At 69.4% G+C, this 55,133-nt stretch carries 54 protein-coding genes (2 of these 54 only partly in view); 21 read left to right on the top strand and 33 right to left on the bottom strand.

Features of this window, described 5'->3' with window-relative positions; translation table 11 throughout:
• Together ribB and KTN05_RS01125 are read right to left on the bottom strand one after the other, a co-directional pair.
• Positions 1-941, bottom strand: the 5' portion of a protein-coding gene (gene ribB, locus KTN05_RS01130) for a 3,4-dihydroxy-2-butanone-4-phosphate synthase (protein WP_217327521.1). The gene continues 178 nt to the left of window position 1, outside the view; the window shows 941 of its 1,119 coding nt (coding positions 1-941); it begins with the start codon at positions 939-941; its stop codon lies off the left edge, out of view.
• Positions 942-1,053: 112 nt separating this feature from the next.
• Positions 1,054-1,668 (bottom strand): riboflavin synthase, encoded by a 615-nt coding sequence (locus KTN05_RS01125; RefSeq protein ID WP_217327520.1) that lies wholly within the window; start codon positions 1,666-1,668, stop codon positions 1,054-1,056.
• A gap of 201 nt (positions 1,669-1,869) precedes the next feature.
• Here KTN05_RS01125 and KTN05_RS01120 point away from each other — a divergent pair, with 201 nt between their 5' ends.
• From KTN05_RS01120 to KTN05_RS01110, 3 genes are all read left to right on the top strand, one after another.
• Positions 1,870-3,192 (top strand): capsule biosynthesis protein, encoded by a 1,323-nt coding sequence (locus tag KTN05_RS01120; protein ID WP_254367880.1) that lies wholly within the window; start codon positions 1,870-1,872, stop codon positions 3,190-3,192.
• Positions 3,193-3,326: 134 nt separating this feature from the next.
• A complete protein-coding gene (locus KTN05_RS01115; RefSeq protein WP_217327519.1) occupies positions 3,327-4,445 on the top strand; it encodes a polysaccharide biosynthesis/export family protein in 1,119 nt (372 codons plus the stop codon).
• A 4-nt stretch (positions 4,446-4,449) separates the two neighbouring features.
• Entirely contained in the window at positions 4,450-6,459 is a 2,010-nt protein-coding gene (locus KTN05_RS01110; RefSeq protein ID WP_217327518.1) for a capsular polysaccharide biosynthesis protein, read from the top strand.
• Here KTN05_RS01110 and ribD read toward each other — a convergent pair.
• The 4 genes from ribD to KTN05_RS01090 all read right to left on the bottom strand — a co-directional run bounded on the left by ribD (position 6,456) and on the right by KTN05_RS01090 (position 9,902).
• Positions 6,456-7,433: a bifunctional diaminohydroxyphosphoribosylaminopyrimidine deaminase/5-amino-6-(5-phosphoribosylamino)uracil reductase RibD gene (gene ribD / locus KTN05_RS01105; protein WP_254367903.1), complete on the bottom strand. Its 978-nt coding sequence runs from the start codon at positions 7,431-7,433 to the stop codon at positions 6,456-6,458. The two genes, KTN05_RS01110 and ribD, sit on opposite strands and share 4 nt — an antisense overlap.
• 35 nt (positions 7,434-7,468) lie before the next feature.
• Complete coding sequence (gene nrdR, locus KTN05_RS01100) at positions 7,469-7,930, bottom strand: transcriptional regulator NrdR (RefSeq protein WP_217327516.1); 462 nt, start codon at positions 7,928-7,930, stop codon at positions 7,469-7,471.
• 127 nt (positions 7,931-8,057) lie between these two features.
• Positions 8,058-8,396 carry a hypothetical protein gene (locus KTN05_RS01095; RefSeq protein ID WP_217327515.1) on the bottom strand — a complete coding sequence of 113 codons (339 nt, stop codon included), beginning with the start codon at positions 8,394-8,396 and terminating at the stop codon, positions 8,058-8,060.
• Positions 8,397-8,498: 102 nt separating this feature from the next.
• On the bottom strand, positions 8,499-9,902 hold the full coding sequence (locus tag KTN05_RS01090; protein ID WP_254367879.1) for a DNA recombination protein RmuC: 1,404 nt from the start codon (positions 9,900-9,902) through the stop codon (positions 8,499-8,501).
• 154 nt (positions 9,903-10,056) lie between these two features.
• On the opposite strand from KTN05_RS01090, the gene KTN05_RS01085 reads away from it, so the two are divergent.
• Positions 10,057-10,608 (top strand): NAD(P)H-dependent oxidoreductase, encoded by a 552-nt coding sequence (locus tag KTN05_RS01085; RefSeq protein WP_217327513.1) that lies wholly within the window; start codon positions 10,057-10,059, stop codon positions 10,606-10,608.
• Positions 10,609-10,652: 44 nt separating this feature from the next.
• Here KTN05_RS01085 and rpoD read toward each other — a convergent pair whose 3' ends face one another.
• The 3 genes from rpoD to KTN05_RS01070 all read right to left on the bottom strand — a co-directional run bounded on the left by rpoD (position 10,653) and on the right by KTN05_RS01070 (position 15,331).
• The gene (gene rpoD, locus KTN05_RS01080; protein WP_217327512.1) at positions 10,653-12,614 is read right to left on the bottom strand and encodes an RNA polymerase sigma factor RpoD; all 1,962 of its coding nucleotides are present in this window, start codon (positions 12,612-12,614) and stop codon (positions 10,653-10,655) included.
• Positions 12,615-12,781: 167 nt separating this feature from the next.
• A complete protein-coding gene (gene dnaG / locus KTN05_RS01075) occupies positions 12,782-14,701 on the bottom strand; it encodes a DNA primase (RefSeq protein ID WP_217327511.1) in 1,920 nt (639 codons plus the stop codon).
• A gap of 45 nt (positions 14,702-14,746) precedes the next feature.
• A complete protein-coding gene (locus KTN05_RS01070) occupies positions 14,747-15,331 on the bottom strand; it encodes a TetR/AcrR family transcriptional regulator (RefSeq protein WP_217327510.1) in 585 nt (194 codons plus the stop codon).
• A 42-nt stretch (positions 15,332-15,373) separates the two neighbouring features.
• On the opposite strand from KTN05_RS01070, the gene KTN05_RS01065 reads away from it, so the two are divergent.
• The 4 genes from KTN05_RS01065 to KTN05_RS01050 all read left to right on the top strand — a co-directional run bounded on the left by KTN05_RS01065 (position 15,374) and on the right by KTN05_RS01050 (position 18,267).
• Entirely contained in the window at positions 15,374-15,811 is a 438-nt protein-coding gene (locus KTN05_RS01065) for a hypothetical protein (RefSeq protein WP_217327509.1), read from the top strand.
• A gap of 19 nt (positions 15,812-15,830) precedes the next feature.
• Positions 15,831-16,994: an alpha-hydroxy acid oxidase gene (locus KTN05_RS01060; protein ID WP_217327508.1), complete on the top strand. Its 1,164-nt coding sequence runs from the start codon at positions 15,831-15,833 to the stop codon at positions 16,992-16,994.
• A gap of 142 nt (positions 16,995-17,136) precedes the next feature.
• Complete coding sequence (locus KTN05_RS01055) at positions 17,137-17,484, top strand: hypothetical protein (RefSeq protein ID WP_217327507.1); 348 nt, start codon at positions 17,137-17,139, stop codon at positions 17,482-17,484.
• A 147-nt stretch (positions 17,485-17,631) separates the two neighbouring features.
• Positions 17,632-18,267 carry a 50S ribosomal protein L25/general stress protein Ctc gene (locus tag KTN05_RS01050; RefSeq protein WP_217327506.1) on the top strand — a complete coding sequence of 212 codons (636 nt, stop codon included), beginning with the start codon at positions 17,632-17,634 and terminating at the stop codon, positions 18,265-18,267.
• Positions 18,268-18,332: 65 nt separating this feature from the next.
• Here KTN05_RS01050 and KTN05_RS01045 read toward each other — a convergent pair whose 3' ends face one another.
• A complete protein-coding gene (locus KTN05_RS01045) occupies positions 18,333-19,112 on the bottom strand; it encodes an FkbM family methyltransferase (protein ID WP_217327505.1) in 780 nt (259 codons plus the stop codon).
• On the opposite strand from KTN05_RS01045, the gene trmFO reads away from it, so the two are divergent.
• Both trmFO and gluQRS read left to right on the top strand, forming a co-directional pair.
• Entirely contained in the window at positions 19,112-20,449 is a 1,338-nt protein-coding gene (trmFO, locus tag KTN05_RS01040; protein ID WP_217327504.1) for a methylenetetrahydrofolate--tRNA-(uracil(54)-C(5))-methyltransferase (FADH(2)-oxidizing) TrmFO, read from the top strand. The two genes, KTN05_RS01045 and trmFO, sit on opposite strands and share 1 nt — an antisense overlap.
• A gap of 62 nt (positions 20,450-20,511) precedes the next feature.
• Positions 20,512-21,282 (top strand): tRNA glutamyl-Q(34) synthetase GluQRS, encoded by a 771-nt coding sequence (gene gluQRS / locus KTN05_RS01035; RefSeq protein ID WP_254367877.1) that lies wholly within the window; start codon positions 20,512-20,514, stop codon positions 21,280-21,282.
• On the opposite strand, the gene hisI is transcribed toward gluQRS, so the two are convergent.
• Positions 21,264-21,629 carry a phosphoribosyl-AMP cyclohydrolase gene (gene hisI / locus KTN05_RS01030; protein ID WP_217327502.1) on the bottom strand — a complete coding sequence of 122 codons (366 nt, stop codon included), beginning with the start codon at positions 21,627-21,629 and terminating at the stop codon, positions 21,264-21,266. The genes gluQRS and hisI overlap by 19 nt on opposite strands.
• A gap of 60 nt (positions 21,630-21,689) precedes the next feature.
• On the opposite strand from hisI, the gene KTN05_RS01025 reads away from it, so the two are divergent.
• Positions 21,690-22,130, top strand: a complete 441-nt coding sequence (locus KTN05_RS01025) for an iron-sulfur cluster assembly scaffold protein (RefSeq protein ID WP_217327501.1) — start codon at positions 21,690-21,692, stop codon at positions 22,128-22,130.
• Between the two features lie 313 nt (positions 22,131-22,443).
• Here KTN05_RS01025 and recG read toward each other — a convergent pair whose 3' ends face one another.
• From recG to KTN05_RS01005, 4 genes are all read right to left on the bottom strand, one after another.
• A complete protein-coding gene (gene recG, locus KTN05_RS01020) occupies positions 22,444-24,573 on the bottom strand; it encodes an ATP-dependent DNA helicase RecG (RefSeq protein WP_217327500.1) in 2,130 nt (709 codons plus the stop codon).
• The gene (gene ligA / locus KTN05_RS01015) at positions 24,549-26,600 is read right to left on the bottom strand and encodes an NAD-dependent DNA ligase LigA (RefSeq protein WP_217327499.1); all 2,052 of its coding nucleotides are present in this window, start codon (positions 26,598-26,600) and stop codon (positions 24,549-24,551) included. Before ligA ends, recG begins: the two co-directional genes overlap by 25 nt.
• A 243-nt stretch (positions 26,601-26,843) precedes the next feature.
• Positions 26,844-27,551, bottom strand: coding sequence for a response regulator transcription factor CtrA (gene ctrA / locus KTN05_RS01010; RefSeq protein WP_217327498.1), 708 nt, complete (start codon positions 27,549-27,551; stop codon positions 26,844-26,846).
• Between the two features lie 58 nt (positions 27,552-27,609).
• Complete coding sequence (locus KTN05_RS01005) at positions 27,610-27,918, bottom strand: DUF1153 domain-containing protein (protein WP_217327497.1); 309 nt, start codon at positions 27,916-27,918, stop codon at positions 27,610-27,612.
• 153 nt (positions 27,919-28,071) lie between these two features.
• On the opposite strand from KTN05_RS01005, the gene mnmA reads away from it, so the two are divergent.
• Together mnmA and KTN05_RS00995 are read left to right on the top strand one after the other, a co-directional pair.
• Entirely contained in the window at positions 28,072-29,241 is a 1,170-nt protein-coding gene (mnmA, locus tag KTN05_RS01000; RefSeq protein WP_217327496.1) for a tRNA 2-thiouridine(34) synthase MnmA, read from the top strand.
• Entirely contained in the window at positions 29,238-29,783 is a 546-nt protein-coding gene (locus KTN05_RS00995; RefSeq protein WP_217327495.1) for a glutathione peroxidase, read from the top strand. Before mnmA ends, KTN05_RS00995 begins: the two co-directional genes overlap by 4 nt.
• A 3-nt stretch (positions 29,784-29,786) precedes the next feature.
• On the opposite strand, the gene KTN05_RS00990 is transcribed toward KTN05_RS00995, so the two are convergent.
• Positions 29,787-30,206, bottom strand: coding sequence for a SufE family protein (locus tag KTN05_RS00990; protein WP_217327494.1), 420 nt, complete (start codon positions 30,204-30,206; stop codon positions 29,787-29,789).
• 125 nt (positions 30,207-30,331) lie between these two features.
• On the opposite strand from KTN05_RS00990, the gene KTN05_RS00985 reads away from it, so the two are divergent.
• Positions 30,332-30,862, top strand: a complete 531-nt coding sequence (locus KTN05_RS00985) for a hypothetical protein (RefSeq protein WP_217327493.1) — start codon at positions 30,332-30,334, stop codon at positions 30,860-30,862.
• Positions 30,863-30,883: 21 nt separating this feature from the next.
• Here KTN05_RS00985 and KTN05_RS00980 read toward each other — a convergent pair whose 3' ends face one another.
• The 7 genes from KTN05_RS00980 to KTN05_RS00950 all read right to left on the bottom strand — a co-directional run bounded on the left by KTN05_RS00980 (position 30,884) and on the right by KTN05_RS00950 (position 36,245).
• Positions 30,884-31,465 (bottom strand): GNAT family N-acetyltransferase, encoded by a 582-nt coding sequence (locus tag KTN05_RS00980; RefSeq protein WP_217327492.1) that lies wholly within the window; start codon positions 31,463-31,465, stop codon positions 30,884-30,886.
• 108 nt (positions 31,466-31,573) lie between these two features.
• The gene (gene rpmA, locus KTN05_RS00975) at positions 31,574-31,843 is read right to left on the bottom strand and encodes a 50S ribosomal protein L27 (RefSeq protein WP_217327491.1); all 270 of its coding nucleotides are present in this window, start codon (positions 31,841-31,843) and stop codon (positions 31,574-31,576) included.
• 3 nt (positions 31,844-31,846) lie between these two features.
• On the bottom strand, positions 31,847-32,245 hold the full coding sequence (rplU, locus tag KTN05_RS00970; protein WP_217327490.1) for a 50S ribosomal protein L21: 399 nt from the start codon (positions 32,243-32,245) through the stop codon (positions 31,847-31,849).
• A gap of 192 nt (positions 32,246-32,437) precedes the next feature.
• On the bottom strand, positions 32,438-34,252 hold the full coding sequence (locus KTN05_RS00965; RefSeq protein ID WP_217327489.1) for an ABC-F family ATP-binding cassette domain-containing protein: 1,815 nt from the start codon (positions 34,250-34,252) through the stop codon (positions 32,438-32,440).
• Between the two features lie 8 nt (positions 34,253-34,260).
• Positions 34,261-35,334 carry a diguanylate cyclase gene (locus KTN05_RS00960; RefSeq protein ID WP_217327488.1) on the bottom strand — a complete coding sequence of 358 codons (1,074 nt, stop codon included), beginning with the start codon at positions 35,332-35,334 and terminating at the stop codon, positions 34,261-34,263.
• Entirely contained in the window at positions 35,331-35,912 is a 582-nt protein-coding gene (locus KTN05_RS00955; RefSeq protein WP_217327487.1) for a heme NO-binding domain-containing protein, read from the bottom strand. The genes KTN05_RS00960 and KTN05_RS00955 overlap by 4 nt, the downstream gene beginning before the upstream one ends.
• Positions 35,913-35,960: 48 nt before the next feature.
• Positions 35,961-36,245, bottom strand: a complete 285-nt coding sequence (locus KTN05_RS00950) for a DUF3572 family protein (protein ID WP_217327486.1) — start codon at positions 36,243-36,245, stop codon at positions 35,961-35,963.
• A 75-nt stretch (positions 36,246-36,320) separates the two neighbouring features.
• On the opposite strand from KTN05_RS00950, the gene KTN05_RS00945 reads away from it, so the two are divergent.
• The 3 genes from KTN05_RS00945 (at position 36,321) to KTN05_RS00935 (ending at position 39,059) form a co-directional block, all read left to right on the top strand.
• On the top strand, positions 36,321-37,757 hold the full coding sequence (locus tag KTN05_RS00945; protein WP_217327485.1) for a diguanylate cyclase domain-containing protein: 1,437 nt from the start codon (positions 36,321-36,323) through the stop codon (positions 37,755-37,757).
• 160 nt (positions 37,758-37,917) lie between these two features.
• Complete coding sequence (locus KTN05_RS00940; RefSeq protein WP_254367876.1) at positions 37,918-38,376, top strand: DUF983 domain-containing protein; 459 nt, start codon at positions 37,918-37,920, stop codon at positions 38,374-38,376.
• Positions 38,373-39,059 carry an NUDIX domain-containing protein gene (locus tag KTN05_RS00935; RefSeq protein ID WP_217327484.1) on the top strand — a complete coding sequence of 229 codons (687 nt, stop codon included), beginning with the start codon at positions 38,373-38,375 and terminating at the stop codon, positions 39,057-39,059. Before KTN05_RS00940 ends, KTN05_RS00935 begins: the two co-directional genes overlap by 4 nt.
• Before the next feature lie 6 nt (positions 39,060-39,065).
• On the opposite strand, the gene KTN05_RS00930 is transcribed toward KTN05_RS00935, so the two are convergent.
• The 7 genes from KTN05_RS00930 to KTN05_RS00900 form a co-directional block, all read right to left on the bottom strand.
• The gene (locus KTN05_RS00930) at positions 39,066-39,527 is read right to left on the bottom strand and encodes a cytochrome c-type biogenesis protein (protein WP_217327483.1); all 462 of its coding nucleotides are present in this window, start codon (positions 39,525-39,527) and stop codon (positions 39,066-39,068) included.
• On the bottom strand, positions 39,524-41,482 hold the full coding sequence (locus tag KTN05_RS00925) for a heme lyase CcmF/NrfE family subunit (protein WP_217327482.1): 1,959 nt from the start codon (positions 41,480-41,482) through the stop codon (positions 39,524-39,526). The genes KTN05_RS00930 and KTN05_RS00925 overlap by 4 nt, the downstream gene beginning before the upstream one ends.
• Positions 41,483-41,591: 109 nt before the next feature.
• Positions 41,592-42,086, bottom strand: coding sequence for a holin family protein (locus tag KTN05_RS00920; RefSeq protein WP_217327481.1), 495 nt, complete (start codon positions 42,084-42,086; stop codon positions 41,592-41,594).
• On the bottom strand, positions 42,077-42,688 hold the full coding sequence (locus KTN05_RS00915) for a holin-associated N-acetylmuramidase (RefSeq protein WP_217327480.1): 612 nt from the start codon (positions 42,686-42,688) through the stop codon (positions 42,077-42,079). Before KTN05_RS00915 ends, KTN05_RS00920 begins: the two co-directional genes overlap by 10 nt.
• An 81-nt stretch (positions 42,689-42,769) precedes the next feature.
• Positions 42,770-43,219 carry a cytochrome c maturation protein CcmE gene (gene ccmE / locus KTN05_RS00910; RefSeq protein WP_217327479.1) on the bottom strand — a complete coding sequence of 150 codons (450 nt, stop codon included), beginning with the start codon at positions 43,217-43,219 and terminating at the stop codon, positions 42,770-42,772.
• Between the two features lie 18 nt (positions 43,220-43,237).
• A complete protein-coding gene (locus tag KTN05_RS00905; protein WP_217327597.1) occupies positions 43,238-44,050 on the bottom strand; it encodes a glutamate racemase in 813 nt (270 codons plus the stop codon).
• 75 nt (positions 44,051-44,125) lie between these two features.
• On the bottom strand, positions 44,126-47,530 hold the full coding sequence (locus tag KTN05_RS00900; RefSeq protein WP_217327478.1) for an indolepyruvate ferredoxin oxidoreductase family protein: 3,405 nt from the start codon (positions 47,528-47,530) through the stop codon (positions 44,126-44,128).
• 141 nt (positions 47,531-47,671) lie between these two features.
• Here KTN05_RS00900 and KTN05_RS00895 point away from each other — a divergent pair, with 141 nt between their 5' ends.
• The 3 genes from KTN05_RS00895 (at position 47,672) to purL (ending at position 51,904) form a co-directional block, all read left to right on the top strand.
• Entirely contained in the window at positions 47,672-48,571 is a 900-nt protein-coding gene (locus tag KTN05_RS00895; RefSeq protein WP_217327477.1) for a LysR family transcriptional regulator, read from the top strand.
• Positions 48,572-48,871: 300 nt separating this feature from the next.
• Positions 48,872-49,621, top strand: a complete 750-nt coding sequence (locus tag KTN05_RS00890) for a hypothetical protein (RefSeq protein ID WP_217327476.1) — start codon at positions 48,872-48,874, stop codon at positions 49,619-49,621.
• A gap of 102 nt (positions 49,622-49,723) precedes the next feature.
• On the top strand, positions 49,724-51,904 hold the full coding sequence (gene purL, locus KTN05_RS00885; RefSeq protein ID WP_217327475.1) for a phosphoribosylformylglycinamidine synthase subunit PurL: 2,181 nt from the start codon (positions 49,724-49,726) through the stop codon (positions 51,902-51,904).
• Between the two features lie 115 nt (positions 51,905-52,019).
• Here the strand turns inward: purL and KTN05_RS00880 are convergent, their stop codons facing one another.
• Genes KTN05_RS00880 through gmk form a run of 3 tightly spaced genes read right to left on the bottom strand, consistent with a single transcriptional unit; the run spans position 52,020 to position 54,292 of the window.
• Positions 52,020-53,123 (bottom strand): cell wall metabolism sensor histidine kinase WalK, encoded by a 1,104-nt coding sequence (locus tag KTN05_RS00880; protein ID WP_217327474.1) that lies wholly within the window; start codon positions 53,121-53,123, stop codon positions 52,020-52,022.
• 18 nt (positions 53,124-53,141) lie between these two features.
• A complete protein-coding gene (locus KTN05_RS00875; RefSeq protein ID WP_217327473.1) occupies positions 53,142-53,663 on the bottom strand; it encodes a gamma carbonic anhydrase family protein in 522 nt (173 codons plus the stop codon).
• Positions 53,660-54,292: a guanylate kinase gene (gmk, locus tag KTN05_RS00870; RefSeq protein WP_217327472.1), complete on the bottom strand. Its 633-nt coding sequence runs from the start codon at positions 54,290-54,292 to the stop codon at positions 53,660-53,662. The genes KTN05_RS00875 and gmk overlap by 4 nt, the downstream gene beginning before the upstream one ends.
• A 194-nt stretch (positions 54,293-54,486) precedes the next feature.
• On the opposite strand from gmk, the gene KTN05_RS00865 reads away from it, so the two are divergent.
• Positions 54,487-55,133, top strand: the 5' portion of a protein-coding gene (locus KTN05_RS00865) for a PAS domain-containing protein (protein ID WP_217327471.1). 109 nt of this gene lie beyond the right edge of the window; only the first 647 of its 756 coding nucleotides appear in the window; the start codon lies at positions 54,487-54,489; the stop codon falls past the right edge of the window.

The raw sequence follows: 55,133 nt of genomic DNA, 5'->3' as shown, positions 1-55,133 counted from the left end.
GGCAGCATCGGCGAGAGATCGCGCAGCAGGACCACGGCGCCGCGCCCTTCCTCGGCAATCATCCGCATGGCAACGGGCAGATCGCCGGCCCGTTCCCGCTCGATCCCCAGCACGTCGTGCAGCGGGTCCAGCGCGTGCATCCGCACCAGAACCGGCTCGGGCGTGGTCAGGTCGCCCTTGGTCAGCACGATATGCTCGGCGCCCTGCGTCTCGTCGGCGAAGACACGCATCATCCACTCGCCGCCATGGGCCGAGGTGACGTGGCGCTGGTGGCGTTCGGCGATCAGGTTGTCGTGGCGGCGGCGATAGGCGATCAGGTCGCTGATGGTGCCGATCTTCAGCCCGTGCTTCTGCGCGAAGGCCACGAGATCCGGCAGACGGGCCATGGTCCCGTCCTCGTTCATGATCTCGCAGATCACGCCCGAGGCGTTCAGCCCCGCCAGCCGGGCGATGTCCACCGCCGCCTCGGTATGGCCGGCGCGGACCAGAACGCCGCCTTCGCGGGCGCGCAGCGGGAAGACATGGCCGGGGGTCGCGATGTCGGCCGCGCCCTTGGTCGGGTCGATGGCGACGGCGACCGTGCGGGCCCGATCATGCGCCGAGATGCCGGTGGTCACGCCCTCGCGGGCCTCGATGGACAGGGTGAAGGCGGTCTCGTGCCGGCTGGAGTTCTTGGGGCTCATCAGCGGCAGGCCGAGCGCGTCGATGCGCCGGCCCGGCAGCGCGAGGCAGATCAGCCCGCGGCCATGCGTCGCCATGAAGTTGATGGCGTTGGGCGTCGCCATCTGCGCGGGGATGACCAGATCGCCTTCGTTCTCGCGGTCCTCGTGATCGACGAGGATGAACATGCGCCCGTTACGCGCGTCCTCGATGATCTCCTGGATGTTCGAGACGGCGTCCGACCAGTCGCGTTCCACTTGTCCGGGTTCTTCAAACTGCATCGTCATGTCCTGCGCGATGGGTCCGGCCGCCGCGTGCTGCGCGAAATCGGGGCCGTCTGCTCGGATGCGCCTTAACCCAAGCGGGCCGCGGGCGAAAGTGCCTGCCGCGCCGTCAGCCCGCCGCCCCGGCCTGCACCAGCCGGGCGACATAGCGGGCGAGCGTGTCGATTTCCAGATTGACCCTGTCGCCCACCCGCGCGTCGCCCCATGTCGTGACCTCGCGGGTATGGGGGATCAGGTTGATGCCGAAGCGGTCGCCCCGAACCTCGTTCACGGTCAGCGAGGCGCCGTTCAGCGCGACCGATCCCTTGGGCGCGATGAACTTCGCCAGATGCTCCGGCACCCGCAGGGTCAGGCGCAGGCTGCCGCCCTCGTCATGCGCCTCCTCGATCACCGCCACGCCATCGACATGGCCGGAAACGATATGCCCGCCCAGCTCGTCCCCGACCCGCAGCGCCCGTTCCAGGTTGATCCGGCGGCCCACGGACCAGCCCTCGACGCCGATATTCGTCTTGCTCAGCGTCTCGGCCGAGATGTCCACGTCGAACCAGCCGCCCTTCGGGGTGTCGCCCTTGGCCACCACCGTCAGGCAGACCCCGTCGCAAGCGATCGAGGCGCCCAGTTCCACCCCCGCCATGTCATAGGCACTGTCGATCCGCGCGCGCATGTCGCCGCGCATCTCGACCACCGCCACCCGGCCGATATCGGTGATGATCCCGGTGAACATGGCAATCCTTTCCGTTCGCTGCCGCCGGCGCACTATGCCCGCGCGGGGCGTGCCACCGCAAGCCGGGCCGAGGGGCGATCCCCACCCTGGGAGAGGCAGGCGGCGCCGCGATTCACATTGATTCGCAGCGCGGGTTGGCATCGGCCCGCGCCCGTGGCATATCGCGCGCCAGTCCTGTCACACCCCGGTCTCATCCTCGCATTGTTCACAGGCCCGATCCCCGAACCCGATCCCGCAGGACTTCCGCCCGAGCGGCGGGTGTTCCTGCTGCTGCAGGGCCCGCACGGGCCGTTCTTCAACCGGCTCGGCAGGCTGCTGCGCCAAGCGGGCGCCCAGGTCTGGCGCGTCGGCTTCAACGCCGGCGACGAGTTCTTCTGGTCCGACAAGGCGCATTTCATCCGTCACGAGGATGATGTCGAAGCCTGGCCGCAGCATCTCGACCGGCTGATAACCCGGCTGGGCGTCACCGACCTCGTCCTTTACGGCGATGTCCGCCCGGTCCATGCCGCTGCCCGGCAGGCCGCGAAGGCGCGCGGTCTGGTGCTGCACGTCTTCGAGGAGGGCTATCTGCGCCCCTTCTGGATCAGCTACGAGCGCAGCGGCTCCAACGGCCACTCGGCGCTGATGGACATCCCGCTGGGGCAGATGCGCAAGGCGCTGAACGGCCATGAATCCGAAATCTACCGCCCGCCCGCCCATTGGGGCGACATGCGCCAGCACAAGTTCTACGGCGCGCTCTATCATTTCATGGTGCTGACGGCGAACCGCCGCTATCCCCGGTTCCGAAGCCACCGCGACGTGGGCGTGGCGCGCGAGTTCCGGCTGCATCTGCGCCGCTTCCTGCTCGCCCCGGCCTTTGCCCTCTCCCGCGCGCGCGAGGTCCGGGCGATCCGCCGCGGCGGGTTCCCCTATGTCCTGGTGCTGCTGCAACTGGAGCATGACGCGAGTTTCGTCGCCCATTCCCCGTATGAGCGGATGGCTGATTTCACCGACGAGGTGCTGGAGGCCTTCGCCCGCTCCGCGCCGCGCCATCACCATCTGGTCTTCAAGGCCCATCCGCTGGAAGACGGCCGGGGCAAGGTGCGCGAGGCGATCGAGGCGACCGCGCGCCGGCTGGGGATCGCGGACCGGGTGCATGTGGTCCATGGCGGCAAGCTCGCCGCGCTGCTGTCGCAGGCCCGCAGCGCGGTGACGGTGAACTCCACCGCGGCGCAGCAGGCGCTGTGGCGCGGGCTGCCGGTCAGGGCGATGGGACGCGCGGTCTTTGACAAGCCAGAGCTGGTCTCGCGCCAGCCCCTTGATGAGTTCCTGCGCCGCCCCGACCGGCCTGACAGCCGGGCCTATCGCGATTATCGGGCCTATCTGCTGGAAACCAGTCAGGTTCCCGGCGGCTTCTACGCCGCCCGCTCGCGCGCCCATGCGCTGCGGCTGGTGGCCGACCTGATGCTGGCGCCGGACGACCCCTACCGGGCGCTGGCCCGCGGGCAAGGTGCCCATCGGCATCAGATCGAAAGCGATTCGTGAGAGTTTTCAGGAAACGATGGAACGAGGTGCCGCCAGGCGCTAACGTCGGCACCGCAGAAGGGCACCAAGAATCGCCCTCACGGGACAGGAGACAGGATTTGACCACGGCGACTTCCCTGCGCGCAGGACGCATCATGACCGGGCGCACCGTCCGCATCACCGCCATTCTGGCCATGACCTTCCTCGCTGCCTGCGCGCTTCCGCGATCCGGCCCCAACAAGAACGAAATCTTCAAGGGCGCCATCGAACGCGGCGGCGATGCGCATGTCGTCACCGTGAACAACCACGTCACCCGCGCCGCCTCCTGGACGCCCAGCTACGGTTTCAGCAGCGCCTTCATGTCCGCGGGTCAGATCGGCGCCGACGAGATCCGGCCGGGCGACGTGCTGGGGCTGACGATCTGGGAAAACGTCGATGACGGCTTGCTCGCCTCGCTGGGGCAGTCGAACACGCCGCTGACCGAGCTTCAGGTGGACAGCGCCGGCTATATCTTCGTGCCCTATGCGGGCCGGATCAGGGCCGCGGGCAACAGCCCCGATGCGCTGCGCCAGATCATCACCGACCGGCTCGGCAGCCAGACCCCTGATCCGCAGGTCACCGTGACCCGCGTCGCGGGCGACGGCGCCACCGTGTCCGTCATGGGCCGCGTGACCGGTCAGGGCGTATTCCCGATCGAACGCCCGACCCGCACATTGTCGTCGATGCTGGCCCGCGCGGGCGGGGTCGCCATCGACCCCGAAATCGCCGTCGTCACCGTCAAGCGGGGCGGCAACACCGGTCGCGTCTGGCTGCGCGACCTTTACGCCAACTCGCGCAACGACATCGCGCTGCGCCCCGGCGACGTGATCCTGGTCGAAGAGGATCAGCGCAGCTTCACCGCCCTCGGTGCGCTCGGCGGCCAGACCAAGGTCCCGCTCGGCAGCGAAGAGATCGACGCGATCGAGGCGATCGCGATGGTCGGCGGACTCTCGACCGCCCTCGCCGATCCGACCGGCGTCTTCATCCTGCGCGAAGAGCCGGAATCGGTCGCCCGCGCGGTGCTTGGCCGCAACGATATCTACGGCGACCAGCGGATGGCCTATGTGCTGGATCTCACCCAGCCCAACGGCCTGTTCCTTGCCCGCGACTTCCTGATCCGCGACGAGGACACGGTCTATGTGACCGAAGCGCCCTATGTCCAATGGCAGAAGACGCTGGGCGCGATCACCGGCGGTGCCTCCACCGCAAGCACGCTGAGCTCGATCGGCAACTAGCGCCTTGGCTGAAGGCTGCAATCCGGCTGCCGGGGGCGAACTCCGGCAGCTGTTCGTTTTCAACGGCGGCTTCTTTCGCAGCCCCCGGATCCGTCGCATCCTGACGCTCGCGGGCTGGACCCCGCGCATCGGCCTGCCCTCGCCGGGCGAGGCGGTCGGCGTCTGGGGCGCAAGCCCGACCGCCTGGCGCGGCCGCGCCATCGCCGCCCGGCGCGGGGCGAAGATCGTCACCGTGGAGGATGCGTTCCTCCGGTCGATCCTGCCCGGCCGGGCAAAGGGGCATGTCGCCCGGCGCGGCCCGGTCGGGCTGATCGTCGATCCGCTGGGCCTGCATTTTGACCCGGCCCGCCCGTCGCTGATCGAAACCCTCGCCACATCGGTGCAAGCCGCCGCGCGGGAGGCAGAGACCGCCGACGCGCTGGCCTGCCTGCGCGCCGCCGACCTCTCGAAATACAACGCGCATCTGCCCGATGCGGAACCGCCGCCGCCCGGCTATGTGCTGGTGATCGACCAGACGGCGGGCGACGCCTCGCTGCAAACTGCGGGAAGGGACCGTTTCCTGCAGATGCTTCAGGCGGCCCGCGACGAACATCCCGGCGCGCGGATCGTGGTGCGCGGCCATCCCGAGACCGCCGCCGGTCTGCGGCCCGGCCACCTGACCCGCGCCGACCTGCGCGGGTCCGAGCAGTTTTGCGACGGCCCCGTCTCCCCCTGGCGGCTGGTGGAGAACGCGGACGCCGTCTATGCCGTCAGCTCGCAGCTGGGATACGAGGCGCTGCTGGCCGGGCACCGCCCGCGCCTTTTCGGCCAGCCGTTCTACGCCGGCTGGGGCCTCTCGGACGACGAGCAGCCGCTGCCCCGCCGCGCCGGGTTCGCGATGACGGCGTCGCGGCTTTTCGCCGCGAGCCATCTTCTCGCCCCGATCTGGTATGATCCGTGCCGCGACGCGCTGACCGACTTCACCGGCGCCCTGCGCCAGATCGAGGCCGAGGCGGCGGCATGGCGGGCCGACCATGCCGGCCATCTCGCCTACGGCATGAGGCTGTGGAAGCGGCGCTTCATCGCGCAGGCCTTCGGCAGCGGGGCGGGGGTGCGGTTCACGGGCCACCCCTCGGAACGGGTCACGCTGGCCTGGGCGAGCGCCGCCGACAAGGTGCCGCAGGCGACGCGGGTCGAGGACGGCTTCCTGCGTTCGCGCGGCCTCGGCGCGGCGCTGGTGCCGCCCCTGTCGCTGGTGGCGGACGATCTCGGCATCTACTACGACCCCGGCCGGGAAAACCGGCTGGAACGGCACATGGCCCGGCCCCTGCCGCCGGGCGGCGCGGCGCGGGCGCAGGCCGTCGCGGCGCGGCTGCGGGCCGAGGCGCTGACGAAATACAACCTGACCGGCAGCCTTCCCCCACTGCCGGATGACGGGCGGCGGGTGATCCTGGTGCCGGGACAGGTCGAGGATGACGCCTCGATCCGCCTCGGCGCCGGTGCCGAGCGGACGAACCTCGCGCTGCTGCGCCGGGTCCGGGCCGAAAACGCGGACGCGCTGATCGTCTGGAAACCGCACCCTGACGTCGAGGCCGGGCTTCGGCCCGGCGCTGTGGCCGAGGCGGATCTGTCCGGGCTGGCCGACGTCACCGCGCGCGGGGCGCCCGCCGCGCCGCTGATCGACAGGGTGGACGAGGTCTGGACCATGACCTCGACCCTCGGCTTCGAGGCGCTGCTGCGCGGCAAGCCCGTCACGACGCTGGGCGCGCCGTTCTATGCCGGGTGGGGCCTGACGCGCGATCTCGGCCCGGTGCCCGCGCGGCGGACCGCCCGCCCGGGTCTCGACGGGCTGATCCACGCGGCGCTCATCGCCTATCCCCGCTACATGGACCCGGTCAGCGGCCTGCCCTGCCCCATCGAGGTGGCGCTGGATCGGCTCTCGGACCCTCGGGGCTCGCATGGCGGCCCCGCCCTGCGCTCGCTCGCCAAGCTGCAAGGGGCGCTGGCGGGTCATGCGTGGATCTGGCGGCGCTAATCCGCGACCCAGCGGTGCATGACGTCGCCGCCCAATGCGCGCGCTTCCGCCAGCCTGAACCGCGGCGCAGCGGCCAGCGAAGTCAGTCCCAGAGGCGCGACGGCAGCGCGGCCGTCGCCCCCCAGCACAACGCCGGCCGTATATCCCACGATCTCGTCAACCAGCCCGGCGGCCAGCAGCCCGGCGGCGAGTTGGCCGCCGCCCTCGCAGAACACGCGCGTGAGCCCGCGCCGGCCCAGCTCGGCCAGTGCCTCGGGCAGCGGCCCAGGAACCACCCAGAGCGGCCCGTGATCGGCATCCTCGGGCGGCAGAGCGGGAATCGGCGAGCTTGCGACGACGACCCGCACCGGCTGGCTGACGGGGCCGAAGCCCCGCACGTTCAGCCCCGGCAGGTCCGCCCGCGCCGTCGCCGCCCCCACCATCACGGCATCGTGGCGCAGCCGCAGCGCATGGACATGCCGCCGCGCGGCCTCGCCCGTGATCCAGCGGCTTTCCCCGCTCGCCGTCGCGATCCGCCCGTCGAAACTGGTCGCCAGCTTGAGCGTGACCATCGGCCGACCCCGCGCGATGCGCGAGAGAAACCCGCGTTGCAGGACGGCGGCCTGCCCGCGCCGGACGTCTTCCACGACCTCGACCCCGCCCGCGCGCAGCATGGCAAGGCCCTGCCCTGCGACGCGCGGATCGGGATCGGTCAGCGCCGAGACGACTCGCGCGACGCCCGCCTGCAGCAACGCCGCAGCGCAAGGCGGGGTGCGCCCGTGATGCGCGCATGGCTCCAGCGTGACATAGGCCGCCGCGCCGTGTGCCGCGTCGCCGGCCTGCGCAAGCGCCATCGTCTCGGCATGGGGGCGGCCGCCCGGTTGGGTCCAGCCGCGCCCGACGACGCGGCCATCCCTTACGATGACGCAACCGACCGCCGGATTGGGCCACACATTGCCGAGGCCCCGCCGCGCCAGCACCAGCGCGTGATCCATCCACCGCTCGTCGCGGCGCATGCCTGGGCCTGCGCTCACACTTCGGTCGCGGGGCGGAGTTCGCTGACGAACTTGTCGAAATCGTCGGCGGCCTGGAAGTTCTTGTAGACGCTGGCAAAGCGGACATAGGCGACGGTGTCGATCCGGGCCAGCGTCTCCATCACGATCTCGCCGATCACCTTCGACGGGACGTCGGTATCGCCCATGCTTTCCAACCGCCGCACGATTCCCGAGATCATCTGGTCCATCCGCTCCGCCTCGACTGGGCGCTTCTGCAGCGCGATGCGGATTGAGCGGCTGAGCTTGTCGCGGTCGAAATCCTCGCGCCGGCCGGACGACTTGATGACCACCAGATCGCGCAGCTGAACGCGTTCATAGGTAGTGAAACGCCCGGCGCAGGCGGGGCAGAAGCGGCGGCGGCGGATGGCGACGTTGTCCTCCGCGGGTCGGGAATCCTTGACCTGCGTGTCAATATTTCCACAGAACGGACAACGCATGGTCTGGCCCCCGGCTGCACTTCAACCACCGTCACTATACGGTCGCCGCCAGCGCTTGGGTAGCGGGATTGTTCCGCCACCAGATGCGGGCTGTGCGGGCCGCCACAGTCGCCAGCGCCCCGGCAGCTCAGCTGTCGCGCCAACCGGCCCAGTCGAAGTCGCGGACCCGCGCCGCCTCGGCCTGCGCCACGGCCCGGCCGCCGAGCCGCTCGATTGTGGCTTCGTCGGGCAGCATCAGATTTTCGTCGGCATTCTCCTGCGGGATCACGACGGCGGTGAGGTCGGGCAGACCGTGCTCGCGGCACCAGGTCGCCAGATCCTCCATCGCGCCTCCGAGTTTCTTCTCCTTGCCTGGATGCCCCGCGAGGGCGGCGAGGTCGTTCTGCGTGACGAACTGGCCGTCATGATCCATCCGGGTCCGCAGCAGGGCACGGAGGATGTCGATCTGGAAGGGTGTGAGTTCCATGTCCGTCTCCATCGTTCGGCAGTCAATGCCCGACAGCGGCGGCGGTTCCCGATTGCGCGGGTTACCGGCCGGGCCCCGCACCTTGCGGACGGACCGCCGAAATCAATCGGCGGGCAGTTCCGCCACGGCCCCCGCGATCCGCGGCGTGGCGGCGGCATCGTCCGTCAGCGATTCCGTCCGGTCGTGATCGAGTTCGATCCGCTTCTGGGTCCGCGCGCCGAGTTCGCGCAGCATCTCGACCTGCCGGATCACGTTGCCCGGCCCCCGCGTCAGCCGGCCCATCGCCTTCTCGTGGGCCCGCGCAGCGCCATCCAGCGCCTTGCCGGATTCCTCCATCGCCTCGACGAAGCCTGCGACCTTGTCGTAGAGCATCCCGGCGCGGTTCGCGATGTCGCGGGCGTTGGTCTCGCGCCGTTCGACCGTCCAGACGTGATCGACCGTGCGCAGCGTCAGCATCAGCGTGGTCGGGGTGGACAGGCCCACCCGCTTGTCCAGCGCGAAGGCGGCGAGATCGGGGTCGGAGCGCATCGCCTCCGAAAAGGCGCCTTCGACCGGGATGAACATCAGCACGTAATCGACCGAGCCCTCGTCCAGCGCCTCGTAGCCGCGCGCCGAAAGCTCGGTGACATGACGGCGCATGGCGCTCGCGTGACGTTGCAGAAGCTGGGTGCGCCGCTCGGGTTCGTCGCAGGCGCAGGCTTCGGCGTAATCGACGAGGCTCACCTTGCTGTCCACGACCAGAACCCGAGCGCGCGGCATCTTGACGATCACGTCGGGCCGCCAGCGGCGACCGTCGCCATCGGTGCGGCTGGTCTGGGCGAGGTAGTGGACCCCGTCCTGCAACCCCGACTGTTCGAGGATGCGGGCCAGCACCATCTCGCCCCACGCGCCCTGCCGCTGTTTTTCGCCCTTGAGCGCGCGCGTCAGCGCCACCGCGTCACGGCCGATTTCTTCTGAGCGGCGGTGCAGCCCTTCGATCTGCTCGCGCAGCGCGGCATGGGCCTGAACCGTGGCGAGGTTGCGGTCCGAAAGCTCCTTCTGGAAGTTCTGGACCTGCTCGCGCATGGGGTTCAGCAGCGCCGACAGCTTCTCGCTGTGCGTCTTTTCCAGATCCGCGCCCTGCCGGCGCAGGCTGTCGTCGGCCAGCAGACGGAACTGGCCGGTCATCTCCTCGCGCAGATCACGCATCAGGGCGAGTTCGCGCTGCGCCGCCTCGGCGTCCTTGCTGGCGGTCAGGCGCAGCGTGGCGAGGTCACGCTCCAGCGCGGATGACGCTTCCCGCGCCTGGTGCAGGGCGTCAATCAGGTTGTCGCGCTCTGCCGCAAGCTCTGCCTGGCGATCCTGCGCGGCGGCGGCGCGGGCCGCGGCTTCGGCCTCGCGCAGCGCGGTGGCGTGTTCGGCGGCGCGGGCGGCCGCCGCCTCGTCCTGCAGGATGCGGTTGCGGCCGCCGGCACGGGTCAGCAGGACCAGCAGCACCGCCGCGAGCACCCCGAGCGCCAGGGCCATCATCTGAAAACTCGCCGCTTGCTGCATCCGCCTGCCTGTCCTAACAGTTTCGTCCCAAGGAACCATCCGTCCATAGCGGACCATGTTCCCTATTTGGTCCGAAACCTCAACCCGCTTCGGACGTTTCATTGCCTAAAATACCAAGGAGATAGATGTGGCCTATAAAGTCGCCGTCATCGTGGGATCGCTGCGTCAGGATTCGATCAACCGCAAGTTCGCCCAGGCGCTCGAGAAGCTGGCCGAGGGCAAGCTGACCTTCGATTATGTCGAGATCGGCGATCTGCCGCATTACAACGACGATCTGTGGAAAGATGGCGTCGGGCCCGAGCCGGTGGAACGGATGAAGCGCCAGATCGACGGCGCCGATGCCGTTCTGGTCCTCGTGCCCGAGTTCAACCGCAGCATTCCGGGGGTCGTCGCCAACGCCTTCGACTGGGGCAGCCGTCCGTGGGGCAAGAGCAGCTGGGCCGGCAAGCCCGCCGCGCTGACCGGGATGACGCCGGGCGCGACCGGCACGGCGGCGGCCCAGCAGCATCTGCGGCTGCAGCTCATCAATCTCGGCTGCATCGTCATGCATCAGCCCGAGATGTACATGACCTGGACGCCCGAGCGTTTCGGTGACGGTGAGGTGAAGACCGAGGAGACGCGGAAGATCCTGACCGACTATATCGACGCCTTCGCGCGCTGGATCGAGCGGGTCAAGTAAGCCGTAGACGAAATCGGCCGGGCACTGCGCCCGGCCGATGGTTCTTACTGGTCGAGGAAGCTGCGCAGCTTCCTTGACCGGCTCGGGTGTTTCAGCTTCCGCAGCGCCTTCGCCTCGATCTGGCGGATACGCTCGCGCGTGACGCTGAACTGCTGGCCCACTTCCTCCAGCGTGTGGTCGGTGTTCATGCCGATGCCGAAGCGCATCCGCAGGACCCGTTCCTCGCGCGGGGTGAGCGACGACAGCACCCGCGTCGTCGTTTCCTTCAGGTTCTCCTGAATGGCCGAATCGAGCGGCAGGACGGCGTTCTTGTCCTCGATGAAATCGCCAAGCTGCGAATCCTCCTCATCCCCGATCGGGGTTTCGAGGGAGATCGGCTCCTTGGCGATCTTCATCACCTTGCGGACCTTCTCCAGCGGCATCTGGAGCTTCTCGGCCAGTTCCTCGGGCGTTGGCTCGCGGCCGATCTCGTGCAGCATCTGGCGGCCGGTGCGGACCAGCTTGTTGATCGTCTCGATCATGTGGACCGGGATGCGGATGGTCCGCGCCTGATCCGCGATGGACCGCGTGATCGCCTGACGAATCCACCAGGTCGCGTAGGTCGAGAACTTGTAGCCGCGCCGATACTCGAACTTGTCCACGGCCTTCATCAGGCCGATGTTGCCTTCCTGAATGAGATCAAGGAATTGCAGGCCGCGGTTCGTGTATTTCTTGGCGATGGAGATGACCAGCCGCAGGTTCGCCTCGACCATTTCCTTCTTGGCCTGACGCGCTTCCTTCTCGCCGCGCTGGACCTGGTTCACGATCCGGCGGAACTCCTCGATATCGACGCCGACATGCTGGCCGACCATCGCCATCTCGCCCCGCAGCGTCTCGACCTGCTCGCGCGAGCGGTCGAACAGCGCCTGCCAGCCGCGGCCCTTGTTGCCGGACATGCGCTCGACCCAGGTCGGGTCCAACTCGGCGCCGCGATAGGCGTCGATGAACTCGCGGCGGTTGATGCGGGCGGCGTCCGCCAGCTTCACCATCCCCGAGTCGATCGTCACGATCCGCCGGTTGATGCCGTAGATCTGATCGACCAGCGCCTCGATGCGGTTGTTGTGCAGGTGCAGTTCGTTGACCAGCGCGACGATCGAGGCGCGCAGGGTCTGGTAGGCCACCTCTTCCTTGGCGGTGAAGCTGCCATCCTCGTTCAGCGTGGCCGACATGCGGTTGTCCTGCATGTGGGCCAGCCGCTCGTAGTCCAGCGCGATCGCCTCCAGCGTCTCCAGCACGCGGGGCTTGAGGCTGGCTTCCATCGCGGCGAGCGAGAGGTTCTGGCCCTCGTCCTCGTCCTCGTCATCATCCGCCGGGCGCGGGGCCGCGGCGTCGACGGGGGCCGCGGTTTCGGGCGCGGCCTCGTCCTCGGCCAGGTCTTCCTCGCCCTCGGCATCCTCTTCCATCGAGCGGCCGAAGGTCGTTTCCAGGTCGATCACGTCGCGCAGCAGGATGTCCTCGTTCAGAAGCTCCTGCCGCCACATGGTGATGGCCTTGAAGGTCAGCGGGCTTTCGCAGAGCCCGAGGATCATGGTGTTGCGCCCGGCCTCGATCCGCTTGGCGATGGCGATCTCGCCTTCGCGGCTGAGCAGTTCGACCGAGCCCATCTCGCGCAGATACATCCGCACCGGATCGTCGGTGCGGTCCAGCTTCTCGGTCTCGGCCGTGGCGACCGCCACTTCGCGCGACGAGGAGGTGGGCACGACGGCGCCGCCCGTGGCGGCCTCGCCCTCCTCGGCCTCTTCGTCCTCGATTACGTTGATGCCCATCTCGGACAGCATCGACATGACGTCCTCGATCTGCTCGGAGCTGACCTGCTCGGGCGGCAGGACGGTGTTGAGCTGGTCGTAGGTGATGTAGCCGCGCTCACGGGCGTCGGCGATCATCTTCTTGACCGCCGCCTGGCTCATGTCCAGCGAGTGCTCGTCGTCCTTGGTGTCGGGCTTCTCGTCGTCGTCCTTGACCATCACTGCTCCTTCAAGAGGTGATTCGAGCCGACCGAATCGGGTGCGAATCGGATCAGGAATCGAGGTGTTCTATAGTTTGCGCGTCGCCGGGTCAAAGCCGGCGCATGCGGGTGATTCGGCACTGATTCGCGAAAGGCTTTCCGCGCGTCCTGCGTCGGGGCGGATTCCCGTCAGCTGCGGCGCGGCTTGCGCCAGATTTCGTTCTTCATCGCTTCGGCCAGTTGCCCGGCCAGAGCCTCTCGGTCTTCGCCCAGATCGCTGTCGTCGGACAGCGACGGGTGGTCGGCGTGTTGGCGCGCGCGGGCGGACTGCGTGACCCGCCATGTCAGCCCCTCGTCGGCCAGCCCCTCGATCTCGGTCTCGGCCCGCGCGATCTCCTCGCGGGCGGCGCGGCGGGCCTCCAGCCGGTCGAGGGCGTTCAGCAATACCGCCTGCGCCTCGTCCGCGTGGGCCGCCGGATGAGAGATCGCAGGCAAGGCGCGGACATGGGGATCGGCCAGCAGCTCGTCAAGGGCGCGGCCCCCGGCGTGGGAGCGGGTGCCCGAGAGCAGGTCGTGGACCAGCGCGGCCCGGCCCGGGTCCTCGGGCTCGATCCGCTCCAGCCTGCCTTCGACATCCGCCACCAGCGCGGGATGAGCCCCGCAGAGGGCAAGGATCATCGCCTCGATCAGCGCCTCGCCGGGGTCCGTCGCGACAAGGCGCGAGGCGCGGGTCTGCGGCAGCGGCGGCAGCGGGACGAAGGGGCCCTTGCCGGGTCTGCCGGAGCGTTTGCCCGGCGCCGCGCCCTGGGACCGAGGCGGGCGGGCGGACCGGAACAGCTCGTAACGCTTGTTCTTCAGCGCGGCGTGGTAATGCTCGCGCGTCGCCGGGTCGGGAATGCGGGCCACGGCATCGGCCAGCGACTTGTCGAGCGCCGCGCGGCGCTCGGGGCTGTCGAAGATGCGGCCCTCGGTCTCGCGCTGCCACAGCAGCTCCACCAGCGGCTGCGCCTGATCCAGCAGCGCCCGCATCGCGCCGGCGCCGCCGGTGCGGATCAGGTCGTCGGGGTCCTGCCCGGCCGGCAGCAGCGCAAAGCGCAGCGCCTGCCCCGGCCCGGCCAGCGGCAGCGCCATGTCGATCAGCCGCATCGCGGCCCGCAGCCCGGCGGCATCGCCGTCGAGCGCGATCACCGGTTCGGGCGAGACGCGCCACATCAGGCGAAGCTGATCCTCGGTGATGGCCGTTCCCAGCGGCGCGACCGCGCCCTCGATCCCCGCGCGGACCAGCGCGATCACGTCCATGTAGCCTTCGGCCACGACCAGCGGCTGGCCCTTGGCGACCGCTGCGCGGGCCGGGGCGAGGTTGTAGAGGTTGCGGCCCTTGTCGAACAGCGCCGTCTCCGGCCCGTTCAGGTATTTCGCGCGGGCGTTCGGGTCCAGCGCCCGGCCGCCGAAGGAAATGCAGCGCCCGCGCGCATCGCGGATCGGAAACATGATCCGGCCGCGGAAGCGGTCATAGACCGCGCCGCCGCCATCTGGTCTTGCTGCCAACCCTGCATCGACGACCAGCGCCTCCTTCACCCCGGCGTCCAGCAGATGCCGGGTCAGCGCCTGCCGCTGATCGGGGGCGAAGCCGATCTCGAAGCGGTCCTGCGCCGCCCCGTCCAGCCCGCGCCCCGCCAGATAGTCGCGCGCGCCAGACCCCGCGCCGGTCTGCAATTGCAGCCGGAACCAGCGCACGGCGCGGTCCATCACCTCGACCAGTTCCGTGCGGCGGTCGGTCTGCGCCCGCGCCTCGGGCGTGCGTTCGGGCATCTGCATCCCGGCTTCGGACGCGATCACCGCGACGGCGTCCATGAAGCCCATCCCTTCCGCCTCGCGCAGGAAGGTCACGGCATCGCCCTTGGCGTGGCAGCCGAAGCAGTAGAAGAAACCCTTCTGGTCATCGACGTGGAAAGACGCGGTCTTTTCGCCGTGGAACGGACAGGGCGCCCACCAGTCGCCCTTCGCCTGATTGGACTTGCGCAGATCCCACGTGACCTTGCGCCCGACGATCCGGCTGATCGGAACGCGGTTGCGCAGCTCGTCTAGGAAACCGGGGGGCAGACTCATGGCGCCATCATCCGTCCCGGCGCGTCCGAGGGCAAGCGGGCCGGATCACGCGCCGACCGCGCCCCGCGCCAGATCCCAGTAGATGTCGGCGACCCGCGCCCGGTCCAGCCGCCCGCCCGTGCGATACCAGTTGGTGACGCCGGTCAGCATCCCGATCAGTGCCATGCTGGCCAGCCGCGTGTCGGGCACCGTCATCTCGCCCGAGTCCTGGCCGGCGCGGAGGATGGCGGCCAGCGCCTCCTCGTATCGGCGGCGCAGGGCCGTGACAGCGGCAAGGTTTTCGGGACTGAGGCTGCGCAGCTCCATGTAGCTGAGGAAGACCGCATCCGAATGATCCAGCGAATAGGCGATGTGGAAGCGCACGAAGCGCTCCAGCCGCTGCAAGGGCGGCAGCGCCGGATCGTCCTCCCACGCGGTCAGCAGCCGCTCCATGTGGTCGGTCAGCAGTTCCGCCAGCAGCGCCTGCTTGTCGGCGGTGTAGCCGTAGAGCGTTCCCGCCTGCACCCCCACCGCCGCCGCGATCTGGCGCATGCTGACCGCCGCATAGCCGTGCCGCGCGAAAAGGCGCAGCGCCTGTTCGCGGATGAGGGGTCCGGTGATGTCGGCGCGGGAGCCGTGGGTGCGGGCCATGCGCGCCGTTCTAGGCCACGGGCCGCGGGGAATGAAGCCGTCTTGCCGCAGCGTGTGCCGCTTGCGGGGCAGCGGGCCGCGCGGCTATGCTGGCGCGCCATGATCCGCCGCCCCGCGCCCCGCGCCCTCGCCCTGCTCCTGCCGCTGCTCGCCGCCTGCGGCGGGGGGCAGGACAGCGCCTATCCCGCGCTGCTGCCGCTGGACATGCTGACCGCCGAACCGGCCGTTCCGACCCATGCCGGCGATGCCGCGGCCGATCCTGCCGCCGTGCGCGGCGCGATCGAGGCCCGCGGCGCGTCGGTCGCCGCCAAGGCTCGGCGCGACCCCGGCCCCTCGGCGGCCGAGATGGACCGCCTGACCGACCGCGCCAGCGCCCTGCGCGAACGCGCCGAGGCGCTGCGGCGGACGGACGAGACGCTGCCGCCCTGCCCGCCCGGCACCTCGCCGGACGCGGTGGGCGCGACCTGCCGCACCGAATGATCCCAGAAGGACGCCACCCATGCCCGTGATCACATCGATCGAAGACCTGAAGCGGATGCACCGCGCCCGCACACCGCGGATGTTCTACGACTACGCGGAATCCGGCAGCTACACCGAGCAGACCTTCCGCGAGAACACCACCGACTTCCAGCAGATCCGCCTGCGCCAGAAGGTTGCGGTGGACATGTCGAACCGCACGCTCGCCTCGGACATGATCGGCTTTCCGGTGTCGATGCCGGTGGCGCTGGCGCCGGTGGGGTTCACCGGGATGCAGGACGCCGATGGCGAGATCAAGGCCGCCCGCGCGGCCGAGGCGTTCGGGGTGCCGTTCTGCCTGTCCACGATGTCCATCTGCTCCATCGAGGATGTCAAGGAACACACCACAAAGCCCTTCATGTTCCAGCTTTATGTGATGCGCGATCAGGAATTTCTGGCAGCTATCATCGAGCGGGCGAAGAAGGCCAACTGCTCGGCGCTGGTGCTGACGCTCGACCTTCAGATCCTCGGACAGCGGCACAAGGACCTGAAGAACGGCCTGTCCGCGCCGCCCAAGCTGACGATCCCGACCATGCTGGACCTCGCGACGCGCTGGCGGTGGGGCTCGGGGATGCTGCGGACCAAGCGGCGCAGCTTCGGCAACATCGTCGGCCATGCCAAGGGCGTCACCGATGCCGGCAACCTGTCGAGCTGGACGGCCGAGCAGTTCGACCCCCAACTCGACTGGGACAAGATCGCCGCGATCCGCGACATGTGGGGCGGCAAGCTGATCCTCAAGGGCATCCTCGACGCGGACGACGCCCGCAGGGCCGCCGATTTCGGGGCCGACGCGATCATCGTGTCGAACCACGGCGGGCGGCAGCTCGACGGGGCGCTGTCGTCGATCCGCATGCTGCCGGAGATCGTCAAGGCGGTGGGCGACCGGGTGGAAATCCACCTCGATTCCGGCATCCGCTCGGGGCAGGACGTGCTGAAGGCGCTGGCGCTCGGGGCCCATGGGACATGGATCGGGCGCGCGTGGATCTATGGCCTTGGCGCGATGGGCCAGGCGGGCGTGACGGCGGCGCTGGAGGTGATCCGCAAGGAACTGGACATCACGATGGCCCTTTGCGGCGAGCGCGACATCAAGAACGTCGGGCGGCACAACGTCCTTGTCCCGACGCGGTGGGAAAACGAATACACCTGACCTTCCCGCAATCGTGATGCGCCGCCCGGCGCCGACGGGTTTATCCTGCGCCCAGCCGACAGTTCCGCGCCCCGCGCAGGAGCAGGCGGGGCGTTGCGGTTGATCGGCCGTTTCCCATGCAGTTGCTCCGGGAGTGACCATCATGAAGATACGTTCGGGCTGTATGGCCGCGGCCATTGCCCTGCTGTCGCTTGGCGCGGCGCAGGCCCAGACCGCCGCCACGGGCGACACCGGCATGACGCTCTATACCTTCGACGAGGACACCGGCGGGACATCGACCTGCTACGACCAGTGCGCCGAGAACTGGCCGCCCTATCTGGGCCAGAGCGGCGAGGAGAAGGGCGAAGGCTGGACGCTGGTCGAACGCACCGACGGCACGATGCAATGGGCCTATGACGGCATGCCGACCTATTACTATGCCGGCGACGCCAATGCCGGCGACACGACCGGCGACGGCAAGGGCGGCGTCTGGCATGTCGTGACGGAATGACCCGACGCTGATCGCCCCGAGAGCAAGCCCCGCCGACCGGCGGGGCCCCATGTTGCCACTTTCCAACCTGCACCGCTGCGTGTATAGGCGCGGCTTCCGGCCATGCACCCTTGGAGGATGGCCGGTCGCAACCTGAAAGGAACCAACATGGCCAAAGAGATCCCAGATCTGGTGGCCGAGGCACGCACGGGGACAGGCAAGGGGGCCGCCCGTCAAGCTCGCCGCGACGGCAAGGTGCCCGGCATCGTCTACGGCGACGGGAAAGACCCGCAGCCCATCCAGATCGACTTCAACCCGCTGCTCACGAAACTGCGCGCCGGCCGCTTCATGTCCACGCTGTGGAACCTGAAGGTCGAGGGGCAGGAGGACGTGCGCGTCATCTGCCGCAGCGTCCAGCGCGACGTGGTCAAGGACCTGCCGACGCATATCGACCTGATGCGCCTGCGCCGCAACACGCGGGTGAACCTGTTCATCAACGTCGAGTTCGTGAACCACGAAGCCGCCCCCGGCCTCAAGCGCGGTGGCACGCTGGTCGTCGTCCGCCCTGAAGTCGAACTGGTCGTGACCGCCGCGGACATCCCCGAGCAGATCACCGTTGACCTGACCGGCCGCGAGATCGGCGAATCGATCCACATCAACGACGTCACGCTGCCCAACGGCGTGAAGCCGACGATCGACCGCAACTTCGTGATCGCGAACCTCGCCGCGCCGTCGGGCCTGCGCGCCTCGGACGACGCAGCCGAAGGTGAGGCCGCCGAAGGCGAAGAGGCAGCCGAGGCCTGATCGGCCCGCTGCACCGACATCCCTGAAGGGGCGGGCGTTCGGCTCGCCCCTTTTCGATTCGCGCCTCAGTCGCCCCGGCGCATGGCATGGACCTCCTCGGTCCGTCCGCCGCCGACATCCCGGAACCCCTGCCCGGCCAGATCTGCAAGGATCGCATCCCGCGCCGCGCCTCCGTAAAGCGCCGGATGCAGTTCGATCACCAGCAGACGCACCTGCTCGGGCAGCGGCGTGGCCAGAAGCTGCTGCTCCGCCCCTTCGACATCCATCGCCAGCACGTTGGCCTGCGCGCGCCGGATCAGCTTGCCGAGCGGCCGGGCCTTCACCGCATAGGATGCCGCCGCCCCTTTGGCGCGGCCCGGCAGGGTCGAGGCGCTCCAGAAACCGGGGCTGACATGCAGATCGACGCTGTCGCGCTTGTCCCCGTCCGCCACCACGGCCATGTGCAGCACCGATCCCTCGGCCCCGATATTGCGGCGCAGGTTGCGCTTGAGCGGGCGCAGCATTTCGGGGTTCGCCTCGACCGAGGTGACGTTCCCCGCCCCCACGATCCGCGCCGCCGTGATGCTGACCATCCCTGCACCCGCGCCAAGGTCCAGCACCCGGTCGCCTAGCCGCAGATGGGCGCGCAGCAAGGCCCGCTCATGCCCCTCGTAGCCGCCATCCTGCAGCCGGCCCCGCAGCCGCGGAACCAGCGCCGATGCGGGCACCTCGATCAGCGCGCCGTCGATGGTGAAACGCTCGGATTCCGGGTGCGGCACGGGGCTCTCCTTGCGGGCGGGGCTGCGGACTGATAGCAAGCCGACCTGCCATTCGCCACCCTGCCCCTTGCCGCGGAGGATCTGCATTGAGCGCGCCCATCCACATCGTCGGTGCCGGTCTGGCCGGATCCGAGGCCGCTTGGCAGGCGGCTCAGGCCGGGGTGCCGGTCGTGCTGCACGAGATGCGCCCGGCTGTCGGCACCTTCGCCCACCGCACCGGCGACTGCGCCGAGATGGTCTGCTCGAACAGCTTCCGCTCGGACGACGACGTGATGAACGCGGTCGGGCAGTTGCACTGGGAGATGCGGGCGGCGGGCGGCCTCATCATGGCGATGGCCGACCGGCACAAGCTGCCCGCCGGCGGGGCACTGGCCGTGGACCGCGACGCCTTCTCGGCATCCGTGACCGAGGCGCTGACCGCGCATCCGCTGGTGACGATCCAGCCCGGCGAAATCAACGAACTGCCCGAAGGCGGCAACTGGATCATCGCGACCGGCCCGCTCACCTCGGACGCGCTGGCCGCCGCGATCCGGGCCGAGACGGGCACCGAGGCGCTGGCCTTCTTCGACGCCATCGCCCCGATCGTCCACGCCGAGACGATCGACATGGACATCGCCTGGCGGCAGTCGCGCTACGACAAGGGCGAGACCGAGGAAGAACGCACCGCCTACATAAATTGTCCAATGACGCGCGCGGATTACGACAGATTCATCGACGCGCTGCTGGCCGCCGACAAGACCGAGTTTCGCGAAGGCGAGTCAGCGGGTTATTTCGACGGCTGCCTGCCCATCGAGGTGATGGCCGAGCGCGGCCGCGACACCCTGCGCCACGGTCCGATGAAGCCCGTGGGGCTGACCAACGCCCACAACCCCGCTGAAAAACCTTATGCCGTGGTTCAACTTCGCCGTGATAATGCCTTGGGAACTCTCTATAACATCGTTGGCTTCCAGACCAAGATGAAATACGGTGCGCAGACCGAGGTGTTCCGGCGCATCCCCGGCCTTCAGAACGCCTCCTTCGCGCGGCTCGGCGGCATCCACCGCAACAGCTTCCTCAACTCGCCCACACTGCTCGACGACCGCATGCGGCTGCGCAGCCGCCCGCATCTGCGCTTTGCGGGTCAGGTGACGGGGGTCGAAGGCTATGTCGAAAGCGCCGCCATGGGCCTGCTCGCCGGCCGGATGGCCGCCGCGCAGGCGCAGGGGCGCGACCTGCCGCCGCCCGCCGGGACCACCGCCACCGGGGCGCTGGTCCACCACATCACCGGCGGCGCGGACGCGAAGACGTTCCAGCCGATGAACGTGAATTTCGGCCTGTTTCCCCCGGTCGAGGCGAAAGGCGGCCGCCGCGGCCGCGCCGCGCGCTATCCGGCCTACACCGAACGCGCCAAGCAGGATTTCAACGCGTGGCTGGCGCAGGCATAAGGCGCACCCGCTTCGCGCCCTCTCCCACCGGGCCGTTGCATCTTGGCCATGCTTTCGCGGCAATGACCGCCGCCAAGCTCGCCGATCCCGGCGAGTTCCTGCTGCGGATCGAAGATATCGACCGCTCACGCTCCCGCCCCGAATGGGAGCAGGCGATCTACGACGACCTGCGCTGGCTGGGGCTCGACTGGCGCGAGCCGATCATGCGCCAGTCTGACCGCCTGCCGGCCTACGCCGCTGCCCGGGACAGGCTGACCGCGCTCGGCGTCACCTATCCCTGCCGCTGCCGCCGCGCCGACATCCGCGCCGCGCTTTCCGCCCCGCAGGAAGGCGCACCGCTCATCGGCCCGGACGGTCCCGTCTATCCCGGAACCTGCCGCCATCGCGCGATGACCGATGCCGGGCCAGAGGACGCGATCCGCCTGAACGCCGCGCGAGCCTTCGACGTGCTCGGCATTACGGAGATCGGCTTCTTGGACGAAGCCGTGCCGGGGCGGCATGTTCTGTCGCGGGACGAGTTTCTGGCCCAGGTCGGCGACATCGTCCTGTCACGCCGCGACATGGGCACATCCTACCATCTGGCCGTCGTGATGGATGATGGCGCGCAGCAAGTCACGGTCGTCTCGCGTGGAAAAGACCTTTTCGAATCAACCTACATCCACGCACTTCTTCAGAACCTGCTGGAGCTTCCACTGCCCCTCTACCACCATCATCGCCTGATCCGCGACGAGAACGGCAAGCGCCTCGCCAAGCGCGACGACGCCCGTGCGCTGAGCCTCTATCGCGAGCAGGGCGTGTCCCCTCAGGAAATCCGTCAGCTGCTGGAGGTCTGAGGCGCCATGATCTCGATCTCGGCGCCCTCACGCACTGCCGTATAGAAACAGCTGCGCCGGTTGGTGTGGCAGGCGGGGCCAGTCTGATCGACCAGCAGCAGCAGGCAGTCGCGGTCGCAATCGACGCGCAGCTCCACCAGCCGCTGAACATGCCCCGAACTCTCGCCCTTGGTCCAGAACGATTTGCGCGAGCGTGACCAGTAGGTTACGCGACCTTCATCAAGCGTCCTGCGAACAGCATCCGCATTCATCCACGCCATCATCAGCACCTCGCCGGTCCGGTGATCCTGCGCAATCGCCGGAATCAGGCCGTTGGCGTCGAAGGTCAGGTTGGCGGGATCGAACATCGGGTTTCCTTTGCCGGGCATCGTTCCTATCTAGGCCGGATCACAGCCCGGTGGAAAGCGATGCCCGACGACGATCTCATGCAGCTCTATTCGCGCCGCATCCTTGCCCTCGCCTCCGACATCCCGCATCTGGGCCGGCTTCCGGCCCCGCAGGGCAGCGCCTCGCGCCGTTCGCCGCAATGCGGATCGACGGTCTCGGCCGAGGTGGTGATGGACGGAGGCCGCGTCGGCGATTTCGCGCAGGAGGTGCGGGCCTGCGCGCTGGGGCAGGCCTCGGCCGCCGTTCTCGGGCAGGTCATCCTGGGCCGCACCGAGGCCGAGCTGCAATCCGCCCGCGACGCGCTGGCGGCGATGCTGAAGGACGGCGGCCCCGCCCCTTCGGCGCCGTTCGACGGGCTGGAGACGCTGGCCCCGGCACAGGAGTTTCCCAACCGTCACGCCTCGATCCTGCTGGCATGGGATGCCGTCCTGGGCGCCATCGCGGCGGCACGGGCGCGCTGACAATCCAGTGAAAAAGGCCGGCCAATGAAAAAGGCCGGTCCACGAAGGACCGGCCAGTTGCGCGTGACCAGCCGGGGGACGGCGGCGGCTGCGCGGCAGGCGGCGCACGCAGCACTCGGGTCAGCGGGGCAGAAGAAAGCTCAGGCCGCGAGCAGCGCGGGCAGCCACAGCACGACGATGGTGGTTACCGAGATCGCGGCGACTGAGAGGATGTCTGACAGGGCTTCGTTGAACATGGCGACCTCTTGCGGTTGGTTGCCCCTTTGTTCCCACAAATCCGCGCGGCTGTAAAGAACATTTTAAGAACTTTGTGTCAGCCCGCCGCCATCAGGCGAATCGCCTTGTCCTGCTCCATGAACCACAACAGGGCGCGGATCGCCCGTCCGCGCGGCGAGGCAAGCTGCGGGTCGGATTCCAGCAGTGCCCGCGCATCGCTGCGGGCCAGCGCCAGCAGCGCCGGCTGACGTTCCAGATCGGCGATGCGGAACCGTGGCAGGCCGGACTGCGCGGTGCCCAACACGTCTCCCGCACCGCGCATCTGCAGATCCTCCTCGGCGATGCGGAACCCGTCCTCGGTCTCGCGTAGGATCTGAAGGCGCCGCCGTCCCGACTCGCCCAGCGGCTCCTGATACAGCAGCACGCAGGTGGACTGCCCCGGCCCGCGCCCGACCCGGCCGCGCAACTGGTGAAGCTGCGCGAGCCCAAAGCTTTCGGCCCGCTCGATCACCATGATCGTCGCCTCGGACACATCGACGCCGACCTCGATCACCGTCGTCGCCACGAGCAGTTGCGCCCGGCCTGCGGCGAAATCAGCCATCGCGGCGTCCCGCGCCTCGGCCGGCATCTGCCCATGGACCAGCCGGACGGCGTCCCCGAACGCGGCCCGGAGCTTCACGAAGCGATCCTCGGCCGCGGTCAGGTCCACGGTCTCGCTTTCCTCGACCAGCGGACAGACCCAATAGGCTCGCGCACCCGTCGAAAGCGCCGCATGCAGACGCGCGGTGACGTCGGTCAGCCGCTGGTCGGACAGCACGATGGTCGTGATCGGCTGCCGTCCGGGTGGCTTTTCGTCCAGCACCGACAGGTCCATGTCGCCATACTGCGCCAGCGCGAGGCTGCGCGGGATCGGCGTCGCGGTCATCACCAGCATATCGGGCGGGGCAACGCGGCCCTTGGCGGCGAGTTCCAGCCGCTGCGCCACGCCGAAGCGGTGCTGTTCGTCGATCACTGCCAGCCGCAGGTCGTGAAACTCGACCTCCTTCTGGAAAACGGCGTGGGTGCCGACGAGAATGTCGATGCGGCCCTCCGCCAGATCGCGCAGGATTTCCGCCCGGTCCTCGCCCTTGTCGCGGCCGGTCAGCACCGCAAGCCGGACGCCCGCCGCTTGCGCCAGTGGCGACAGCGCGGCGAAATGCTGGCGGGCGAGGATCTCGGTCGGGGCCATCAGCACGCCCTGCCCGCCCGCCTCGACCGCGATCAGCAGCGACAGCAGCGCGACCAGCGTCTTGCCGGCGCCGACATCGCCCTGCAGCAGCCGGTTCATCCGCTGCGGCGCGGCCATGTCGGCGGCGACCTCCCCGACTGCGCGTTGCTGCGCGCCGGTCGGTGGCCAAGGCAGCGAGTGAAGCACCCGCGAGCGTAGGCCGCCATCGCCGGCGCTGGCCCGCCCCGCCCCGCGCCGCCGGTCGCGGCGGATCAGGGCGAGCGTCATCTGGTGGGCGAGAAGTTCGTCATAGGCGAGCCGGGCGCGTGCCGGCGCGTCCGCCGACAGATCGTCCATCGACGCCGGCGCATGGGCCGCGGCCAGGGCCTCGCCCCAGCCCGGCCAGGCCTTGGAGCGCAGAAGTCCGGCGTCGATCCACTCCTCCAGCACCGGCACCCGCTCCAGCGCGGCGGCATTCGCGCGGGCCATGACCTTCTGCGTCAGGCTGCCCGCGAGCGGATAGACCGGCTCGAACGCGGGTGGGGGCGGGTCGGTAACGCGCAGGATGTGGTCGGGGTGGACCATCTGGGCGAGGCCGTCGAACAGCTCGACCTTGCCCGAAAGAACCCGCGTCTGGCCTGTCGGCAGCTGACCCTCGATCCACTCCCGCTTGGCGTTGAAGAACACCACCGTCAGATCACCGCTGCCGTCCGAGCAGACGACGCGCCACGGGCGCCCCCGCGTCGCGGGCGGGTGATGGCGGCCCACGGTGACGGTGACGGTCGCGACCTCCGGCGGGCACAGATCGGCGAGCCGGGCCACGCTGCGGCGCACGACACCTGCATGGGGCAGCGTCAGCAGCAGGTCGCGTGGGCGCGTCACGCCCAGCGATTGCAGCGACTCGGCGGCTTTCGGGCCGATACCGGGCAGGGTCTCGGCGCCCGCGAACAGCGGGAAAAGCTGCGGCGGGCGGCCCTTGGGCGGCTCGGCCGGCTTCAGCCCTGCGCGATCGTCAGCCATTCGTCTTCGTCGATGACGCGCACGCCAAGCTCGGCCGCCTTCTTCGCCTTGGACCCCGCGCCCGGCCCGGCGACGACCAGATCGGTGCGGGCGGAGACGGAGCCCGCGACCTTCGCGCCCATCGCTTCGGCGCGCACCTTCGCCTCGGCGCGGGTCATCTTTTCCAGCGTGCCGGTGAAGACGACGGTCAGCCCGGCGATCGGGCTGCCTTCGGTTTTCGGCGCCTCGACAGGAACGATATCAGTGAGTTGCGCCACCAGCCGGTCGATGGCCGCGCGCTCGGTCTCCTGTGCGAATGAAGTCGTGAGCGAGCGGGCCATGACGCTGCCGACGCCTTCGATGGCGGTCAGATCGCGCCACGCATCCGTGTCCTCGTCATGCGCCGCATCGACGGCGGCCACGAAGGAATGCCAGTCGTGGAAGCGGCGGGCCAGCAGCCGGGCGGCCTGTTCACCGACATGGCGGATGCCGAGGGCGAAGATCAGCCGGTCGAGCGGGATCACCCGCCGCGCCTCGATCCCCGCGAGCAGGGCGGTCACGGATTTCTCGCCATAGCCGGGGGTCGAGAGCAGGTCGGCCCGGCGCTCCGCCAGCGCGAAGATGTCCGCGGGCTCGGCGATCCAGCCGGCGTTGTAGAACGCCTCGACCTGGCGGCTGCCCAGCCCCTCGATGTCGAAGGCGGCGCGCGAGACGAAATGGCGCAGCTTCTCGATGGCCTGCGCCGGGCAGGCCAGCCCGCCTGTGCAGCGGCGCACCGCGTCGCCCGGCTCGCGCAGCGCCTCGGACCCGCAGGCGGGGCAGGTCTCGGGAAAGGCGTAGGGGGCCGAGCCCTCCGGCCGGCGGTCCAGATCGACCGCGTCGAGCTTGGGGATGACGTCGCCGGCGCGGAAGACGCGGACCCAGTCGCCCTCGCGGATGTCCACGCCGCCGCGAATCTCGGCTCCGTCGGCCGCGCGGCCGGCGATGTAGTCTTCATTGTGCAGCGTTGCGTTGGAGACGACGACGCCGCCGACCGTCACCGGGTCGAGCCGCGCCACCGGGGACAGCGCGCCGGTCCGGCCGACCTGGATCTCGATCCGGTCGAGCCGGGTCCAGGCAGTCTGCGCGGGGAACTTGTGCGCCAAGGCCCAGCGGGGCGTGGTCGAGCGATAGCCCAGCCGCGTCTGCAGGCCGAGATCGTCCAGCTTGTAGACCACCCCGTCGATGTCATAGCCGAGCGTGGCGCGGCGCTGCTCGATCTCGGCCCAGGCGGCCAGCAGATCGCCCACTGAATGGCAGAGGCGCATCAGCGGATTGGTGGAAAAGCCGAATTCCGCCAGCCGCGCGACCGCGCCCGACTGCGTGGGCGCGAGCGGCTGCGACAGCGCCCCCCAGCCATAGGCGAAGAAATGCAGTGGCCTGCGGGCGGTGACGGTGGGGTCGAGTTGGCGCAGCGCGCCGCCCGCCGCGTTGCGGGGATTGGCGAAGACCCGCCCCTCGCCCCCTTCGTTCAGCGCGGCGAAATCGGCGTGGGTCATGTAGACCTCGCCCCGCACCTCCACCAGATCGGGAACGTGTGGTCCACGCAGGCGGTGCGGCAGGTCGCGGATGTGCAGGGCGTTGGCGGTGACGTCCTCTCCGGTGGTGCCGTCGCCGCGGGTGGCGGCCTGCACCAGCCGCCCCACTTCGTAGCGGATCGACAGCGACAGCCCGTCGATCTTCGGCTCGGCCGTGAAGGCCAGCGGGGCATCGGCGGAGAGGTTCAGGAACGAGCGGATGCGGGCGACGAAATCGGCGACGTCCTGCTCCGAGAACGCGTTCTCGAGCGACATCATGCGGACGGCGTGCGTGACCTTGCCGAAGGCCTCGGACGGCGCCGCGCCCACCTTGCTGGTGGGCGAGTCAGGTGCCGCGAGATGCGGGTGCTCTGCCTCGAGCGCGGCGAGTTCCTGCTTCAGCGCGTCATAGGTCGCGTCGCCCATCGTGGGCGCGTCGGCGCGGTAGTAGTCGGCGTTGGCCTGCTCGATCGTGGCGGCAAGTCCGGCCATGCGCGCCCGAAGGCCCGCCGCGCGGTCCGGCGCATCGCCATCTGTTGCGGGAACCTTCGGTCGAATCGCCCCATCATCCGGCGCAATCGTTTCGCCCGCCTTGCCGCGCCCTCTGGCTGCCACCCGTTCGCCCCGTCCATTGCCGGCAGAAAGGCGACGCAACCCCGCGCCGCCCTGCCCATCCTCATCCCTGATACCGACGCGGATGGAGGCTTGTCCATCATCCGGGCAACAGCGGCCGGCTCAGGCCCGCAGCGCCACCGGCTCCGCCGCCTCCTGAGGATCGCGCAGGACATAGCCCCGGCCCCACACGGTCTCGATATGACTCTCGCCGCCCATCGCCTCGGACAGCTTCTTGCGGAGCTTGCAGATGAACACGTCGATGATCTTCAACTCGGGCTCGTCCATGCCTCCATAGAGGTGATTGAGGAACATCTCCTTGGTCAGCGTGGTGCCCTTGCGCAGGCTGAGCAGTTCGAGAATCTGGTATTCCTTGCCGGTCAGGTTGACCGAGCGCCCCTCGACCTCGACCGAGCGGGCGTCGAGGTTCACCACCATCCGGCCGGTGCGGATCACGGATTGGCTGTGGCCCTTGGACCGGCGGATGATCGCCTGGATGCGGGCGACCAACTCGTCGCGGTGGAACGGCTTGGTCATGTAGTCGTCGGCGCCGAACCCGAAGCTCTTGAGCTTGCTTTCCGTGTCGTCCGAGCCGGTCAGGATCAGCACCGGCGTATCAACGCGCGACAGGCGGATCTGGCGCAGCACCTCCATCCCGTTCATGTCGGGCAGGTCGAGATCCAGCAGGATCAGGTCGTAGTCGTAGAGCTTCGCCAGATCGACGCATTCCTCGCCCAGATCGGTGCGATAGACGTTGAAGCTGGCATGGGTCAGCATCAGTTCGATGCTGCGCGCGGTTGCCGGATCATCCTCGACGAGCAGGATTCGCATGACATGTCCCTTTTGCCTTTTCCCGCATCCGTTGTGCAGACAAAAGGTTAATTTCCGGTTAGCGCGAGTGATCCCCGGCTGTAAAGCCGGACGATGACGGGCGGTAACGCTGCAGGCTCGTCACTTTCAGCGCGTCGATCCCCGGCCCCTCCACCGCCTTCATCCAGCCGTCCAGTTCCTCGCCGGTCAGGCCGTAGCGTTCCAGCGCGTCTTCCCGCGCAAGCAGGCCGTGCTGGATTGCCCGCACGACGGTCGCCTTGCGCCGCGCCACCCAGCGCGTATTGGCGTCGGGCAGGTCGGCCAAGGTCAGGATGCTGCCATCGGGCAGCACGGCGGTGCGCCGGCCGGGTGTCTTGCGCAGATACATGATGGACCTCGAACTGTTCGGGCCAGATTGCACGGGCGCGCTTAAGCCCGGGTGAACGCGGAAGCCCCTCATGGGTTGAGTTTCCGGCACATTTTCCTATATTTTTCCTCAATTCCGGCGCCTGCCTGCCGCGCCGCTTCAAGGACACCCGCCATGACCGCCATCACGCCTATTCCGGGCAACGACACCGCGCTGAATTCGTTGGGCTTTCCCAAGCCTCCGGCCCAGACGCGCGTGGTCGTCGCCATGTCGGGCGGCGTGGACAGCTCGGTGGTGGCCGCCATGCTGGCCGACGAAGGCTACGATGTCGTCGGCGTCACGCTGCAGCTTTACGACCACGGCGCGGCGCTGGCGAAGAAGGGCGCGTGCTGTGCCGGGCAGGACATCCACGACGCCCGCCGCGTCGCCGAACGAATCGGCTTTCCGCATTACGTGCTGGACTACGAGAACAAGTTCCGCGAATCGGTGATCGAGGAATTTGCCGACGCCTATCTCGCCGGCGCGACGCCCGTTCCCTGCATCCGCTGCAATGAGCGGGTGAAGTTCCGCGATCTGCTGGAGACCGCCCGCGAACTGGACGCCGACTGCATGGCCACCGGCCACTACATCCAGCGCCGCGCGGGCGAGAGCGGGGCCGAACTGCACATGGCCGCCGATTCGATGCGTGACCAGAGCTATTTCCTGTTTTCGACCACGCGCGAGCAGCTGGAATTCCTGCGCTTTCCGCTGGGCGGGCTGGCCAGCAAGGCCGAAACGCGGGCGCTGGCCGCGCGCTATGACCTCGCCATCGCGGACAAGCCGGACAGCCAGGACATCTGCTTCGTGCCGAATGGCGACTACGCCAGCGTGATCGAGAAGCTGCGTCCGGGTGCGGCCGATCCCGGCGAGATCGTGGACATGGACGGCAACGTGCTGGGGCAGCATCGCGGCGTCATCCACTACACCATCGGCCAGCGGCGCGGGCTCGCCATCGGCGGTCTCGGCGCACCGCTCTATGTCGTGAAGCTGGACCCCGAGACGCGCCGCGTCATCGTCGGCCCGCGCGAGGCGCTGGCGACGACCATTATCCGCGTGGGCGAGGTCAACTGGATCGGCGAGGGCGACTTCACCGCAGAGCCAGAGCGCGAGATTCAGGTCCGCATCCGCTCGACCCGCCCGCCCCGCGCGGCGATCCTGCGCCCCACCGGCCCGGCCAGGGCCGAGGTCGAACTGATCGAGGCCGAAGAGGGCGTCAGCCCCGGCCAGGCCTGCGTTTTCTACGAAACCGGCGGCTCGCGCGTTCTGGGCGGCGGCTGGATCACCGGCAAGGGAGCCCGTAAATGACCGACCTCACGACCATCGACCTGACCCGCAACGACGGCTCGGCCGCAAGCCTGGGCGATTGGAACGGGCAGGTCCGGCTGATCGTCAACGTGGCGTCGAAATGCGGGCTGACGCCGCAATACGAGGCGCTGGAGGCGCTTTACCGCCAGCACAAGGATCGCGGCCTCGTGGTGCTGGGCTTTCCCTCAAACGACTTCAAGGGGCAGGAGCCGGGCACCGACGCCGAAATCGCGGATTTCTGCAGCACGAATTACGACGTGACCTTCCCGATTTTCGCCAAGGCGCCCGTGTCCGGGGCCGGAAAGCAGCCGCTTTACGCCGCGCTGACCGAGGCGCAGCCCGAGCGGCAGGGCGACGGTTCCATGCAGGAACGGCTCGGCAAGCACGGGATCGAGACGAACGCGGCGCCCGAAGTGGTCTGGAACTTCGAGAAGTTCCTGATCGACCGCGACGGCGAGGTCATCGCCCGTTTCGCGCCCGACATCGCCCCTGACGATCCGCGCCTGACGCAGGCGGTCGAATCCGCGCTGGATCGCGCCTGAGCCCTACCCCTCGGCAGCTGCTGCGGCGGCGTGGCCGCGCAGCCGCTCGACCATTGAGCGCAGGCCGTTCGAGCGCTGCGCCGACAGATGTTCCTGCAGGTTCAGCCGCGCAAGCTCGGCGGTGGCGTCCACCTGCGCCGCCGCCTCCACCGGCAGCCCGGCGTAAAGCTGGTGCAGCACGGCGATCAGCCCGCGCACGATCAGCGCGTCGCTGTCGCCCTGAAAATCGAAGCGTCCGTCCCTGACCTGCGGCTGGATCCACACCTGGCTCGCGCAGCCCTCGACCTTGGTCGCCGGCACCTTCAGCGCCGGGTCCATCGGCGGCATCGCCTTGCCCAGTTCGATGACGTGGCGATAGCGATCCTCCCAGTCGTCGAGAAAGGCGAAATCGTCGGCGAGAGCTTCGAAAGCGGGCGTGGCCATGGGCGTTCCTTTGCATCTTGGGCCAGAGACTTAATCATCCCGGCGGCAATGGTCAAAGCGCCCCCTTTCGGGATGCGGCCCGATCGCCTATCACCGCAGGCAACGATGTTCCGAGGGCCGACATGATGACCGATCCCAGCCGCCGCCTTCCGATCCCGCGCGCCCGCACGCTGCTGACGCTGGCTTGCGCCGCCGCCCTGCTGGCCGGATGCGGTCGCGGCGACAGCAGCTGGAACCCGCTGCGCTGGGGCAGCGGTCAGCGCAGCGCCCCGAGCACGCTGGACCCCGCCGGCGGCTATGTCCGCGACGAAGCCCGGCCGCCGGTCGCGCAGGTGCTTTCCGCGCGGTGGGAGCCGCTCGTCGAAGGCCGCCTGCTGGTCGTCGAGGGGATTGCGCCGACGAAGGGCTGGTGGAACGCGGAACTGGTCAGCAATACCCAGCAGCCGACCGGAAAGATGCTGCCCGACCCAGATGGGGTGCTGCGACTGCGGCTGCTGGCCGTCCCGCCGCGGCCCGGATCGCCCGACGCAATCCGGGCGGCCCAGCCGGTCGCGGACACGATCACCGCGGCGCTGACGCTCAGCACGGCCGAGTTGCGCCGCATCGACGCGGTCGAGATCACCGGGGCGGCGAACGCCATCGCCCTTCGGCGATAGCGCCAGTCTGATCGCGCCGGATCAGCGCATCTGGCGCAGATAGGTCCAGGTCGGCACGCGGGCACCCCGCGCCACCGACCAGCTTTCGGCGTCGCCCAGATACTCGAACCCGCAATTGGTCAGCACCTTGGCCGAGCCGGGATTGTCCTGGAACGCCTCGGCGAACAGGGTGCGGGCGTTGTGCGGATTGGCCGCGACCAGCGCCTGCACCGCCTCGGTCGCGAAGCCGGTATTCCAGAAGCCGGCGCCGATCCAGAAGCCCAGCTCCGACTGCTCATCCTCCAGCCGGGTCAGCGAGACGACGCCCAAAAGCTCGCACTGGTCGGAGCCGGTGGCGTCGATAGCCCAGACATCCTCGACGCGGTCGGCCGAGATCGCGCGTTCCACATAGCCCTGCGCCGCGCCGGGGGGCAGAGGGTGGGGAATGGCGCGCGTCCCCTCGGCCAGGCGCCGGTCCGAGGTGTAATGCTGGATCAGCCCGGCATCCGACGCGCGCAGCGGTCGCAGCGTGAAGCGGCCGGCGGCGATGGTCGGCTGGTCGAGATTCGCCTCGGGAGTGGCGTTGAGCGGGGCCGCGTGGCGGGCCAGCGCGAGATCGGACATCTTGGATCCTTGGATGAACGGTCGGATTGGAGCATGCCGCGCGGGAAGACATGCAAAGGGGGACCGGCGGTCCGCCGATCCCCCTTGCCTCGATTCGTCAGGCGCGGATTACTCGGCGGCCTCGGCCTGGGGCAGCACCGAGATGAAGGTGCGGCCTTTCAGGCCCTTCTTGAAGGTCACGCGGCCTTCGGACAGGGCGAACAGCGTGTGGTCGCGGCCCATCCCGACGTTCTCGCCCGGCCACCACTGGGTGCCGCGCTGACGCACGATGATGTTGCCGGCGACAGCTGCCTGGCCGCCGAACAGCTTGACGCCAAGGCGGCGGCCGGCGGAGTCGCGGCCGTTACGGGACGAGCCGCCTGCTTTCTTGTGTGCCATGGATCAGGCCTCCTGAACTTCGGTGGTGGCGGCTTGGTGCTGCGCGATGCGGGCGCGGCGGGCCCCCTGCGCGAGCTTGACATCCGACGAATCGGCGCCGGTTTCCAGCAGGTCGGTGACGCGCAGCAGCGTCAGTTGCTGGCGATGGCCGCGGGTCCGCTGCGACGAATGCTTGCGGCGGCGCTTGTGGAAGGTGATGACCTTGTCGGCCTTGATGGTGTCGATGACCTCGGCCACCACGCCGGCGCCGGAAACCAGCGGCGCGCCGATGGTGCTGCCGATCATCAGGATCTCGTTGAACTGGATCTTGTCGCCGGCTTCGGCGTCAAGCTTCTCGACGCGCAGCACATCACCGGCCTGAACCCGGTACTGCTTGCCGCCCGTCTTGAGGACTGCGAACATCGTGTCTTCTTTCGTCTGTCGCGCCCTGCGGCCCCCGGTCGAACCGGATGTTCCGGGCAAACGCCCGCCTTCGGACAGCGCACCCCTTGCGCGGGATGGTGTTGAAATGAACGTAAGGCCAAGGACATCGCCCCCGGCCTGACCCGCCGTATATGGCGGAACGGCCGGCCCAAGTCAACGGCGAAGGCGTGCTCAGCCCTCGTCCCGCTCGGCCAGGGCGAGCCACTCCTCCTCGGCCGAGGCCAGCGCCTGCTGACGCTCGGCCAGCGCCTCGCTGGCCTTGGCGAAGCGCTGCGGGGCCGAGGCGTAAAGCTCGGGGTTGGCAAGAAACTCGTTCAGCCTGGCGATCTCCGCCTCCAGCCGGGCGATCTCGGCGGGGAGGTTCTCAAGCCGGTGCCGCTCGGTGAAGCTGAGCTTCGAGGGCCGCGTTCTGGGTGCCGGGCTTTCAGAGGCAGGCTTCACGGGCGCGGCCTTTTCGGGCACGGCCTCGGCCGCCGCTTCCCCCCGCTGCGCGAGATAGTCGCTCCACCCGCCGGCATAGATCACCGCGCGGCCGTCGCCTTCCATCGCGACCGTGGTATCCGCCACGCGGTCGATGAAGTCGCGGTCGTGGCTGACCAGCAGCACCGTGCCGTCATAGTCGCCGAGGATGTCCTGCAGCAGGTCCAGCGTCTCGATGTCCAGATCGTTCGTCGGCTCGTCCAGCACCAGCAGGTTCGAGGGCCGCGCCATGATCCGCGCCAGCAGCAGCCGCGCCTTCTCGCCGCCCGAAAGGCTGCCGACCGGCGCCCGCATCTGCGCGTCGTCGAACAGGAAGTCCTTGAGGTAGCCGACGACATGCCGGGGCTGACCGCGCACCATGACCTGATCGGCGCGGCCGCTGACCCGCATCTCGGGATCGCCGGTCATCGCCTCCCACAGCGACACCTCGCCGTCGATGGCAGAGCGGGCCTGATCGAAGACGGCGATCTCCAGATTGGTGCCGTGGGCCACGCTGCCGGTGTCGGGCGGGATTTCCCCCGTCAGCATCTTGATCAGCGTCGTCTTGCCGGCGCCGTTCGGGCCGACGAAGGCGATCCGGTCGCCGCGCGCCACCCGCAGGTCGAAGGGCCGCAGGATGACCCGCTCGCCGAACGACTTGGAGATCCCCTTCGCCTCGATCACCCGCTTGCCCGACTGGGTGCCCACGTCCAGCGCCATCGCCGCCGTGCCCTGCCGGCGGATCTGGGACGCCCGCTCCTGCCGCAGCGCGGCGAGCGCCCGCACCCGGCCCTGGTTGCGCTTGCGCCGGGCGCTGATCCCCTCGACCGCCCAGCGGGCCTCGGCCTTGATCTTGCGGTCGAGCTTGTGCCGCGCCTCGTCCTCGGCCGCCCAGGTCGCCTCGCGCCAGTCCTCGAACGCCGCGAAGCCCTTTTCCTGCCGCCGCACCTCGCCCCGGTCGATCCACAGCGTGGCGCGGGTCAGGTTGCGCAGGAAGGCGCGGTCGTGGCTGATGAGAACGAAGGCGGCGCGGGTGTCCGCAAGCTGGCGTTCCAGCCAGCCGATCGCCTCGATATCCAGATGGTTGGTCGGCTCGTCGAGCAGCATCAGCTCGGGCGCCTGCGCCAGCAGCCGCGCCAGCGCCGACCGCCGCCGCTCCCCGCCCGAAGCCGTGGCGACGGGGCGGTCGGGATCGAACTTCAGTCCTTCGGCGGCCATCTCGACCCGGTATTCCTCGCCCGGCTGAAGCCCGGCGGCCGCGAACTCGCCCAGGGTGGCGAAGCCCGAAAGGTCAGGATCCTGCTCCATATAGCCGACATGGATGCCGGCGGGCGTCACCACCTCGCCCCGGTCCGGCTCGGCCAGTCCGGCCATGACCTTCATCAGCGTGGATTTTCCCGAGCCGTTGCGCCCGACCAGCGCGACGCGGTCGCCCTGCTGGACAGTCAGCGACAGCCCGTCGAACACGGGATTGCCGCCGAAGGTCAGAAACACATCGGTGAGTTGAAGAAGCGGAGCGCGTGCCATGCCGCGCCCTACCCCGCCCCCGCCCGCCCGTCAACGCGTGCGGCATCCCGGCGCTGACCCCCGCAGACCGCATCCGCGAGCATCACCCGGCCCCGTCCGGCCGCCTTGGCCGCGTAGAGCGCGCGGTCCGCGTCGTCCAGCATCCGTTCAAGATCGGCCGCGCCGTAGCCGGTGGATACCGCCACGCCGAGGCTTGCCGAGATCCTGCAGGCGCAGCCCTCCAGCATCACCGGCTGCTCGATTCGCTCGACGATCCGGCGGCCGAGGCACAGGAGCCGGTCGGGCTCGACCAGTCCGGGCAGGATCAGCAGGAACTCGTCGCCGCCCATCCGCGCCACGGTGTCCCCGGCGCGGGTGATGTTGCGCAGCTTGAGCGCCGTCGCCCGCAGCATGTCGTCGCCCGCCGCGTGCCCGTGCCGGTCGTTGATGTCCTTGAAGAGATCAAGGTCCAGCTGGACCGCCGCGAAGGGCACCCCCGGCCCGTCATCGACGGGAAACGCCAGCCGCGCGGCCCGGTCCAGCGCCACCTGCGCGCCGCGCCGGTTGCGCACGCCGGTCAGCGGATCGGTGAACGCCTCGACCTCGGCCGCCTGCCGCGCCTCCTCCAGCCGCAGGTTCGAGCGGGAAAGCTCGGCCAGCATGGCGCCGTTCCCCTCGTGCAGGAACAGCATCTCCATGGCGAGCTCGGCGGCCGCGAAATCCCGGTCGGTCAGGGCGAACTCCCTGACTGCATCCGCCAGCCCGATGCCGAATCCGAGATTGAGCAGCATGGCCCCATCCGGCAGCCTCAGAACGTCGCCGCGAAGGGTAAAGTTCGGGCGGGATCGCAGCCGCAGGAAGATGCGCCCCCCGGCCGGCAGATCCCCTGCTTGACCGGCGCGCGCGGGACGGAGTTCCTCGAACGCTTCCGCGAAGCTTCGGGCCGGGCCGATCAGCTTGCGCATCGTGGCGCCGACCCGGACCAGCCCGCCCGCCGGGTCCAGCAGCGCCGCCATCGTCAGGATACGGCAGAGATCGGCGGCCGGAACGCTTGCTGCCGTGCGGACCGAAGCCGGCGTCGGAATTTCCGCGGACGCGGTCATACCATGTCCCCTTCCGCCTCTTGCGCTGCAACCAGGGCAAAGCTGCGGCCTTCGGCAAATTCCCGTTCCGGCACCTCCACCGTGATCGTCCACCCGCGCCGCGAGATCAGCGCGAGCGCGCCGAAATCATCCGCCATCTGCCGCAGCAGCCCGGCCAGCACGCAGGTCCACAGCCAGTGTCCGTCCAGAACGCGCACCCGGAAGCGCTCGGGCCCTTCGTCGATGACACGCAAGGCCGGCAAACCGAGACCCGGCACCACCATCTCGGCCCGGCCCGGAAGCTGGTCGATCGAGGCCAGGAACTCGGCATAGTCGCGCCCGCCGAAGCGCAGCAGCCTGCGGATGGATTCGCACTGCGCCAGCCAGCCGCCGGCATCCTCCGCCAGATCGACCAGCCGCACGCCGATCCGCGCGGCCGCACGCGTCGCCAGCTGGCCGGTCATGGCCTCCGGCTGGGTGCGCCAGGAATGGAATCCGCGCGGATCGGCGGCGCAGTCGCCCGCCACCTCGCGCCACAGCGCCTCGCCATAGCGCGCCCGCAGGAATTCCTCGATGAAGCGATTGATGAGGCCGTGCATGACTCGTCTCCTTGCGGAGCTGTCTGGCACCAAAACCTGAAGAAACGGTCAACGCCGTCCGAAATCGACCGCGCCGGCTTCGAGCGCGGCGCGCGCATGGGCGATCCGCTCGGGCCGCATCCCGGCGGCCCCGGCAAAGGCCAGCAGGCGGTCGTCGCTCTCGCACATGAAATCCAGCAGCGCCGCCGCGAAATCGGGCCGGCTGGCCGCATCCCGCAGGTCCTGCGGCCGCAGCCCGCTGGTCGCGAGCAGGGCCGCGAGAAGCTCCGGGTCTTCCGCCAGATGCAGGATCGCCGCGTCCGCGAGGGTGGAGATTTCGGCTGTGGTGACCATGCGGCTCCCGGAAACGGTTTGTTAAGCTTTGCCGGTCAGAATGAAAGCGTCGGACGTCGAAGTAAAGGAAAGCGCATGGGCGATTGCATCCTCATTCTGGATGGGGCGGCCACGAACCGGATCACCATGAAGGTGCGGCTGGCCAGTGCCTGCCACGAGGTGGTGACGGCGCGCACGCTCGACGACGCGCTGACGGCGCTGCGCCGCATCACGCCGCAGATGATTCTGGTGGGCGGCGCGGCGGGCGACATGTCGGTGGTGCTCTGCTGTGCGCGGCTGGCGGCGGAGACGCTGGGCGAGGTGCCGATCATCGCCATCACCGATCCGCAGGACCGGGTGCGCGCGCTGCGGGCGGGCGCTGCGGCGGCCCTGGACCGCCCCGTGGATGAGCCGGTGCTGCTGGCGCGCATCCGCAGCCTTCTGCGCGATTCGCCGGCGTTCCTGCCTTCGGCGGGCCCGGCCATCGCTGGCTCTCCGCAGGTGCCGGGCATGGCCGAAAGTGCGGCAAGCTTTGCGGGACCGCGCCGGATCACCGCAGCGCCCGAGATCGCGGGCGCCCGCGTGACGGTGGTGGGCGAGCCGGGGGCCGGCGCCATGGCCTGGCGGCGCGCGATCCGCAACCACGCGGATCTTGCGGTGCGCTTCTGCGACCGCGACCGCGCGCTGGCCGAGGCGGCGCAGGGCGAGGCGGCCGATCTCTACCTCATCTCCGGCGGGCGCGGCGGCGCGGGCGCGGGTCTGCAGCTGATGTCCGAACTGCGCTCGCGCCCCGCCTCACGGCAGGCGTCCTTCGTCGTGCTGCTGCCGGCGGACCGGCCCGAACTCACCGCCATGGCGCTGGATCTCGGCGCGAACGACGTGCTGCCAGACGCGCTCGCGGATGCGGCTATGGAGGAGGAGGCGGCGCTGCGCCTCGCGACGCAGCTGCGCCGCAAGCTGGCCGCCGATCGCTGCCGGCTGGATGCGGCGCGCGACCAGCAATGGGCCTGGTCCGATCCGCTGACCGACCTTCCAAACCGGCGTCACTTCCTGGCCCGGATGGCGGAGATCGGGGCCAGCACGGCACCGGGATTAGGGCCGGTGATCGTCGCGATGGACATCGACCGGTTCAAGCGGGTCAACGACCGCTATGGCCACGGCGCCGGCGACGCGGTGCTGCGGGCGGTGGCGGGGCGGATGCGGGCGGTGCTGCCGCCCGGCGCCTTCCTCGCCCGCACGGGAGGGGAGGAGTTCGTCGCCGTCCTGCCCGATGCCGACGCCGCGGAGGGCTGCGCCCTGGCGGAGCGGCTGCGCGAGGCCGTCGGATGCCATCCCGTGGCCGTCCCCGAGGACACGGATGGCGGCCTTCTGCGTGTCACGCTCTCGGCGGGGATCGCCGTGGACGATGCGGGACTTTGCTCGACTGCCGCCGGGGTGGAGCTGCTGCTGGCCCGCGCGGACAAGGCGATGATGCACGCCAAGCTGCTGGGCCGCGACCGCGCCGTCCGGCACGGGGCCACAGCCGCGGCGTGAGATGAGGCAGGCGAGTAGCGGGCCCGGTGCTGGCGGGCGGCGAGTGGGATGAAGCCTGTGCGGGCGCGGCCAGCCGAGCCCGCGTCCCCTTTGCCTTCCAACTGCCCCGCGTCATCGGTATAGATCGCACAGGCGACCCCTCCGGCCGAAAGGATCTCCGATGAACGCCACTTCGCAACCGCTTCCGGCTGCCCTGCCCGACCGCAGCATTCAGGCAGATACCGCGGCGCATGTCACGAGCGCGAGCGATCGCAACATCGTCGCCGGGATGATGCGCGGCGCGCGCGGCCGTTGCCCCGCATGCGGCGATGCCCCGCTGTTCAGCGGCTTTCTGAAGGTCCGGTCCGAATGCTCCGGCTGCGGTGAGGATCTGTCCGGGCAACGCGCCGATGATGGCCCGGCCTATCTCACGATCCTGATCGTCTCGCACCTCGTCGGGCCGCTGCTGATGATCGTCTACATGGCCTGGCGCCCCTCGCCGCTATCGATGGTTGCGGGGTTCTGCGTCGGCGCGACCGTGCTGTCGCTGCTGCTCCTGCCGCGGATCAAGGGCGGGCTGGTCGGCTTCCAGTGGGCCAAGCGGATGCACGGCTTCGGGAACGGAGAGCCGCGGCTGTGATCGATCGCACCGCGATCCGGGACGCCGCCAGCGTTCTCGTGATCGACCGCCGGGCGAAAGGCGGACCGGCGGTGCTGATGGGAATGCGCGGCGCGGGGGCGGCGTTCATGCCGTCTAAATACGTCTTTCCGGGCGGCGCGGTCGATCCGGGCGATGCGCTGATCGAATGCGCCGCGCCCGACCCCACGTGCCTTGGCCGGCTCGACGCGCATCTGCGCGCCGAAAGCGGCGCGCGCGGCCCCGCGATCGCCGCCGCCGCCCTGCGCGAATTGGCCGAGGAAACCGGCCTTCTGGTCGGAGAGCCGGGCCGGGCCGCGCGCAACTGGCCCGAATACGAGCGCGCCGGGATGACCCCCGACCCATCCGCGCTGATCTATGTCTTCCGCGCCATCACTCCGCCGGGCCGCCCGCGCCGGTTCGACGCGCGATTCTTCATGATCGACGCGGTCAACATCGCGGGCGACATCCACGACTTCGGCAACGCCTCGGACGAACTGTCGCATCTGCACTGGGTGGGTCTCAGCGAGGCGCGGCGGCTCAACCTGCCCTTCATCACCGAGGTCGTGCTGGCCGAGGTGCAGGCGCTGATCGCCACCGCGCGGGGCGGGCCGCTGCGCCCGCCGGACAGCGTTCCGTTCTTCGACAACGCGACGGATACCCCCGGCTTCCGCCAGATCGCCTGAAGCGCCTCAGTCCCCGTCGCCCTGCATGATCCGGTTCAGCCGGGCGCGTTCCTCGTCGCTCAGCTCGGGCGGTCCGGCAACCGCAGGCCGCTGGCGGACGAAGCGCCAGGCCAGCAGCAGCCCCAGCAGCGCCATCACCGGCCCGGCGAACCACAGGATCAGGTTGGCCCCGGTGGCGGGCGGGTCGAACAGGACGAACTCGCCGAAGCGGTCCGTGACCGCCGCGATCACCTCCCGGTCCGAATCGCCCGCCACCAGCCGCTCGCGGACGTAAAGCCGCAGGTCGCGGCTGATGGCCGCGTTCGATTCGTCGATATTCTCGCCCTGGCAGATCGGGCAGCGCAGATCCTGCGAGATGTCGCGCGCCCGCGATTCCAGCGCCGGATCGTCCAGCACCTCGTCAGGCTGGACGGCGAAGGCGGGGCCGGCCAGCAGCAGCGCCAGCAGAAGGCAGCGCAGCACCCTCATTCCGCGGGCACCGCGCGAGAGGGCGCGCGCCGCGCCGTGGCGGCCACCCGGTAACGGCGGTCGGTCAGGCTCAGCAGCCCGCCGAGCGCCATCAGCCCGCTGCCCAGCCAGATCCAGAACGCGAACGGCTTGACGTAGCTGCGCACCGCCCAGCTGCCATCCGCCTGCCGGTCTCCGATCACGAGATAGATGTCGCGGAAGAACCCGCTGGAGATCGCCGCCTCGGTCGTCGGCATCGCCTGCACCGGATAGACGCGCTTTTCGGGGCGCAGCAGCGCGACCTGCCGGCCGTTCCGTTCGACCAGCATCGTCGCCATCGTGGAGGTGTAGTTCGGCCCCTGCACCTCATCGACCGATTGCAGGGTGATGTCGTAGCCTGCGATCTCCATCTGCCCGCCGACCGGGGCGACGCGGATATCCTCGACCTGCCAGGCCATCAGCAGGCTGACGCCGATGAAGGTGACGCCCAGCCCCGCATGGGCGACGGCGCGGCCCCAGTCGGCGCGCGGCAGGCGGCGCAGGCGCCCGGCCGTGCGGCCCGCCCGCTGCCACAGATCGACGCCGGCACCGGCGATCATCCACGCGCCGAGCCCCGCGCCGATCACCGCCAGCGCCGAATTGCCGGTGGAGACCGCAAAGACCAGCGCAGCCACCGCCAGCGCGAGGATCAGCGCCGGGCGCATGACCTCGACCGCGCGGCCGATGCGCCCGCGTTTCCACGGCAGGACCGAGCCGATGGGCAGCGCGATGGCCAGCGCGACCATGAACGGCGTGAACGCCTTTTCGAAGAAGGGCGGGCCGACCGACAGTTTCCGGCCGGTCGTGAACTCGGCCACCAGCGGCCACATCGTGCCGACGAACACCACGAAGCAGGCGACGGCCAGCAGCAGGTTGTTGAGCAGCAGCGCCCCCTCGCGCGAGACGGGCGAGAACACCGCCTTCGTCGTCATCGACCCCGAGCGCGCCGCGAACAGCGTCAGCGCGCCGCCCACGAACAGGGCAAGGATGGCGAGGATGAACACGCCGCGCGTCGGATCGGCGGCGAAGCTGTGGACCGAGGTGATGACGCCCGAGCGGACGATGAACGTGCCGATCAGCGAGAAGCCGAAGGCCATGATCGCCAGCAGGATGGTCCACGCCTTCATCGTCTCTCGCTTTTCCACGACGATGGCGGAATGCAGCAGCGCACCGGCAAGCAGCCACGGCATGAAGGAGGCGTTCTCGACCGGATCCCAGAACCAGAACCCGCCCCAGCCAAGCTCGTAATAGGCCCACCACGACCCGAGCGCGATGCCGACCGTCAGGAACATCCACGCCGCCAGCGTCCACGGGCGGACCCAGCGGGCCCAGGCGGCATCGACCCGCCCCTCGATCAGCGCGGCGACGGCGAAGCTGAACGCCATGCTGAGGCCGACATAGCCGAGATAGAGGAACGGGGGATGGAACGCCAAACCGGGGTCCTGAAGCAGCGGGTTCAGGTCGCGCCCGTCGAAGGGCGGCACCTCCAGCCGGACGAAGGGGTTCGAGGTGAACAGGATGAAGGCCAGGAACGCCGCGCCGATCGCCGCCTGCACGGACAGCACCCGCGCCCGCAGACTGGGCGGCACGTTGTCGCCAAAGCTCGCGGCCGCCGCGCCGAACAGCGCGAGGATCAGCACCCACAGCAGCATCGAGCCTTCGTGGTTCCCCCAGACGCCGCTGATCTTGTAGATCATCGGCTTGGCGGAATGGCTGTTGTCATAGACCAGCGCGACCGAGAAATCCGAGGTCACGAACGCCACCGTCAGCGCCGCGAAGGCGATGCCGACCAGCCCGAACTGCGCGACGGCGGCAGGGCGCGCGCTGTCCATCCACGCCCCCCAGCCTTTCGCCGCCCCGACCATGGGGACGATCATCTGGAACAGCGCCACCGCGAGGGACAGCACCAGCGCGAAGTGACCCAGCTCGGCAATCATGCGAAAGACCCCTCGGGTTGAATTCCGAGGGGTAAGGATAGTGTGAGAGCCCGGCCGCGACCAGACCCAAGGGGCCGGGCAAATCGTCACGCCTTCGTTGGCTGCGCCCTTACTTGCCGGCCGCCCAGTCGCGCAGGGCGGCGTTGTCCGCGAAGTTGCCCCCCGTGGCCGCGGCGGCAGGCGCGGCAACCACCGTCCGCGGCGCGACGCGGCCACGGAAATAATGCGCCTCGCGCGCGCCGAAATAGAAGCTGACGATCGCCCCCATCAGCCACCAGAGCGGCTCGGGCACCAGCGCCAGCCCCTCCATTCGCAGCGCGAAGCTGGCGGGCTCGACCATCGCATAGACGAACAGGCCCATCGTCCCCAGCGTCAGCATGGGTCGCGGCAGCCGGTTCATCCCGTTCACCAATCCGTCGAACCAGGTCCCCCCGGCCGAGATGAACTCCTGCCCATGCTCGGCCATGGCGCGGGCATAGGCTTCCTCGTCCAGCTCCATCCGGCGGGTGGCGTTGGGGGTGAAGACCTCGGAAATCTGCCCCGCCGCGTTCCCGACCGCCGTGATGGTCGCGCCGGCGCCGAGGAAACGGTCGATCATGCCCATGCTGCGGTCCTCTTCTGATGCTCGGCGGCGCTGAGGTGATACTTGCGCGCGATGAACGCCTCGGCCCGCGTGATCCAGCCGCCCTTGCCGCCCGTCCGCGTGCGCGCGTATTTGCGGCTGGCGGGCCGCGCATCGGCCAGCGCATAGTAGTAGTTGCGCCGGGCGATCCCGTAGGCGTCCGCAAGGTGATGCGGCGCCGCCTGCGCGGCAGCCGCCACGGCGGAAATCGTCTGCGGGCCCACGATCCCGTCATCGGCGCAGGCATGGCCCATGCGGGCGACCAGCCGCTGCAGGATCTTCACCGCATTGGCGCCCGAGTTCACATACATGTCGAAGACGCTGGCCTGAACGCTCTCGGGCAGCTGGTCGAGGTGCGGCTTGCGAAAGTAATGCTCGACGAAGATGCGGGCCGCCTGCGCGCGGGTCAGCAGCTTCAGGTCGTCGGTTCCGGTCTTGCCGTCGCCGTTCATGTCCACCCCGAGCCGCCGCAGCGTCCCGATGGTCACGCCGTATTTCGTCGCCCCGCCCGGATCGTCCGGGTCGTTGACGAAGCCGCCTTCACGCGCGACGATTTCCGCCGCGATCTGATCTACTGTCTGCATCCCTGCCCCCCGGTATTCGACCGGGTGCAAGGGTGGTCGCAGGTGATTAACCGCCTGTTAACCAGACGGGCGTTGCGCCGGTCAGGAGGTCGGCTCCTGATAGACGCCCTGCTCCTTCAGCGAATCCATGACCTCGCGGGGCATGTAGTTCTCGTCATGCTTGGCCAGCAGCGAATCCGCCTCGAACACGCCCGCGCGGTAATACCCCTTGGCGATGGTGCCGGAGTTCTCGGTGAAGAGGTCCGGGCGCGGCTCGCCGCCGACATAGCGGACCGGGATCTCCTCGCCGCCGTCGGTCACCACGAAGTCGAAGGCCACCCCGTCGCGGTTCACGATCGAGCCTTCCTTCACCAGCCCGCCAAGCTGGAAATACTCGGCCGGATCGGGCGCCTGCTCCACCACCTGGGTGGGCGAGCGGTAGAGGTTGATCCCGTCGCGGAAGCCGTAGCCGATCAGCCCCGCCGACAGGGTGATCGCCACCGCAGCGGCGGCGATCAGCTGGATGCGGCGTGTTTTCTTGAGCGATTTCATCGTAAAACCTCGGACATCTCAGGCTGGTTCGAACTCGATGGGCCGGCGCAGGAACTGCGTCGCCTTGGACGCGACGCGGCCCGGATCGCCAGTCGTCAGATAGCGGGAGCGGGTGCCGGCGCCAGTGAAGCCGGGGCGGCGCTGCAGGTAATCCTCCAGGCTGGCGGCGACCAGATCGGCCTGCGAAAAGACCCTGACCTCGGGGCCGAGCGCCGCTTGGAACGCCCGCGCCATCAGCGGATAATGGGTGCAGCCGAGGATGGCGGCCTGCGGAAGCGGCATCCGGCGCTTGAGGGCCTCGACATGGGATTTCACCAGCGCCTCGGCCAGGATCTCGTCGCCATCCTCGATGGCGTCCACCACCCCGCCGCAGGGCTGCGCCTCGACATCGACGCCGATGGCGCGGAACGCCAGCTCGCGCTGAAAGGCCCGGCTGGCGACGGTGGCGGGCGTGGCGAACAGGGCGACGTGCTTGACCGCGACCTCGCGCGGCGGGCTGTTGTCGCCCCATTGCCGTTCGGTCAGCGCCTCGATCAGCGGGACGAACACGCCGAGAACGCGCTTGCCCTCGGGCAGCCACGTTTCCTGCATCCGCCGCAGCGCCGCCGCGCTGGCGGTGTTGCAGGCAAGGATCACGAGGTCGCAGCCTTCGTCCCACAGCCGTTCCACGGCGGCGCAGGTGAGGCGGTAGATGTCGTCGGCGGTGCGGACACCGTAGGGCGCGTGGGCGTTGTCGCCCAGATAGACCAGCGGCAGGTCCGGCATCCGGGCGGCGATGGCCTGATGCACCGTCAGACCGCCCAGCCCCGAATCGAACACCCCTACCGCCATCGCGCCGCCTTTCAACTTGTCCACATCATCTAGGCGAAGACGGCGGGAAATACCAACGGCGACAATGGCTCCGCGTCACTCCGCCGCGTGACGGACGGGGGTGCCGCCGGCGCGGATCGCCGCCAGCAGCGCGGTCCGGCGCGGCGCGGCTTCGTCGGCGGCCTTGTCCTTGATGAAGCCGTAGCCGCGCACCTCCAGCGGCAGTTCGGCCAGTTCGCGGATCAGGTCCATCGTGGCGGGGCCTGCCTCGGGCAGCACCTCGCGCATGTCGGCTTCGTACTCCGCGATCATCGCCCGCTCGCGCCGGCGCTCGGCGGTATAGCCGAAGACGTCCAGCGGCGTGCCGCGCAGGCCCTTCATGCCGGCGAGAACCTTGAACGCCCGGCCCATCCACGGCCCGAACTCGTGCTTCTTCGGCCGGCCGTCGCTGTCCCGGCCGGACAGGATCGGCGGGGCAAGGTTGTAGGTCAGCCGGACATCACCTTCGAACGCCGCCGCGACCCGCTCGGCGGTGTCGAGATGCAGCCGCGCGACTTCGTATTCGTCCTTGTAGGCCAGCAGCTTGTAATAGCCCTTCGCGACGCTTTCCTTCAGCTCGGCCGGGGCCAGCGCCACGAGGTCGAGGAAGCGGCGCTTCAACGCCTCGCCCTGATAATCCACCAATCGCGCGGCGCGGTAGGCGACGGGATCGACCGGCAGTTGCGTCGGAGCCTCGGGCCCGGCGATCTCATCAGGGTGCAGCACCGCCCAGCGGCCGATCTGGAAGGCGCGCTGGTTCTCCGCGACCTTCGCGCCGTTCAACTCGATCGCCTTCAGGATCGCGTCCTCGGTCAGCGGGATCAGCCCCTGCTGGAATGCCGCGCCCATCACCAGCATGTTGGAATAGATCGAATCGCCCAGCATCCGCTCGGCCAGCTTCGAGGCGTCGAAGAACGCCACGCGATCCCCCAGCCGCGCCTGAAGCGACAGCTTCAGCCGGTCGGCGGGCACGCGGAAATCGCGGTTGCGGGTGAACTCGCCGGTGATGATCTCGTGCTCGTTCACCACCGCGCCGGTGCGGCCCTTGGTCATCAGGCCGAGGGTCCGGGCGCCCGCGCTCACCACCAGATCGCCGCCGATCAGGCAGTCCGCCTCGCCCACCGCGACGCGGATGGCGCTGATATCCTCGGGCCGTTCGGCCAGGCGCAGGTGGATATGGACCGCGCCGCCCTTCTGGGCGAGGCCGGCCATCTCCATCATCCCGGCCCCCTTGCCGTCGATCTGCGCCGCCTGCGCCAGCACCGCGCCGATGGTCACGACGCCGGTGCCGCCGACGCCGGTGATGACGATGTTGTGGGTGCCGTCAATCGCCGGCAGCTGCGGCGCGGGCAGCGGCGGAAGCTCGAACGCCTCGGCCTTCGGACGGCGGGGGCGGCCGCCCTCAACGGTGACGAAGCTGGGGCAGAAACCCTTGAGGCAGCTGTAATCCTTGTTGCAGGACGACTGGTCGATGGCCCGCTTGCGGCCGAGTTCGGTATCCACCGGCACGACCGAGACGCAGTTCGACTGCACCGAGCAGTCGCCGCAGCCCTCGCAGACATCCGTGTTGATGAACACGCGCCGGTAGGGGTCGGGGAACGAGCCCTTCTTGCGGCGGCGGCGTTTTTCGGCGGCGCAGGTCTGGATATAGACGATGGCGGTGACGCCCGGCATCTCGGCCAGTTCGCGCTGCACCTCCATCAGGCCCTCGCGTTCGGCAAAGCGCAGGCCGGCGGGAAACAGGCTGCGGTCCACCGCTTCCTTCTCGTCATGGACGACGACGACCGGCACCTCCAGCGCCTGCAACTCGCGCACGATCTGCTGCGCCGTCAGCCCGCCCTCGTTCGGCTGACCGCCGGTCATGGCGACCGCGTCGTTGAACAGGATCTTGTAGGTGATGTTGGTGCCCGCCGCCTTGGCCGCGCGGATCGCAAGACTGCCGGAGTGGTTGTAGGTGCCGTCGCCAAGGTTCTGGAATACATGCGGCCGTTTGGAAAACGGCGCCTCGCCGATCCAGTTCGCGCCCTCGCCGCCCATCTGGGTGAAGCCCGAGGTCTCGCGGTCCATCCACTGCACCATGTAGTGACAGCCGATCCCCGCATAGGCGCGACTGCCCTCGGGCACCTTGGTCGAGCTGTTATGCGGACAGCCCGAGCAGAACCATGGCGTCCGCACCGCGATTTCCGAGGCGTTGTCGGCCCGGCGCGTTTCGGCGATCCGCGCCATCGCCGCCTCGATCCGGTCGGTGCGGCGGCCTTCCTCGATCAGGATGTCGCCCAGACGCTGCGCGATCAGCACCGGGTCCAGCGCATAGCGGGTCGGGAACAGCTCGACCCGGCGTCCATGTTCCCAGCTGTCGCCCTTGTGCCAGCCATAGACGCGGCGGCCGCGGCGGTCGTCGAAGATCGCCTCCTTGACCTGCACCTCGATCAGCTTGCGCTTTTCCTCGACCACCACGATCAGGTCGAGCCCCTCGGCCCATTCGTGGAAGCTTTCCACGTCGAGCGGCCAGGTCTGGCCGATCTTGTAGGTGGTGATGCCCAGCCGCTCGGCCTCGGCCTCGTCCAGCCCCAGCAGCGACAGGGCATGGACCACGTCGAGCCAGTTCTTGCCCGCCGCGCAGATGCCGATCTTCGCGCCCGGCTTGCCCCAGACGCGGCGGTCGATGCGGTTCGCGCGGGCGAAGGCCTCGGCCGCGAAGCGCTTGTAGTCGATCATCCGCGCTTCCTGCGCGACCGGCGTGTCGCCAAGGCGGATGTTCAACCCGCCCTCGGGCATCGCGAAATCGGCCGGGGTCACGAAGCTGAGGCGCAGCGGGTCCCCATCGACCACGCTCGTCGCCTCGACCGTGTCCTTCATCGTCTTGAGCCCCGTCCAGACCCCGGCAAAGCGGCTCAGCGCAAAGCCGTAAAGGCCGAAATCCATGATCTCCTGCACACCGGCCGGCGACAGCACGGGGATATAGGCGTCCACCATCGCCCAGTCGGACTGGTGCAGCACGGTCGAGGATTCGCCCGTATGGTCGTCGCCCATCGCCATGACGACGCCGCCATGCTTCGACGACCCGGCCATGTTGGCGTGGCGCATCACGTCGCCGGTGCGGTCCACCCCCGGCCCCTTGCCATACCACAGCGCGAAGACGCCGTCGTATTTCCCCTCGCCGCGCAGTTCGGCCTGCTGGCTGCCCCAGATCGCGGTCGCGGCCAGATCCTCGTTCAGCCCCGGCTGGAACCGGATATTCGCGGGCTCCAGCAGTTTTTGCGACTTCATCATCTGAAGATCGACATTGCCGAGCGGAGAGCCGCGATACCCCGTCACCAGCCCCGCCGTGTCCAGCCCCGCCGCCCTGTCGCGGGCGGCCTGCATCAGCATCAGCCGCACCAGCGCCTGCGTGCCGTTGAGCAGGACGTGGCGCTTGCTCAGGTCGAATCGATCGGTAAGGGAAATATCCTGAACGCTCACCTTGCTTCCTCCCCAAAGCTGGACGGCTGACGATCATTATAGGTCAGAAACGTTGACCGATAAAGACCTTTGTAAAACCCCGGCGGATCAGTATGTGTTGCGCTAAACGCATAGCAGGGTTCACCCTATAGGGACGGTCGGATGAAGGATTGGGACAAGTTGCGCATCTTCCACGCGGTCGCGGACGCGGGCAGCCTGACCCATGCCGGCGACGTGCTGCACCTGTCGCAATCCGCCGTCAGCCGCCAGATCCGCGCGCTGGAGGAATCGCTCGGCACCACGCTGTTCCACCGCCATGCCCGCGGCCTGATCATGACCGAACCGGGCGAGATGCTGTTCGAGGCGACGCGCTCGATCGCGCGCAAGCTCGACACCACCTCCGCCCGCATCCGCGACAGTGAGGAGCATGTCTTCGGCGAACTGCGCGTCACCACGACGACCGGTTTCGGCACGATGTGGCTGGTGCCGCGCCTTGCCAAGCTGTTCACGCGCTATCCCGACCTCAAGATCGACCTCATGCTGGAAGAGCGGGTGCTGGACCTGCCCATGCGCGAGGCGGACGTCGCCATCCGCATGAAGGAGCCGTCGCAGGCCGACCTGATCCGGCGGCGGCTGCTGAACATCCGCATGCGGCTTTATGCCTCGCAGACCTATCTGGACCAGGCCGGCAGCCCGACCGAACTGACCGACCTCGCCCCCCACCGGCTGATCTGCCAGAGCCCGACCACGCCGCAGGTCAGTTCCGGCGCGGCGCTGGTGCAGATGCTGCTGGCGCAGAACGTCGCCTCGACGCTGATGGTGAACAACTACTTCGGCGTGCTGCAAGGCGTCATCAACCATGTCGGAATCGGGGTCCTGCCCGACTACCTGACCCACGATTTCCCCCATCTCGTCCGCGTCCTGCCGGAGATCGAGAGCAACGAGGTGCCGGTCTTCCTCGCCTTCCCCGAGGAGCTGCGCGGCTCGCGCCGCGTGTCGGCCTTCCGCGACTTCGTGCTTGAGGAAATCCAGCAGATGCGCCGCCCGGCCGAGGACGACTGACCCCGCGAACGGCGGAACTCCGCCGCCATTCGCCACACGCAATGCGGTTATGCTTCACCGGCGGCACCCGTGCCTTGCTTGTCGGCAGCCGGCGGCCTATCTCGATCATCGAAGTGACGGCGGCGCTTGCCGCTTCCCTTCACCTCCCTGTTGGACTTGAGCCGGGCTTCATCGCCCGGCTTTTTTTTGCGTGATGGGACGCATGCAGCGGTTTTCGATGTTGTGAACGCGCTGTTGCTGAAAACGCGGGCAAGTTGTGGCACGACCTGCCCCGGACATCTCAGGCAAGGGGGACGCGGCATGGCCGGACATCTGCATCTGATCGCAATCGCTGGCTGGGCGCTCACCGGCGGGTTCGCCTTTGCCCAAGGCTGCGGGGCGCTGCCCGGCGGCTGCGCAGCGGTGCTTGATGGCCGTCCTCCGGTGCGGATGGCGCAGGCGACGGTGCCGCAGGAGACCGCGCCCCACGCCCGTCCCGCGACGCGGCCGCGGCGTGCGATGGAAAACGCCCCTGCACTGTCCCCACCTGGCGACACCGCACCCGCCATGGCCGCGCCGGCAGAGGCGCTGCCCGCTCCCACCGCGAACCCACCGGCGGCGGCCGCGCCGCTGGTCCCCGCCCCGGTCACGACGACCACCCTTCCCGCTCCGGCGACCGAGCGCCGCCCTGCGCGGCGCGCCACGCCCCCCGCGCAGGCGGCGCCCGCCGCCCCGGCAGCGACGGTTCCCGTCGGCGCATGGTCGCTGCCTGTCCCTGCCGGCTGCCCGACCGGCAACATCCTGATCCCCGGCGACAACCGGCTGAGCGGCGAAGTCCGGGGCGACACGATCTGCCGGTTCTCGGTTCCCGCAAACACTTCGCGCATCACGCTGGTCGGTTCCTCGGGACCCGCCGACCTGCGGGTGCTGCTCTATGCCGATGTCTCGACCGATCTCGCGCCGGACGCACCCCTGGCGCTGACGCCCGGCCCGCAGGAGTTGCGCATCCAGCGGCGGCCCGACGCCCCGCGCAGCGCGCGGCCGTTCGACATGACGATCCGGCTGGACTGAGGCCCCCGGCCGCCGAAACCCCGGCGCGCCCCGTTGAACGGGCGCGCGCGGCGACCTACAAGGCCACCATCTCCCGCGCCCGAGAGCCTCGAAAGGACCGCCATGCAGGACCCCGTCATCACCCCTGACCTGATCGCGGCCCACGGGCTGAAGCCCGACGAATACCAGCGCATCCTCGATCTGCTGGGACGCGAGCCGAGCTTCACCGAACTCGGCATCTTCTCGGCCATGTGGAACGAGCACTGCTCCTACAAGTCGTCGAAGAAGTGGTTGCGCACGCTGCACACGACCGGCCCGCAGGTGATCTGCGGCCCCGGCGAGAACGCGGGCGTCGTGGATATCGGCGACGGGCTGGCCGTGGTCTTCAAGATGGAAAGCCACAACCATCCCAGCTACATCGAGCCGCATCAGGGCGCGGCAACCGGTGTGGGCGGCATCCTGCGCGACGTGTTCACCATGGGCGCGCGGCCCATCGCCGCGATGGATGCGCTGAGCTTCGGGCGCCCCGAGCATCCGCGCACGGCCCATCTGGTCAAGGGCGTGGTCGAGGGGATCGGCAGCTACGGCAACGCCTTCGGCGTCCCGAACGTGGGCGGCGAGGTCCGCTTCCACGCCGCCTATGACGGCAACTGCCTCGTCAACGCCTTCGCCGCGGGCCTCGCGCGGGCCGACCGCATCTTCTATTCCGCCGCGTCCGGCGTCGGCATGCCGGTCGTCTATCTGGGCGCCAAGACCGGCCGCGACGGCGTCGGCGGCGCGACGATGGCATCGGCCGAGTTCGACGACACCATCGAGGAAAAGCGCCCCACCGTGCAGGTCGGCGATCCTTTCACCGAGAAATGCCTGCTGGAAGCTTGCCTCGAACTGATGGAAACCGACGCCGTCATCTCGATCCAGGACATGGGCGCGGCGGGGCTGACCTGCTCGGCGGTCGAAATGGGCGACAAGGGCGGGCTCGGCATCCGGCTGGAGCTTGACCGCGTGCCGGTGCGCGAAACCGCCATGACCGCCTACGAGATGATGCTGTCCGAAAGCCAGGAACGGATGCTGATGGTCCTGCGCCCGGAAAAGGAGCAGGTGGCGCGCGAGATCTTCGAGAAATGGGATCTCGACTTCGCCATCGTCGGCGAGACGATCGCTGAGGACCGCTTCCTGATCCTGCACGGCAACGAGGTGAAGGCCGACCTGCCGCTCGCCGCGCTGTCGGGCAGCGCGCCGGAATATGATCGCCCTTGGGTGGAAACGCCCGCCGCCGAGCCCGCCCCGGCCTTGCCGGAAATCGCCCCCATCGCGGCGCTGCGGGCGCTGATCGGCTCGCCCAACCACGCCCACAAGGGCTGGGTCTGGCAGCAATACGACACGCAGGTCGGCGCCGACACGGTGCGCCGCCCCGGTCTGGGCGCCGGGGTCGTGCGCGTCCACGGCACCAACAAGGCGCTGGCCTTCACCAGCGACGTGACGCCGCGCTATGTTCGCGCCAACCCCCGGCAGGGCGGCCGGCAGGCGGTGGCCGAGGCGTGGCGCAACCTGATCGCCTGCGGGGCAACGCCCCTGGCGGCGACCGACAACCTGAACTTCGGCAACCCCGAGAAGCCCGAGATCATGGGCCAGCTCGTCGGCGCGATCAAAGGTATCGGCGAGGCCTGCCGCGCGCTCGACTTCCCCATCGTGTCAGGGAACGTCAGCCTCTACAACGAAACCGACGGCCAGCCGATCCTGCCCACGCCGACCATCGGCGGCGTCGGGCTGCTGGAGAATCTGGGCGACCTGATCGCCGGGCTGCCGCACCCGGGCGACCTCGCGCTGCTGATCGGTGAGACGCGCGGCCATCTGGACCAGTCGGCCCTCGCCTACGAGGCCTTCGGCATCGAGGCGGGCGACGCGCCGGAGGTCGATCTGGAGCTTGAGAAGCGCAACGGCCGGTTCATCCTGACGAACCGCGCCCGCATCCGCGCCTGCACGGACCTGTCGGATGGCGGCCTTACGCTGGCGGCCTTCGAACTGGCCGAAGCCGCGCGGATCGGCGTCACGCTGGACAGCGCCGATATCGGCCAGTTGTTCGGCGAGGATCAGGCCCGCTACCTGATCGCCACGAGCCCCGAGGATGCAGCGGCGCTGATGACGGCGGCGCAGGAGGCGGGCGTGCCGCTCGCCAATGTCGGCCGGTTCGAGGGCGACACCGTCAGCCTCGGCGACGATGCCGCGCCGTTGGCCGAACTCTCGGCGCTCTATCGGACGGCGTTCGCCGCAGCCATCCGGGGGGATATGCCGGACCACGCCTGACGGGCGGAGTCCTCCGCCGAACCGGGGAACGACACCCCGGTTCCGCCGCTGGAACGGGGATGCCGGTCAAGGCCGCGCTTCACGGGATCAGAACCGGCCCGCCGGAAAGCGCCGCCTAGCCCCGGCCCTTCCGCTCGGGCAGGATCACCGTGAAGCGGCTGCCCTGCCCCTTCTCGCTTTCGATCCGCAGCCGGCCACGATGGCGGTTGATGATGTGTTTGACGATAGCGAGCCCCAGCCCCGTGCCGCCCTTCTCGCGCGAGCGGTGGGTGTCCGCGCGGTAGAACCGTTCCGTCAGACGGGGCAGGTGCAGCGGGTCGATCCCCTCGCCCTCGTCCGCGACGGTGACGGCCCAGCCGGGGCCGCGCAGCACCGGCTCGTGGGGGACATGGGCAAGGCTCAGCCGGACCACCCCGCCGCTGCCGCCGTATTTGACCGCGTTCTCGATCAGGTTGTGGAACACCTGCAAGATCTGGTCGTTGTCGCCCGCGATGATCACCGGCTCCGTGGGCACCTTCTCCACATCCAGGCTCACGCCCGCATTGCGGGCGGCGGGGGCGAGCGTCGCCGCCACGCTGCGCACCATCCCGGAAAGATCCACGTCCTGCACCGGGCGGCGGCGCTCGTCCCCCTCGACCCGGCTCAGCGACAGCAGGTCGGCGACGAGGCGGTTCATCCGGTTCGCCTCGCGCTCCATGATGTCGAGGAAGCGGTCGCGGGCGGCGGGATCGTTGCGCGCCGGGCCGCGCAGCGTCTCGATGAAGCCCATCAGCGCGGTCAGCGGCGTGCGCAGCTCGTGGCTCACGTTGGCGACGAAATCGCGGCGCATCTGCTCGGCCTGTTCGACCCCGCTGCTGTCCTCGATGGCGATCGAGGCGCCGCGCGCGCCGTCGATCACCAGCGGCCCGACCGTGACGACGCAGGCCCGGTCGCGCCCCTGCGCGGACAGCGTGGCGCGCAGCTTCTGGATCGTCGGCCCCGGCGGCGGCAGGTCGGGATCGTCATGGGGCGGCGGGCCGGATTCGGGGTCCAGCACCCAGTCCAGCGCGTGGTTCACCGAAGGATGCCGGACGACCGTGACGAAGGGCCGGTCGGTCAGCGACGGCCCGAAGATCGCATTCGCCGCCTGGTTGGCCGCGATCACCCGCGAGCGGCGGTCCACCACCAGCATGGCCACCGGCACCGCGTCGGCCAGTTGACGCAGATGGCGGATTTCCATGTCGTCGTCGCCCTTCCGTCAGTCGATCCGGCGCAACCCGGCGCGGTATTGCCGCGCCCGTGTCCGATAGCCCTCGGCCGATTTCAGCAACCCGGCCTGCGCCTCATCGTCGAGCATCCGCACCACCTTGCCGGGCGCGCCCATCACCAGCGCCCCGGCGGGGATCTGCTTGCCTTCGGGGATCAGCGCCCCCGCGCCGATCAGCGCGCCCGGCCCGATCACCGCGCCGTTCAGCACGATCGCGCCCATCCCGATCAGCGCCCCGTCGCCGACGGTGCAGCCATGCAGGATCGCCCGGTGGCCCACGGTCACGTTCGCGCCGATGGTCAGCGGATGGCCCGGATCGACGTGGAAGACCGCATGATCCTGCACGTTGGACCCGGCGCCCACGCGGATATCGTCGCTGTCGCCGCGCAGCACGGCGCCCCACCAGACGCTGACCTCGTCCTCCAGCATCACCCGGCCCATCACCTGCGCGTCGGGCGCGACCCACACGCCATTGCCCAGCTTCGGCGCCACGCCGTCCAGTTCCCAGATCATGCCCGTTCCTCCTCCATCAGCGATTTCACGAACGCGCCGAGACCGCGCTGCCGGTCCCGCCGCAGCCGTTCGGCGGTCAGGATGGCGCGCAGGTTCCGCTCCGTCTCGTCCAGGTCGTTGTTGACCAGCACATAGTCGTATTCGGCCCAGTGGCTGATCTCGGCCCGGCTTTTCCACATCCGGTCCGCGATCACCTCCTCGCTGTCCTGGCCGCGGCCGCGCAGGCGGCGTTCCAGCTCTGCAAGGCTGGGCGGCAGGACGAAGATCGACACGACCTGCCCGCCGAGGGCCGAGGCGCGGATCTGCTGGCCGCCCTGCCAGTCCACGTCGAACAGCGTGTCGCGGCCTTCCGCGATCGCCTGCTCGACGGGCGCGCTGGGGCTGCCGTAGAGATTGTCGAACACCTCGGCATGTTCCAGCATCCGCCCCCGAGCCACCATCTCGCGGAAGCTGGCGTGGTCAGTGAAGTAGTAGTCGCGCCCCTCGACCTCGCCGGCGCGGGGCGCCCGTGTCGTGGCCGAGACCGAGAATTTCAGCGCCGGGTCCCACGCCATCAGCCGCCGCGCCAGCGTCGATTTCCCCGCGCCCGAGGGCGACGACAGGATGATGAGCAGGCCGATGCGGTCCATGAGGCGTCCTTCTCGCGGGTCCGATTGCGGGGACTGAATGGCCCAGCCCCCGCCCTTGGGCAAGCCCCGATGGCGCGGCGCCGCGGCTCATCGGCGCTTAACCATTCGTCAACAAATTGCCTTAGCAAGCCGCAACGATCGCGCTAGTCTGGCGTTGGTGGGAAAGGCCCGCCCCGGCCCTTGTGGAACCACATATGCCCGATGATCGAAGCGACAGCCAGACGCCCGGCAAGGATACGGCCAGCCCGGTGATCCGTATCGCGGGGCGCGGCCCGGTGCAGCCCGCACAGGTGCTGGCGCATCTGCGCGGCTACTGGGACAGCATCCGTCACGGGCGCGCGGTTCCGACGCGGGCCGACGTGCAGCCCGCCGGCATCCGCGAGGGGCTGGACTTCGCCTTCATCCTTGAACGCATCGCACCGGGCGCCGCCCGCTTCCGGCTGGCCGGGCGGCACCTGGTGGACCTGATGGGGATGGAGGTGCGGGGGATGCCGCTCTGCTCGGTCCTGAACGCGGGCTCGCGCGGGCGGCTGTCGGACGTGCTGGACACCGTCTTCAAGGGTCCGCAGATCGCCGAGCTGACGCTGCTCTCCCTTCCCGGCTACGGGCGGCCCGAGCTTCACGGTCACATGCTCATCCTGCCGCTGCGCTCGGATCTGGGGGATGTCACGCGGGCGCTGGGGTGCCTCGTCACCGCCGGAGAGATCGGCCGCGGTCCGCGCCGCTTCGACATCGTGGCGGACAAGGTCGAGCCGGTGATCGCCGGGGCGCGGGTGCTGACGCCGCAGCCCTCGGATCACGAACTGGCCGAATCGCAGGAACTATGGCGGGCGTCCGATCC

It is taken from the genome of Paracoccus sp. Z118, assembly GCF_019061185.1.
In the GTDB taxonomy this organism is placed as follows: Bacteria; Pseudomonadota; Alphaproteobacteria; order Rhodobacterales; family Rhodobacteraceae; genus Paracoccus.
This window is presented reverse-complemented; position numbering and strand designations above follow the sequence as displayed.

Excerpts from the sequence above, each read along its gene's own strand:
- KTN05_RS01125 (WP_217327520.1), bottom strand. The coding sequence starts at position 1,668 with ATGTTCACCGGGATCATCACCGATATCGGCCGGGTGGCGGTGGTCGAG.
- KTN05_RS01115 (WP_217327519.1), top strand. The coding sequence starts at position 3,327 with ATGACCGGGCGCACCGTCCGCATCACCGCCATTCTGGCCATGACCTTC.
- ribD (WP_254367903.1), bottom strand. The coding sequence starts at position 7,433 with ATGGATCACGCGCTGGTGCTGGCGCGGCGGGGCCTCGGCAATGTGTGG.
- nrdR (WP_217327516.1), bottom strand. The coding sequence starts at position 7,930 with ATGCGTTGTCCGTTCTGTGGAAATATTGACACGCAGGTCAAGGATTCC.
- KTN05_RS01095 (WP_217327515.1), bottom strand. The coding sequence starts at position 8,396 with ATGGAACTCACACCCTTCCAGATCGACATCCTCCGTGCCCTGCTGCGG.
- KTN05_RS01090 (WP_254367879.1), bottom strand. The coding sequence starts at position 9,902 with ATGGCCCTGGCGCTCGGGGTGCTCGCGGCGGTGCTGCTGGTCCTGCTG.
- dnaG (WP_217327511.1), bottom strand. The coding sequence starts at position 14,701 with ATGAGTCTGCCCCCCGGTTTCCTAGACGAGCTGCGCAACCGCGTTCCG.
- KTN05_RS01070 (WP_217327510.1), bottom strand. The coding sequence starts at position 15,331 with ATGGCCCGCACCCACGGCTCCCGCGCCGACATCACCGGACCCCTCATC.
- KTN05_RS01060 (WP_217327508.1), top strand. The coding sequence starts at position 15,831 with ATGCCCGTGATCACATCGATCGAAGACCTGAAGCGGATGCACCGCGCC.
- KTN05_RS01055 (WP_217327507.1), top strand. The coding sequence starts at position 17,137 with ATGAAGATACGTTCGGGCTGTATGGCCGCGGCCATTGCCCTGCTGTCG.
- KTN05_RS01050 (WP_217327506.1), top strand. The coding sequence starts at position 17,632 with ATGGCCAAAGAGATCCCAGATCTGGTGGCCGAGGCACGCACGGGGACA.
- KTN05_RS01045 (WP_217327505.1), bottom strand. The coding sequence starts at position 19,112 with ATGCAGATCCTCCGCGGCAAGGGGCAGGGTGGCGAATGGCAGGTCGGC.
- gluQRS (WP_254367877.1), top strand. The coding sequence starts at position 20,512 with ATGACCGCCGCCAAGCTCGCCGATCCCGGCGAGTTCCTGCTGCGGATC.
- hisI (WP_217327502.1), bottom strand. The coding sequence starts at position 21,629 with ATGTTCGATCCCGCCAACCTGACCTTCGACGCCAACGGCCTGATTCCG.
- KTN05_RS01025 (WP_217327501.1), top strand. The coding sequence starts at position 21,690 with ATGCCCGACGACGATCTCATGCAGCTCTATTCGCGCCGCATCCTTGCC.
- recG (WP_217327500.1), bottom strand. The coding sequence starts at position 24,573 with ATGGCTGACGATCGCGCAGGGCTGAAGCCGGCCGAGCCGCCCAAGGGC.
- ligA (WP_217327499.1), bottom strand. The coding sequence starts at position 26,600 with ATGGCCGGACTTGCCGCCACGATCGAGCAGGCCAACGCCGACTACTAC.
- ctrA (WP_217327498.1), bottom strand. The coding sequence starts at position 27,551 with ATGCGAATCCTGCTCGTCGAGGATGATCCGGCAACCGCGCGCAGCATC.
- KTN05_RS01005 (WP_217327497.1), bottom strand. The coding sequence starts at position 27,918 with ATGTATCTGCGCAAGACACCCGGCCGGCGCACCGCCGTGCTGCCCGAT.
- mnmA (WP_217327496.1), top strand. The coding sequence starts at position 28,072 with ATGACCGCCATCACGCCTATTCCGGGCAACGACACCGCGCTGAATTCG.
- KTN05_RS00995 (WP_217327495.1), top strand. The coding sequence starts at position 29,238 with ATGACCGACCTCACGACCATCGACCTGACCCGCAACGACGGCTCGGCC.
- KTN05_RS00990 (WP_217327494.1), bottom strand. The coding sequence starts at position 30,206 with ATGGCCACGCCCGCTTTCGAAGCTCTCGCCGACGATTTCGCCTTTCTC.
- KTN05_RS00985 (WP_217327493.1), top strand. The coding sequence starts at position 30,332 with ATGACCGATCCCAGCCGCCGCCTTCCGATCCCGCGCGCCCGCACGCTG.
- KTN05_RS00980 (WP_217327492.1), bottom strand. The coding sequence starts at position 31,465 with ATGTCCGATCTCGCGCTGGCCCGCCACGCGGCCCCGCTCAACGCCACT.
- rpmA (WP_217327491.1), bottom strand. The coding sequence starts at position 31,843 with ATGGCACACAAGAAAGCAGGCGGCTCGTCCCGTAACGGCCGCGACTCC.
- rplU (WP_217327490.1), bottom strand. The coding sequence starts at position 32,245 with ATGTTCGCAGTCCTCAAGACGGGCGGCAAGCAGTACCGGGTTCAGGCC.
- KTN05_RS00965 (WP_217327489.1), bottom strand. The coding sequence starts at position 34,252 with ATGGCACGCGCTCCGCTTCTTCAACTCACCGATGTGTTTCTGACCTTC.
- KTN05_RS00960 (WP_217327488.1), bottom strand. The coding sequence starts at position 35,334 with ATGACCGCGTCCGCGGAAATTCCGACGCCGGCTTCGGTCCGCACGGCA.
- KTN05_RS00955 (WP_217327487.1), bottom strand. The coding sequence starts at position 35,912 with ATGCACGGCCTCATCAATCGCTTCATCGAGGAATTCCTGCGGGCGCGC.
- KTN05_RS00950 (WP_217327486.1), bottom strand. The coding sequence starts at position 36,245 with ATGGTCACCACAGCCGAAATCTCCACCCTCGCGGACGCGGCGATCCTG.
- KTN05_RS00945 (WP_217327485.1), top strand. The coding sequence starts at position 36,321 with ATGGGCGATTGCATCCTCATTCTGGATGGGGCGGCCACGAACCGGATC.
- KTN05_RS00940 (WP_254367876.1), top strand. The coding sequence starts at position 37,918 with ATGAACGCCACTTCGCAACCGCTTCCGGCTGCCCTGCCCGACCGCAGC.
- KTN05_RS00930 (WP_217327483.1), bottom strand. The coding sequence starts at position 39,527 with ATGAGGGTGCTGCGCTGCCTTCTGCTGGCGCTGCTGCTGGCCGGCCCC.
- KTN05_RS00925 (WP_217327482.1), bottom strand. The coding sequence starts at position 41,482 with ATGATTGCCGAGCTGGGTCACTTCGCGCTGGTGCTGTCCCTCGCGGTG.
- KTN05_RS00920 (WP_217327481.1), bottom strand. The coding sequence starts at position 42,086 with ATGGGCATGATCGACCGTTTCCTCGGCGCCGGCGCGACCATCACGGCG.
- KTN05_RS00915 (WP_217327480.1), bottom strand. The coding sequence starts at position 42,688 with ATGCAGACAGTAGATCAGATCGCGGCGGAAATCGTCGCGCGTGAAGGC.
- ccmE (WP_217327479.1), bottom strand. The coding sequence starts at position 43,219 with ATGAAATCGCTCAAGAAAACACGCCGCATCCAGCTGATCGCCGCCGCT.
- KTN05_RS00905 (WP_217327597.1), bottom strand. The coding sequence starts at position 44,050 with ATGGCGGTAGGGGTGTTCGATTCGGGGCTGGGCGGTCTGACGGTGCAT.
- KTN05_RS00895 (WP_217327477.1), top strand. The coding sequence starts at position 47,672 with ATGAAGGATTGGGACAAGTTGCGCATCTTCCACGCGGTCGCGGACGCG.
- KTN05_RS00890 (WP_217327476.1), top strand. The coding sequence starts at position 48,872 with ATGGCCGGACATCTGCATCTGATCGCAATCGCTGGCTGGGCGCTCACC.
- purL (WP_217327475.1), top strand. The coding sequence starts at position 49,724 with ATGCAGGACCCCGTCATCACCCCTGACCTGATCGCGGCCCACGGGCTG.
- KTN05_RS00880 (WP_217327474.1), bottom strand. The coding sequence starts at position 53,123 with ATGGAAATCCGCCATCTGCGTCAACTGGCCGACGCGGTGCCGGTGGCC.
- KTN05_RS00875 (WP_217327473.1), bottom strand. The coding sequence starts at position 53,663 with ATGATCTGGGAACTGGACGGCGTGGCGCCGAAGCTGGGCAATGGCGTG.
- gmk (WP_217327472.1), bottom strand. The coding sequence starts at position 54,292 with ATGGACCGCATCGGCCTGCTCATCATCCTGTCGTCGCCCTCGGGCGCG.